This is a genomic window from Thiobacillus sp. SCN 63-57 (genome assembly GCF_001725555.1).
Taxonomy (GTDB): Bacteria; Pseudomonadota; Gammaproteobacteria; order Burkholderiales; family Thiobacillaceae; genus Thiobacillus.
Window position 1 is genome coordinate 1 of the sequence record NZ_MEGP01000014.1, and the last position, 56,335, is coordinate 56,335.

Genomic DNA, 56,335 nt, shown 5'->3' on the forward strand with positions numbered 1-56,335 from the left:
TTGAGCACGGCCCCGCCGGGATAGCCGAACACGAACTCGACCCCCTCTTCGGCCAGACAACGTACGACGATCTCGGCGCCCGTGGCTTCCATAAACTGGTAAAAAATCAATTCGTTGGTGAACCTGTGAGGGTAATCGTTTTGCCCCGTAACGGTCAAGAAATCATGCCAGAGCGATCATCCGGCAGACTTCCACGCCTTGGTTTTCACGATTTTCACGCCGGACCCGCAAACATTCCGGCACCCCATGAAAAACCCCTCCAGCACGGAGGGGCGGAGCGGCGAACCGCTCAATACAAACTTCGCCGCAGGCGTGGCCTGAGGGTATTACTCGTGTGCGGCTTCGCGCAGCGCCAGCATGACTTCGTTCAACGCACCTTCAGCATTCTCGAACAGGCAGACCATGTTGCCGACGCTGCACACTGTCGTCGCGGCCCCCTGAACGACCCAGCCTTGCGACGGGGACCAGCCGCGCATTTGCGAAAACAGGGACAGCAAATCGGTATTGCCCGACACCATGCGGCGATACCAATGGGCGAATTTCGCCAAACGCTCCATCAACTCGGGCGACAGCATGCCTTCGGCCTCCATGATCACGCCGTCGTCACGAAAACGGCACACGGCCGTCACGCCATCGAGCACCAGAATTTTTCTCAGCGACATACGCGCTCCTCAGACCTGCAGGGCATTGAACGTGGCTTCGTAGTCGGCGTCGCGATTCCTGACCACCACACCGCGGTTGCCGTTCACTACCACCGACCATTCCAGACCCACCACCGAGAAACCCTTGATCGGCTGGAATCCACTCTGACCGGTGAGCGCTTCCCAGCCGCGCGCTTCCATGCCGGCAATCGCCTGATTGGCCACGCACGAACGCGCCAGCAAATCCAGCACCTGCGGCGTCAGCTCGGTGCCTTCGCGCAACACATGCGATTGCAGATCCCCCTTGTCCGTGTAGGTAAACGCCGCGAGTGCACCCGGCAAATCCATCATTTTCTGCAGATCCATCTTGTCTCCCCCTTCAAATCGATATCAGACTTCAGTACAGCGCTTCCTTGGTATCGCCCCCCAGCCTGGCGTACAGATTGACCAGCAGGTCATCCTGCACGTCGCCGACTTTGGCGCGCATGATGGTCATGACGTCGTTGAGCAACTCGTCACGGTTTTCGATGAAGGAAAAATAGTTGCCGACCGCGCATACCGTCACCTGCGCGCCGCGCACGATCCAGCCTTGTACCGGACGGCACCCGCAACTCTCGGAGAAGGAATCGAGGATTTCGGCCTGCATGTTGACCGACAGGGTATTGGCACGGCACAGGATCGACGCCATGCGCGCGAATTCGTCGGTCAGTGCGCCTTGATAAGAGAAACGGTCGCCACGATATGCATATTCGCCGGCAGCGATGACGCCGGGGATTGCCATGAGTTGCTTTACGATGTGCATCGAGCCCCCTCCTTGGTTTTGATTTGTATGCGGCGCGCTGTGGCAAAGTGTCGCACCTAAGTCGCAATATAGAGCCTCCATGCAAGACAACGCAATAGCCCCCGTTTCTGCCACTTTTCTGGCGCGCGTCGCCGCGATGATCTACGAGCTGCTGCTGGTGACCGCAGTCCTGTTCGTCGCCTCGCTTCCCTTTCTCTATCTGGTCGGCAATGCCGAGACCGGCTGGCGGCATTATGTCTTTCAGTTGTATCTGATCGGCGTGCTGTTCGCCTACTTCAGCGCGTTCTGGATGCGCAGCGGGCAAACCCTGGCCATGAAAACCTGGCGTATCCGGCTGGTCGACCTGAACGGCGGCCGCCCCACCCTCCGGCAGTCCGCGCTGCGCTTCGTCTTTGCACTGCTCGGCCTCGCGCTGGCGGGGGCCGGTTTCTGGTGGGCCCTGTTCGATCGCGACCGTCAGTTCCTCCACGACCGCCTGGCACGCACCCGCCTGGTTCGCGTGCCGCGCAAGGCCTGAGGCGTGAACTGGCGCGACCACCTGCAGGCCCGCCTGCTGGAGATCCAGCCGGACAGTGTGTGCGCACTCGATGCCGCCGCCCATGAACTGGCCCGCGAGGTGCTGCATGACACCCCGTTGCATATCGCCGACAACAGCCCGCCCGCCCAGCCCTGCGCGCTGGCCCTGGGCGTCGACGTACTGAACGGACTGGACGCGCAGCAGGCCCGGCACCTGATCAGCCGGGTGCGCCTCTACGTCGCGCCGCGCCTCCTGCTTGCCGCGCTGCCCGGCTGCGCACTGGACGATGCGGCCTTCCGCGCCCTCGGCTTTACGCTGTCGACTACGGGACCGGCGGAAGGTCCGCGCATCTACCACTACGACATAGAGACCTACAAGACGGTGCCGGACTGGCTCAATTCCCGCTTCTGGGCACATCCCGAGCGCTGGGAGCCCTGAAAAGAACGCCGGCCCCCTCCGCAGCCGCGCGCTTCGCAGCCCTGCATACGTTACACTGGCCTCTGCCTCGCTCCGCCCTGTCCGACTGCCATGAACTTTACCCCCCACAACACACTTGAAGAACAGCTTGCCGCCGTCCATGCCGGCACGCTCGATCCCGAAACCTTCGTGCTGCACCTGCTCGACCAGCAGCTGTTCATGCCGGTGCGCGACGAAAAAGACGCCATTCAGGGTTTCCAGCGCTCGACCCAGGCCGAGCCGCTGATCATCGAAGACGAGGACGGCGAGCGCGTACTGGTAATGTTCACCAGTCCCGAACGCGCCAAGCCGTTTGTCGAACATTTCCCCGACTTTTCGGGCGGCCTGCTGACCGAGTTTTCCTGGCTGCTGCGCCGCATCGGCGGCGGCATACCGATTGCGTTGAATCCGGGCTGGGACATCGGCATGGATTTCGATGCCGACATGATTGCGCAACTGGTGGCGCAACTCCCGCCCGAACAGCCGGTCTGACGCACGCCCCCTGCCTCAACGCTTCGCCATGTTGTCCGACCGCGCGCTTGCCGATTTCCATTCCGCCCTCGGCGCCGACCGCGTCTTCGACGATGCCGCCACCCGCGCGCTCTATGCCTGCGATGAAACGCCGCGCCGGGTCGAACCCGACGCCGTGCTGTTCCCGTCTTCACACGACGAGGTGCTTGCGCTCGCGCACGTCGCTTCCGAGCACCGGATTGCGCTGACCCCGCGCGGCGCCGGTTCCGGCAATGTCGGCGGCGCGCTGCCCTCGCCCGGCAGCGTCGTCGTCAGCTTCGAATGCATGCGCCGCGTGCTCGAGTTCGATCCCGCCAACCGGCTCATCGTCGTCGAGCCCGGCGTAGTCACCGAGGAAATCGACCGCATCGCCCGCGGCGCCGGCCTGTTCTACCCGCCCGATCCCGGCAGCAGCACCTATTGCCGAATCGGCGGCAACCTCGCGATGAACGCCGCCGGTCCGCGTGCCGTGAAATACGGTGTCACCCGCGACTACGTGCTGGGACTGCGCGCCATCACCGGCGATGGCCGCGAAATCCGTACCGGATGCCGCACCACCAAGGGCGTCACCGGCTACGATCTCACCCGTCTGCTGGTCGGTTCCGGCGGCACCCTCGCCCTCATCACCGAGGCCACCCTGAAACTGCTGCCCGCGCCGGAAGCAGTCGCCACGTTGCGCCTGTGTTTTGCCAGCAACCGGGCCGCGCTCGATGCGGTCGGCCGCGTCATGCGCCAGGCCGTGGTGCCCAGTGCGCTCGAGTTCATGGACCGGCACGCCATCGACGCCATCCGCCCGACCGGCGCGGCGGACGATCTGCCGCCTGGCACGCAGGCCCTGCTGATGGTCGAGGCGGACGGTGCCGCGCAGGACCTTCCGCGCCAGATTGCCGCACTGGAACAGGCACTCGCCGGCAACGGTCTGCTCGAAATGAAGAGCGGATTCGCGCGCGCCGACATCGCCCGGCTATGGACGGCACGCAAGTCGCTGTCGCACGCAGTCAAGCAGATCGCACCGCTCAAGATCAACGAGGACGTCGTAGTGCCCGTGTCGAAGCTCGCCGACCTCGTCGACTTCCTCGACCACACCGCGCAGACCCAACAACTACCGATCGTCTCGTTCGGCCATGCCGGCAACGGCAACCTGCACGTCAACCTGATGGTGCACCCCGACGATATCGACGAAATGGCGCGCGCGCGCCTGGCGCTCGATGCCATCATGCTGCGCGTACTGGCACTGGGCGGCACGCTTTCGGGCGAGCACGGCATCGGCACTGAAAAACGCCGCTTCGTGCCTCAGGAAATCGATCCCACCACGCTCGAGCTGATGCGCGCGATCAAACGGCAATTCGATCCGCACGGTCTGCTCAATCCCGGCAAACTTTTTCCTGACTGAGATCGCCGCGAAGGCTTTACAAGCACGAAATGCATCTATAGAATGCGCGGCTTCGTTGGGGGTATAGCTCAGCTGGGAGAGCGCTTGCATGGCATGCAAGAGGTCAGCGGTTCGATCCCGCTTACCTCCACCAACTCATCACCACGCTGCTGGGGTTGATCCTGAGTGTAGCGGGCTTGGCTGTCGGGTTTTGGGAAATGCTCCATGGCAACGGGAATGCACAGTTCTGGCTCTCGCTGATACCATTGGGCTTCGTCGGATTGTTTGTCGGCGTCACCTTGACCCAGCTGTACAACAAGCAGGAAAGGCGCAAGCCTGAGTAGTAAAAGTTGGCGGTTCACACCGTCGTCCGGGTCCCCATCGTCTAGAGGCCTAGGACATCGCCCTTTCACGGCGGTAACCGGGGTTCGAATCCCCGTGGGGACGCCACCTTACATCCGTAAGGTGATCAAAATCCAGCCCTTCCCGGGTTGGCAAAAATCAAACTGAACTGAATACAGCCTAGGAAATGACGGCTGGCTTTTCTGTGTGCAATACACATCGGGCGAACCCAACGTGGCGCCCCGAAGACGAATCGAACGTCCGACCTACCCCTTAGGAGGGGGTTGCTCTATCCACTGAGCTACCGGGGCGTGGCGCGCATTCTACCGAATACCGTGTGGATACACGAACTGTCGCGTATACACTCCCTGTTGTCACTGGCAGTCTATGATGCATTTCAGGAGAACCTATGTTCAAAATGATAATGGGCGGACTGGCGGTGCTGCTGCTGGCTGCGAGCGTGGCGTTCTGGATGCTGAGACCCGGTACGCAACGGACGGAAGGCAGTGCCGCGCCGGACTTCGCCCTGCAGGACCAGAACGGACAGACACATCGTCTGAGCGACTACGCTGGACGCTGGCTGGTCCTGTATTTCTATCCGCGCGACGACACGCCGGTCTGCACCCGCGAAGCCTGCCGTTTCCGCGACGACATCGGCACCCTGGGAAAGCTCGATGCGTCCGTAGTCGGCATCAGCGTCGACAGCACGCGTTCGCATGCCGACTTTTCCCGCAAATACGGCCTGCCGTTTCCGTTGCTGTCCGACCCTGACGGGCGTACCGCACGCGCCTATGACAGCCTGCTCAATCTCGGAATCATCCGGTTCGCCCGCCGCCACACGTTCATCATTGCCCCGGATGGACGCATCGCTGCCCGGTTCGATCACGTAGACCCCGCGCGACATGCCGAAGAAGTCAGGGATGCCCTGCGAAGTTTGCAGGGTTCCGGCGCGCCCCACATTTTCGCAGCGGCGGGCCGTGGCTAACCCTTCTCCGCCCACGAAGCCCAGCCCTATACAGAGAGGGTTTTCCCCTCTTATCGGAACCGCCTTTATCGCCCCGATCGCGTTGATCTGCGGTCTTTTGTTCAACGGTCTGTTCCAGCTCAAGGCGCTGGGCAGGCAATTGAACATCGTGGTCGAGCTTCACAATCGCAAGATCGACCTCATCACGCAAACCCAGGTGGCGGCGCACATCCGCACTGACAGCCTGTTCCGCATGGTGCTGGCCGACGACCCATTCGAACGCGACGCCCACTTCCTGCGATTCAACCATGCAGGCTTTCTTGTCATGCAAGGGCGAAACTCGCTGCGTGAGCTGGGGCTCACCCCCACCGAGCAGCGCAACTTCGATGCCCAGACGCAGCTGATCATGCGGATCCGGACAGTACAGGAACACCTGATCGACCTGCTTCATGCCAATCAGTATCTTATGGCACGCCAGGTGTTGGTACACGAAGCCATTCCCCTTCAGGAACAGTTCAACCAGCAACTGGCCACGATGCGCACGGCCTACCAGAGGGCCAACCTGGCTGCCCAGAAGCAGGCGCAGCAGACCTACCGACATGCGCTATATCTCACGCTGGCCTTCGGTCTCGCGGCCATCACGCTGGCGCTGCTGATCGCGTGGCAGACGACACGCAAGATCAAACTGAAGTCGCAACGAATACACGACCAGATGGAAGAACTGGAACAGTCACGTGCTGCGCTGCGCGAAGAGGCCACCCACGATCCCCTGACCGGCCTGGCCAACAGGCGTCTGTTCTATGACCGGCTGCAGCAGGCGATCCGCCATGCCCTGCGCTATGGCGGCAAGGTCGGGATCCTGTACCTGGACATGGACCGCTTCAAGGACATCAACGACCGGCACGGCCATCACGTCGGCGATGCCGTGCTGGTGGCAGTGGCGCAAAGATTGAAGGATTGCGTACGCGAATCCGATTCGGTCGCGCGCCTGGGTGGAGACGAGTTCGTGGTGTTGCTGGAAGGTGTCCAGGGACGCCAGGACTGCATTGCCGCCGCCCTCAAGATCGAACAGAGTCTGGCGCATACCACCCGCTTCGACGATCTGCACCTGGAGATCGACGCCAGCATCGGCCAGGCGCTCTATCCTGACGACGGCAGCGACGAAGATGCCTTGATCCGCGCGGCCGACGCGGCCATGTACCAGGTCAAATCCGGCAGCGAATCAGAGCGTCAGAGTCGCCTGCCATTCCAGTAAAGGAATCAGCGCGGTCTCAGACGAATCGCCTCGCGTTCGCGCCGCGCCTTGGCGCCCCATATCCACACATACTGCACGCCGGAAGCCACAGCGATGATGAAGACGGCGACGAACAGAGCATGCAGCCAGTCGTCCAGCGACAGCAGCCCGGCCAGTCCGCCCAACACCAGCGACAGCAACGACAGTTCCGCAAACATGTGCGTCTTGCCGAGCCAGGTCGGGTGGATATCCAGGTGCCCCGCCAGGCCGCGATAGCTCAACGCACCCAGCACGATGATGCTGTCGCGCAACAGGATCGCCAGCGTCACCCACAGCGGGATTGCACCCGCCTGCGTCAGCATGACCAACGTCACCACGCCCAATGCCTTGTCGGCAACGGTATCGAGCGCGGCGCCGAGCTGGGTCATCTGTTTGAGCCAGCGCGCCAGCAGACCATCGATGCCGTCCGATATCGCAGCGGCGAGAAACAACCAGCACGCGGCCTCCCAACGCTGCTGCAGGATCAGCCAGCCCACGACCGGCACCGCAGCCAGGCGCAGCAGGGTGATGACGTTCGGCAGATTGAATACACGTTCGCTCATGCGGATGTCTGGTTGAGTAAGTCTGCGTCAATACAGAGGCCAAGGATTGGGCGTGTCTGGCGCGAAGGCAGCCGCAGCCATAGTCATACTATGGCGAAGATTGCCGACAAAGCCAGGCGCGGCAAAGACTGGCCGAATATAGCAAGGCTTGCTCAACCAAACACCGTAACCGTACTCAATTCAAGGGCTGTCTGGCAAGTTCGTTCCACAGTTTGTCGAGCCGCTTCGCCGATACCGGATACGGGGTTTTCAGTTCCTGGGCAAAGAGCGATATCCGCAGTTCCTCCAGCTGCCAGCGGAAATCGTCCAGCGCGGCGGATGCCGTGCCTATCATCTGGCCTCGCCGCGCCAGGTATTTGTTCTGCAGCGTCAGCACGCCAGCCATGCTGCGCGCGTCGCGCTGCTCGGCTGCAGGCAGTTTCTCCAACCGCTTGAGAATGCCGCGCAGATAACGCGGCAAGTCCTTCAAATGCGCCCACGGCGTGGCTGTGATGAAGTCCGCCGGCACCAGCGCAGCGAGATGCGCGGTTTCGTCGCGCATCACCGCGGTGAACTGCGGCTTGGCATTCAAGCGCGCCGCCACCTGTGCATGCAGGTCGAGAATTTCCGCACTGTCGCGCAGCAGCGCCTGCTTCACCACAGCGATTCTGGGCTTGGCGCGCTCCTTCTGCTTGCCAAAGGTTCTCCCGTCGCGCGGCGTGTCGTCGTCGCCCAGCAGTGCGCGGATGGCGATCGCATCGATGAGCGCGGCGCGCAACTGCTCGGGGCTGCCGAAGCTGCGGAATTTCAGCGCCAGCGCGGTTTCGCGCGCCAGGTCCTTGTCGAGCTGCTTGAACTGCGCCGCCAGCGCGATGCGCAACAGCCGCACGACACCCCGTCGCGTTTCGCTTTCGGCCACGTCTGCCGCATCGAGAAGCCGCAGGTCGACACTCTCGCCGTTGTCGACCAGCGCCGGATAGCCCATCAACTCGCGCCCGCCGCGCCTGAATTTCACCTGCGCGGGCAGGTCGCCGAAATTCCACTCGGTCAGCCCGGTGCGCTCGAATTCGCTGTTCTCGGCACCGCCGCCATAGGTGATGCGCGCCGCGCCGCCCAGCTGCTGGCGCAGCACGGCCAGATCGCGACCGCTGGCAAGTTCCTGACCGCTGTCGTCGATCACGCTCACGTTCATTTTCAGATGCGCCGGCAGTTCGCCCTTCCATTCGTCGGGATGAATGTCGGCGCCGGTCTTCTTGCGGATATAGGCTGCCAGCGCTGCCGTCAGCACCTGCTCGCCCGGCTTCGCCACCGAAAGGAAAGCCGTCACCGTGTCGGGCAGAGGGATCAGCGGGCGGCGCTTGTCCTTGGGCAGGAATTTCAGCAATGCGGTGAGTTTCTCCCGGATCAGCCCGGGCACCAGCCAGTCGATCTGCGCGGCCTCGATACGATTGAGCAGATACAGCGGCAGGCGCAGCGTCACGCCGTCGAGCGCGTGGCCGGGCTCGAAGCGGTATTTCAGCTGACACGCCACGTCATCGACTGCCATCGTTTCGGGGAACAGCGTGTGGTCGGCGCCGAGTCCCTCGCCAAGGATGTCTTCGCGCTGCAGGAACAAAATTTTAGGGTTGGCGGCTTCGGCGTCCGCACGCCAGGTCTCGAACGCCGCGCCGTTGTGGATATCCGGCGGTACGCGGGCATCGAACACGCGGAAGATGCGTTCCTCGTCGAGCCACACGCCGGACTTTCGCGCCTTGTGCTCGAGGTCCTCGATTTCCTTGATCAGTGCGCGATTGTGCACGAACCACGGCGCGCGCGTGTCATATTCGCCCGCCACCAGCGCGCCGCGGATGAACAGTTCACGTGACAGTTCGGGGTCGATGGGACCGTAGTGGATCTTGCGCCGCGCTACCAGGGTGATGCCGTACAAACTCACGCGTTCGAATGCCACCACGCGGGCGCCGTCCTTTTCCCAGTGCGGTTCGATGGTCATGCGCGTCAGCAGATGACGACCCGCGCTCTCGATCCATTCCGGGCGCACTTCGGCGACGGTGCGCGCGAGCAGGCGGCCGGTGTCGGTCAGCTCGGCGGCCATGATCCACTTTGGCCCTTTTTTTGCCAGCGCTGAGCCAGGGTGGATCGACAGTTTGATGCCGCGCGCCCCCTGGTAATTGCCCTCGCCCGGCTTGGGCCGCGCCTTGGCGTCATCCGACTTGAAGCCGATGTTGCCGAGCAGGCCGGTCAGCAGTGCCTGATGGATGGCGTCGTAGCCGGCGTCCTTGTCGTTCTCACGCAGACCCAGTTCGCTCACCTGCGCATGCAGCTGGCCATGAATGTCGCGCCATTCGCGCATCCGACGCGGCGACAGGAAATGGTCCTGCAGCAGCGTCTGCAGTTGGCGGTTGGTTTTCTTGTGCTGCACCTGCTCCTCGTACCAGCGCCACAGCTTGAGCCAGCCCATGAAGTCGGAACGCTCGTCGGCAAACAGCTTGTGCTTCTCGTCGGCGGCCTGCGCGCGCTCCATCGGGCGGTCGCGCGGATCCTGTACCGACAACGCGCTGGCGATGATCAGTACCTCACGTACACAGCGCTGCTGCTCCGCCGCCAGCAGCATGCGTGCAATACGCGGATCGAGCGGCAGCCTGGCGAGTTGGGCGCCGATCTTGGTCAATTGCCCCTGCTCGTCGAGCGCATGCAATTCGGCCAGCAACTGGTAGCCGTCGGTGACAAGTCGGGAACTCGGCGGGTCGATGAAAGGGAAGCCGACCACCTCGCCGAGGCCGAGCGACTTCATGCGCAGGATGACGCCGGCCAGCGACGAGCGCAGCAGCTCGGGGTCGGTGAATCTTGGGCGGTTGCCGAAGTCGACCTCATCGTAGAGGCGGATGCAGACGCCGTCGGCCACGCGGCCGCAGCGCCCGGCGCGCTGGTTGGCCGAGGCCTGCGACACCTTCTCGATCAGCAACTGCTCGACCTTGTTGCGCGCCGAATAGCGCTTCACCCGCGCGGTGCCGGGATCGATCACGTAGCGGATGCCGGGCACGGTGAGCGAGGTTTCCGCCACATTGGTGGCAAGCACGATACGCCGCAGCGCACTCGTGGGCTTGAAGATCGCATCCTGCTCGGCCACCGACAGACGGGAAAACAGCGGCAGGATTTCGGTGCCCGGGGGATGGTGCTTCCTGAGGGCCTCGGCAGTGTCGCGGATCTCGCGCTCGCCCGGCAGAAAGACCAGGATGTCACCAGGACCCACCCGCGCCAACTCGTCGGTGGCATCGAGGATAGCGGCGATCTGGTCGGGCGCATCCTTGTCCTTCTTCTCGCGTTCGCCCCTGGCCGGCGTCGCCGGCTCCTCGCGTTCGATCGGCCGCCAGCGGATTTCCACCGGATAGGTGCGCCCCGATACCTCGATCACCGGCGCGTCGTCGAAATGCTTCGAGAAACGCTCGGCGTCGATGGTGGCCGAGGTGATCACCACGCGCAGGTCACCGCGCTTTTCCACCAGCGTCTTCAGGTAGCCCAGCAGGAAATCGATGTTGAGGCTGCGCTCGTGCGCCTCGTCGATGATGATCGTGTCGTAGCGGCTCAAGAGCGGGTCGCCCTGGCTCTCGGCCAGCAGGATGCCGTCGGTCATCACCTTGATCGCGGTGTCGTGGCGCACGGTGTCGGTGAAGCGCACCTTGTAGCCGACCCGGCCGCCGAGTTCGCTGCCCAGTTCCTGTGCGATGCGCGCCGCCACCGAGCGCGCGGCGATGCGGCGCGGCTGGGTGCAGCCGATCAGCCTGCCTGGCCTCGCCGCCTCTAATCCAAGCCGGGCCTCCAGGCACATCTTGGGGATCTGCGTGGTCTTGCCCGAGCCGGTCTCGCCGCACAGGATCAGCACGCGGTGTTTCTGCAGCGCCGCGAGTATGTCGTCGCGGCGCTGGCTGACCGGCAGGTCGGGATAGCTGATATGCAAGGGACTACTTGTTCTGGATATATTTGGCGTCATCGAAGGTTTCCAGCCAGGCAGGGCGATAGACCGCCATCATCGTCACCGCCATGCCGGTCGAGAATGCCTCCGCCCAGCTGATCAATACCGTGGCATACGGCGTGTACTGGGCAAGCAGATAATCGAGCGGATACACCCCGGCCAGCGCCATCAGCGCCGTGGTCGTCACGCCGATCACCGCCACCGAAAGCGCGGCGCCGAAAAAACCATTGCCCAGCACGTAGATGAAAAAGTGATTCGGCAAACGGCGCTCGACAAATCGATAGACGTTCCAGCTCACGCCCGCTGGCAATGCCGCCATCAGCAGCGCATCCGCACCCAATGCCTCCCAGCTGCCATGCCCGAATGCCGCGTTCGCCAGCAGGACCAGCACACCGGAGAACGTGGCGCGCCAGAAGCCGAACATCAGCGTCAATGCCGCCAGTCCGTACAGATGGAATGCCAGCCCGGGTTTGACGCCCGTTCGGATCTGCCACAAGGCCAGCACGGCCACCGTGGCGCCGAGGAAAAGGTTCAGTCTCGACGGCTCGGCCAGCCTGCGCCAGTCGCCCGACATCAACCAGCGCCAGGCCAGAAAAGCCAAACCCAGCCAGCCGACCAGATAAAAGGATACGGGCAACAGTGATGCGGACTGGCCCAGCGCGTTAAAATTCATGGGCGGATTTTACGCGATGCGCGGATCCGAACCCTTACTTCGAGCCCAGACCATGTCCGCACCCCCATCCCCCCACACCCGGCTGAGCGACGACGAGATCGATGCCCTGGCCGATCTGGTCGATCTCATCGACGAGCGCACCGACGTCCCGGTCTCGCTCGAAGGCCTGGACGGCTTCATCACCGCGCTGGCCTGCAGCCCGCGCGCCATCCCGGCCGAAGAATACTTTCCGGTGCTGTTCGACCGCGATGACGGCCTGGACGCGATATTCGAGGACGAGGTCGACATGGTACGGTTCCTGGCGCTGTTCGATCGCCGACGCAACGAGATTGCCCGTGCGCTGACCGCCCCGATCGAAGACCTCACCGACCCCAGGGCGCTGTCCCCGCTGATCATGGACTGGGACGGGCTGCTGGCCGAGCTGCCGCCCGCCGAAGCCGGACGCTTGAGGGCGGCCGGCATCCCGCCCTATGCCCAGTTGTGGGCCGCCGGCTTTCTGCTGGTCGTGGAACACTGGGAAGACGACTGGAACTTACCCGTGGACAGCAAGGACGAAGCCTTCGTCGACGAGGTGCTCGACCCATTCTACGTGCTGGCCGCACCGCTCGACGAACTCAGCCCTGAAGAGCGAGCCATCCGCCGTGAAGACCATGTCGCCCTCGCCGTCTGGGGCGCCTACGAACTGCGCGAATTCTGGCTCGACCGCGGTCAAGCCCCGCGCGCCTGAATTCCTGTCATTTGAACCTGCTAACGTCTATCCGATGAATCTCGTCCTATTCGATCTCGACAACACCCTGCTCGCCGGCGACTCCGACTACGAATGGGGGCAGTTCCTCATCGCCAAGGGCGTGGTCGACGGCGCGCACTACGAAGCCAAGAACCGCGCCTTCTACGAAGACTACAAGGCCGGGCAGCTCGACATCTATGCCTTCCTCGCCTTCGCCCTGCGGCCGCTTGCCACCCATACGCGCGCGCAACTCGACGCCTGGCATGCCGAATACATGGAGACGCGCATCCGGCCGATGATCACCCAGGCCGCGCGCGATCTGGTGAACAAGCAACTTAACGAAGCCGACCTGGTCGCCATCATCACGGCTACCAACAGCTTCGTCACCGGGCCGATCGCGAAGGAATTCGGGATTCCGCACCTGATCGCCACCGACCCCGAGGAAATCGACGGCCGCTTCACCGGCGAAGTCGCCGGCACGCCGTGTTTCCGCGAAGGCAAGGTGGTCCGTCTCGAACAGTTTCTTGAAGCCCACGGCACGCGGCTGGATTGCCTCAGCACCAGCTGGTTCTACAGTGACTCGCTCAACGACCTGCCGCTGCTGGAGAAAGTCCGGCATCCCGTTGCCGTCGACCCCGATGCCACGCTGCGCGCGCACGCCGAAGCCAGGAACTGGCCGGTGATCTCGCTACGCCCTCCGTCCCTGCAAGGACACATGCACCCATAGGCTACACACGCATGCACATCATCATCCCGGACCGATCGCCCCTGTCCACGCCGTCCACGCTGGCCGAAAGTGTCGCCCAGCAACGCAACGCCCTCGCCAACATGTTGCGCGAACCGCTGGCGCTGGCGGCGCAAGCGTGCAGCCGGGTCTGGCCCAGCCGGGCCGGCCTCAACGCCGCGCTGACGCACGCACTGAACGGACTGCCCGCCTGCAAGTACATGTACGCGCTGGACACCCGCGCCCTCCAGCTCAGCGACAACATCAGTCATGCCGGCCCGATCGAGACGGACTACGGACGCGACCGCTCCGATCGCCCCTACATGAACGAAGCGGTACCGAACCAGGGTTTCCTCCTGTCGCAGGCCTACATCAGCCTGCGGGCCAGGCGGCCATCGCTGACCGCGATCCAGATCGTGCGCGACGATGACGATCAGGTGCTCGGTTTCGTCGGTGCCGATTTCGACCTGCGCGACCTGCCGATCACCGCCAAGCTCTACAACGAGCCCACCGACTGGCGGCAGATCAAGGGCGACCCGGCCATCCGCGGCGCGGTATTCCATCAGACCCGTAGCGACAGTCAGATGGATCTAAGCCTCGATACCGTGCTGGGCGTGATGGAGGAACTGATGACCGACCGCGGCGTGTTCCACGGCAAGCTGCACTTCTCCAGCAGCCGCGCCACAATCTGGCTGGTCGACGACCCTTATCGCTACCGTCTGCTGGATATCGACGCGTTGACCGACCCAGACACCTGTCTCAGTTATCCGCGCCGTCCCTACCCGGACGATGCGGTGGTGCCCAAGGACAAGATACGCCCGGTCCTGGACACCCTGCGCGCGCTGCGCTTCATGGACGAAACCTTCTACCTGCGTGCGGGTTCGCTCAACATCTTCAACGGCATGGTCGGCCTCACCTTCTCGTGCGACGGCTCGCATTACCTGCCGTGGGACGAATTCCTGAGCAAAGGCCACGATTTCTGGGTGGCGAGCAATCCGACAGGGCCGAGCTGTCCGGTCTGAGAAAACGGGCTTCCGGCTCAGCGACCGGATGGCAGCTTTTTTTCATGCCAATACGCATAGGCGACCGGAATCAGGATCAGCGACAGAAGGGCGGCCGATACCATGCCGCCGACCAGCGGAGCGGCGATGCGCTTCATCACGTCCGTCCCTGCGCCCTGGCCCAGAAGAATCGGCAGCAGACCCGCAATGATGACGGACACGGTCATGGCCTTGGGCCTGATGCGTAACAAGGCCCCTTCCACGATGGCCTGATGCAGGGACGCGCGGTCCTGCAGCGCGCCCGCGCGTTGCGACCGGTCTATCGCATTGTCGAGATACAGCAGCATGACCACGCCGAACTCGGCGGCCACGCCGGCGAGCGCGATGAACCCCACGGCCACCGCCACCGAAAACTGGTAGCCTAGGGCGTAGACGAGCCAGAAACTGCCCACCAGCGCAAGCGGCAGGCACGCCATCACCAGCACGACCTTGCCGAAATGGCGGAAATGCAGGTACAGCAACAGAAGCACCAGAATGAATGTAAGCGGCACCACCCATTGCAGCCGCTCCTTCGCATGCTGAAGATGAAGGTATTGGCCGGCCCACTGGACCGCATAGCCCGGCGGCAACGGGACGGATCGTTCCACTGCATCGCGGGCCGCCGCGACGTAACCGCCGAGGTCGCCGCTTGCGATGTCGACATAGACATAGCCGACCAGTCGCCCGTTTTCGCTCTTGATCTCGGCCGGGCCATCGGCAATGCTCAGCTTCGCAATCTCGCCCAGCGGCACCTGCATGCCGGCAGGCGTGGTGACCCGGCTTGCCGCCAGGGCGTCGAGCGAATCGCGGTAGCCGCGCGGGTAGCGCAAATTGATGGAGAAACGCTCGCGTCCGTCGACGACCGTACCGACATCCTCGCCCCCGATCGCGCCCTGAACCAGATTCTGTACGTTCGAGATGCTCACACCGTAGCGCGCGGCCTGGGCACGATCCACCTGGATGTCGATGTAGCGCCCGCGCGTCACGCGTTCGGCGAACACCGTGCGGGTACCCCGCACTTCCCGGACGACGGCTTCGATCTTCTGCGCGAGATCGACGATGCCATCAAGTTCGGGACCGGTGACCTTGACGCCGACGGCAGTGCGGATGCCGGTGGACAGCATGTCGATGCGGGTGCGGATGGGATAACCCCAGGCGTTGGTGAGACCCGGCAGGTTGACCGTCTGGTCGAGCTTGTGGATGACGTCCTCGACCGTTTCGCCGGGCGGCCACTGCTCGCGCGGCTTCAGGAGTATGGTCGTCTCCAGCATGGACAGCGGCGCCGGGTCGGTGGCGGACTCGGCGCGGCCGGCCTTGCCGAACACGCGATCGACCTCCGGCAGGGTGCGGATCAGGCGGTCCGTGATCTGCAGAACGTTGGCTGCCTCGTCGATGGACAGGCCCGGCAGGGTGGTGGGCATATACAGCAGGTCGCCTTCGTACAGCGGCGGCATGAATTCGCTGCCGGTCCTGCTCACCGGCCACGCGATGCTGGCGAGCGCCAGTGCGGAGATCAGCAGCGTGGCGATGGGTCGCCGTAGCGCGAACAGCAGGAGCGGCCGGTAAAGCCGGTGCAGGACACGGTTGACCGGATTGCCACGCTCCGGGGCGATGCGCCCGCGGATCAGATAGCCCATCAGCACCGGCATCAGGGTAACCGCCAGCGCCGCGCTGGCGGCCATGGCATAGGTCTTGGTGTAGGCAAGCGGTGCGAACAGCTTGCCTTCCTGGCCGGTGAGGGTCAGTACGGGAAGGAAGGAAACGGTGATGACCAGCAACGAGAAAAACAGCGCGGGACCGACTTCCGCGGCACTCCTGCGCACCACTTCCCAACGGTCACAAGCTTCGTCCGCATGCTCCAGGTGCTTGTGCAAGTTCTCGACCATGACGATGGCGGCGTCGACCATGGCACCGATGGCGATGGCGATGCCGCCCAGCGACATGATGTTGGCGGTGACGCCTTGCGCCTGCATGACAATGAAGGCCGTGAGGACGCCAAGCGGCAGCGTCACCACGGCCACCAGGGACGATCGAAGACGAAGCAGGAAGAGCAGGCAGACGAGGGCGACGACCAGCGACTCTTCCACCAGCTTGGTACCCAAGGTCCGGACGGCGCGCTCGATCAGCCCGGAACGGTCGTAGGTCGTGACCAGTTCCACGCCGGCGGGCAGCCCTTTCCGCAATTCCTGCAAACGCTGCTTGACGCGTTGCAGGGTGTCCAGCGCATTCTCGCCGTAGCGCATGATCACGATACCGCCGGTCACTTCGCCTTCGCCATCGAGATCCGCCACGCCGCGCCGCGCTTGCGGGCCGGTCTGGATATGCGCCACGTCGCCGAGGGTCACGGGCACACCCCGCGCATCGACGCTGAGCGGAATGGACGCGAAATCCTGCTCCGACCTCAGGTAGCCACGCATGCGCACCATGTACTCGGCATGGCCCATTTCGAGCACGGAGCCACCGGTCTCGGCGTTGTTGGCGCGCACCGCATCCCCGATTTGCTGCAGGCTCAATCCGTAGTGCGCCAGGCGGTTGGGATCGACTTCAATCTGGAACTGCCGCACCATGCCACCGACGCTCGCCACCTCGGCCACGCCCGGTACGCTCTGCAACTCGTACTTCAGGAAGAAATCCTGGACTGCGCGCAACCGATCGGGATCGTACCGGTGCCCCCGATCCACCAGCGCATATTCGAATATCCAGCCCACGCCGGACGCGTCGGGGCCCAGCGACGGCCTCACCCCGGCAGGCAGTTGCGGTTGGGCCTGCGCCAGATATTCCAGTACCCGGCTTCGCGCCCAGTAGGGATCGGTTCCTTCCTTGAAAAGGACATAGAGAAAGGATTGGCCGAACAGGGAGAAACCGCGCACGGCGGTGGATTTCGGTACTGAAAGCAAGGCGCTGGCGAGCGGATAGGTCACCTGATCTTCCACCGTCTGCGGCGACTGCCCGGCGTAAGGCGTCTGGATGATGACCTGGACGTCCGACAGGTCGGGAATGGCATCGAGCGCCATGTGGCGCGCGCTGGTTGCCCCCCAGACGGCGACCAGACACGCGGTCAGCAGCACCAGCATGCGATTGCGCAGCGACCATTCGATCAGACGGACGACCATCCCGCTTCGGCCGCTCAGTGTGCCGATGCCGCGGGAGCATGCATGCGCTGCATCGAGTCGGCGAGCGATGCGGCAGCGTCCAACAGGAACTGGCCGTTGACTGCCACCTGGTCACCGTCCGCAAGTCCGTCGCGGATGGCGATGCGGTCCGTGTCCTCGATGCCGATCATCACCCGGGTCGGCATGAAGTGTCCCCTGCCCATCGCGCGCATCACGAAATCGCCGTGCCCAGTCCGCATCACGGCAGTTTTCGGAACGGCCAGAACGTGGCGCGGCAGGGCATGGATGGTCACCTTCGCGTATTCGCCCAGATTCGGCGCGCGTTTCAGGTCTACCGGCATGCGCACCCGCAGCGTACGCGTGGCGTCGTCCACCAGCGGATTGAGCCCGCTCAATCGCGCCGTGACCGTGTCGCCGTCGTCGAATACCATGCTCACGCCGTCACCCGTCTTCACCCACGAAAGCTGGTCGGGATAGAGCACGATCTCGATCTGGGCGTGCGATGCGTCGACGCAATCCAGAATTTCGGTCATGGGTGCCACCGTCATGCCCGGCCGTCCCAGTATGTTCTGCACCACGCAGGCGCGCGGCGCACGCACCGGCACGGCAAGAAAGGCTTTCTCCGTACGCGTGAGCTGCGCCAGCATCCCGTCGGTCAGGCCGATCTGCTGCAGGCGCAGCTTCAGACGTTCGCGATCGCGCTCCCAGGGCTGCAGGAGCGACCAGAGCTGTTCCTCGCTCTGACTGACTTCGCGTTCGACCCGCTCGCGAGCGGATGGCTCGAGTGCATGCGCCTGCTCCAACTTGAGCCGGTTCTGCGCGCGACGTTCCCTCGCCATTTTGAGCGTGGGCTCGCCACGGCGCAGGATGTCGACATATTCGTACTGCAGATTGAGGGCATCCGGCGAACTGACCTCGTACAGGATCTCGCCACGGGCGATGCGCTGCCCGATGCGGCTCACGTTCAGCCTAGTCAACAACCCGCCCACATTGGGTGTAATGCGCAAGACCGCGTCTTCGTCGGGAACCAGGGTTCCATAGGTGGAGATATCGTGCGCGAGGACTGCCGGTGCGGCGGCGGCGAGTTGCACACCGAGTTTCTGCTGCATGGCCGTATCGACGTGAATCTGGCTCGCGCTGCTGCCGTCCGCGTTTTTCACCGCAACCAGATCCATGCCGCAGATCGGACAGGTGCCGGGGTGGTCCTGGACGATATGCGAATGCATCGGGCAGACGTAGACGGGTTGCGCGGCAGCCGCCCGGTCTATCGGTGACGCTATTTCCTCGATAGCGGGGGAAGATGCCAGGTGTCCCCGTCCGAGCCAGAACCCTGTTCCCCCGGCCACCAGGGCGATCAGCAAGAGAAAAGCCGCCTTCTTCATGTAGGACAGGACTGTGATTACCGGCATGCCGCCTCGGGCAGCAGAAAATAAGGGGGCGCGAAGCCCCCTCGTTGCAGATCGGTCAGGCGACCGTGATACGCGTCTTCGCCGTCCCCAGCACCGCGCCGGTACGCCAGTGGAAGAACTGGACGGTCACCGTCCAGGTGCCTCGGCTGGTCGGCTTGATGATGCAGTCATAGCGCTCCGCCGAGTGCGCCTCGATGGCGCCGGTGTTCCACGCTGCGGGCAACGGGCGGCCGTCCGAAGCGACCACGCTGGCAGTCAAGCCGCCAAAGCTGATCTTCTGCGGATAGAAGCCTGCGCAGATGTAGCGCACCAGCAGGGTCTGCCCCAGGGTCATGTTCACCGCCACGGCCGGATTGGTCAGCGCCGAACTCGCACCGTCCACGCCGGTGATGATGAAATACCTCGGGTTGAGGTTGTTCAATCCGACATCGCCGCCACAGGTGCCCGCATACCAGGGCAGGGTATGCCAGTTGGGATCGATCTCGTCGCACGCCCAGATGGCCTCGACATCGTATTTGGGTCCGTTGTAAAAAGCCCGTTTGGTGCCCGCGGGGTCGCCGGGCGTCGGTTTGGGGTCGACGATCAGCGCGCCATACATGCCCATCTCCGCATGCAGGGGTGTATTCACATGGCAGTGATAAAAGTAGGTGCCTGCATGCTGCGGCCGCCATTGATAGGTATAGGTGCCGCCCGTCACGTCCCAGGACAGATGGCCTACGCCGTCGTTCTCGGTGCTGGGTTCGATGCCGTGATGATGGATGGTGTGCATCCACATCATGTTTACGGACAGCGCCGTATGCACGATCTGCCCTTCGGTGACGCGTATGGCCGGCGAAGGAAAGGAACCACCGCCCATCTGATCGCCGCCGGCGCCACCGCCACCGCCGGCGGCCAGATCGGTGAAGCCCCAGATCGTTACCGAGTTGCCGTCGTCGAAACGCATAGAACCATTCATGTAGATGCCGCGCTGGAACAGCACATCGGGTGTCACGAATCCCGGCGTCGCCGGTGCACCCGGATACACATAGCACGCGTTGCCCATTCCACCACCACCACCGCCGTTCATTCCCATGTCGATCTCCTGAGTTTTTATTTGAATACGATGTCGGTCATTGCGCCGAACAGGTACATGCCCCCGCCCGCCGTCTGCGACATCTCGTCATGCAGGTGCATGGGGAAGTGGCCGGTCGTCACGGGAGGATAGGCATCAGGCGGTGCTTCGAATGGATAGATGGCGTCGATCTTGCCGAGCTGATTGCGCAGATACAGCACGTCCTTCTTCCAGACCGAACCGCGTACCGTTCCACGGTCGGTCAGCCATTCCATATGGTTGGCATGGGTATGGACGGCGTGGGAGCACATCCCTGCATTCAACATGCGGATCAAGGTGCGATCTCCCACACTGCCGGCGAGTTGAGTCTCGGGATTGGCCATCGCATCCCGGGTTGGATCATCGAATCCGACGGCCCCGGGAGGCAGGGAAGTCTGGCCATTGATGGTGAAATAGCGCGGGGTGAAACTGGTGGGAACCGTGGTGCCGTGCTGCACCGCGCTGTTGAGGGCCGGATCGATATCGTTGAAAACCCAGAACAGCTGTTTCACGAATGTCGGACTGCCTGAATAAAGCTGGTTGCTGCTCCCTGCCGGCATGATCGCCAGTCCGCCATGAAGGCCGAGGAACACGTTGTAACTGGTCTTGTTGTCGTAGAACAGATAGGAACCCGCCTTGCCGGTCGGGATGGTGTAGGTGATGGTCTTGCTGCCGCCGCCGGCAATGTCGCCGCTGCTGACCAGAGGGGGGTCGCCCGCCTTGAGGCCGCCTATGACGAAGTTGTGCGTGACGGCGAGGCGGTTGATGATGGTGATTTCCAGCGTATCGCCTTCCTGGCAGACGATCGGCGTGGCCGGCACATTGAGATCGGCGGACGAATCGCTGAATCCCTTGATGTAGACCGAGACGCCATCCGGCATGGTATGCGTGCCGGCGGTGATATACAGCGTCTTGCTGATGGTTGCCGCCTCGGAACGTGGCGCCCACGTCAACAAACCCGCCCCCGACACCAGACTGGCAAACCCGGCCGTCCCGGCCTTCAGGAATCCTCTTCTCTCCATTTATCTCCTCCTTCGTTTTTTGGCATGACGCCGATCCAGCATTGCAAAGGCAAATCCCTGTGCCGATTGCCGGTCGTCGGCAGACACGCGGGGCAGCCCCCGATGGGGCGAGAGGGAAGAAGAAGACGTATCGAGTGCCGTGGAAATTGCAGCGTGACGCAGGCCGGTCCTCACTCCTTCTTGGCATTTTTTTTGTTTATTGTTGTTGTTATTACAATCAAGTTAATTTATTGAGCCCGGATTCTTGAATTTTTAAAACCCGATTGGCCATGGTTAATTCCAACCACCAGGGGCCGTCGTTTTAAACCGGTGGCGTGCAACACCCTGGGAACCAAGGCGATCACCCATGGCAGGCCTGGCACCTGTCCATGCCGATAGAATCCATCAAGGTGCCAATGGGAAACGCGACTCGCATTTTCGTGCAGGGACCGCACGAAAATAGCGTGCCTGTCAGTCGATCTTTTTTTCTTTTTTTATCCGCGGATACACACGTATCGTAGCCCGCGTTTTCTTATCGGCAGGCCGGCGCCTGGTCAATGTCGCCAGCGTCACCTTGTCCAGCTTGGACAGATAGGCTGCCGTCGCCGATTGCAACACGTCTTTGAGCGCGCACGCGGGTGAATACAGGCATTGGTTGCCGGATGGGTCGAAGCACTCGGCCATGTTGAAATCGGTTTCGGTATTGCGCACCACCTCCCCGATGTTGATATCGGCCGGTTCGCGATTCAAACGCAAGCCTCCATTGCGGCCGCGCACCGTCTCGACCATGCCAGTCAGTCCGAGCTGGTACACCACCTTCATCAGATGGTTTTTCGAAATCCCGTGTACGTCCGCAATCTCGGAAATCGTCACCAGCCTGTCGCGGTGACTGGCGAGATACATCAGCGTACGCAGCGCATAGTCGGTGTAGACAGTCAGTCTCATGGCAGCAGCATCCTGTAATAGGTCAACCCGCTATCGACCGGCTCATTCGCAGTAAGCACGTATGTATTACATGTGTTTACAACCTGACGGCCGGACACGCGTCCAGTGTTGCATGAATACATCATAACAAATCGATCTGAAGATATTTTTATTTGCATACTTTAATCATGTATGTAATATACATCTTAATAACCCGTTTTCTTGTAGCCCCTTCGCTCAGAAAGGAAATTCGCCATGAATGCCACACGCAAGCTCTGGACCTGGCTGGCCATCATCTGTGTCGCGTCCTTCGCCGCCCTCGGCTGGGTCGGCACGGAAATCTACCTCAAGGCCCCACCCATCCCGCAAAAGGTCGTCAGCGCCAGCGGCGACCTGATCTTCACCGACGACCAGATTCAGCAAGGCCAGCAGGCCTGGCTGTCGGCCGGAGGCCAGCAGATGGGCACCGTCTGGGGCCACGGCAGTTACCTCGCTCCGGACTGGTCGGCCGACTGGCTGCATCGCGAAGCGCTGGCGCTGCGCGAAATATGGGCGCAACGCGATTACGGGATGCCCTTCGCGCAATTGAACGTGGGTCAGCAGGGACAGGTGAACAGCCTGCTGAAAGTTGAAATGCGGCACAACGCATACAGCAGTGCCAACGCCACGCTCACGGTGTCCGACGACCGGGCTGCAGCGATACGCCAAGTGGCATCGCATTACAGCGGTCTGTTCGGCGATGAAAAAACCCTGGACACCCTGCGCAGCCAGTACGCCATGGCGACCGATTCGCTACCCGATCCAGGCGACCGGCAGGCGCTGACCGCCTTCTTTTTCTGGTCGTCCTGGGCCGCCACTACCGACCGCCCTGGCGAAACCGACCTGAGCTATACCAGCAACTGGCCGCACGAGCCGCTGGTCGGCAATACGCCCACCGCGACCATCGGCATCTGGTCGATCGCCAGCGTGATCCTCATGATTGCGGCCATCGCCGGCATGATTTTCTTCCATGGCCGCCACAAGGAAGAAGACGACCCGGTCCCGCCCAAGTCCGACCCGCTGTTCGACCTCAAGCCCACGCCCTCGATGAAAGCCACCAAGAAGTATTTCTTCGTGGTGATCGGCCTCATCCTGGCGCAGGTGGGCATGGGCATCCTGACCGCGCACTACGCGGTGGAAGGCAACAGTTTCTTCGGTATTCCGCTGGGCGAGATTCTGCCCTTCACGGTGAGCCGCACCATTCATACCCAGTTTGCGGTTCTGTGGATCGCCACCGCCTGGCTGGCAACCGGCCTGTATATCGCACCCGCCATCTCCGGGCATGAGCCCCGGTTCCAGAAACTGGGCGTGGACGTGCTCTTCTATGCCCTCCTGTTCATCGTGGTCGGCTCCACCGTCACGGGCTGGCTCGGATCGCTGCAACACCTCGGCACCAGCTTCAGCTTCTGGATCGGCAACCAGGGACTGGAATTCACCAGCATGGGCCGGGTGTGGCAGATCCTGCTGTTCATCGGCCTACTGTTCTGGGCGACCTTGCTCGGTCGCGGCCTCTGGCCCGCCCTGAGGAAACCGTCCGAAAGCCGCGGCCTGATCGCGATGGTGTTCCTGGCCGCGCTGTGCATCGGCGGCTTCTATGCCACCTCGCTGACCTGGGGCCCGCACACCCATTATTCGATGATCGAGTACTGGCGCTGGTGGCTGGTCCACCTGTGGGTCGAGGGCTTCTTCGAGGTCTTCGCCACCGCCGTCATCGCCCTGCTGTTCACGCGCCTTGGCCTGATCCGCGCCGCGACCGCCAACAGCGCGATCGTGCTGGAGACCATCGTGTTCCTGTTCGGCGGCATCCTCGGCACGCTGCACCACTTGTATTTCACCGGCACGCCGACCCACGTGATCGCCATCGGCGCCATGTTCTCGGCGCTGGAAGTGGTCCCGCTCGCCATGATCGGGACGGAGGCCTACCGCAACTACCAGCGTTCGCAATCCGCCCCCTGGGTCCAGTCATACAAATGGGCGATACTCAGCTTCATTGCGGTGGGTTTCTGGAACGTGGTCGGCGCCGGCTTGCTGGGATTTTCCATCAACACGCCCATCGCGCTGTACTACATGCAGGGCATGAACATGACGGCCGCCCACGGCCATGCCGCCCTGTTCGGCGTGTATGGCATGCTGGGGATCGGCCTGCTGCTGTTCTGCCTGCGCGGTCTGAGCGATCGCCACGCCTGGTCGGACGCCCTGCTGAAACCCATGTTCTGGTCGCTGAACATCGGTCTCGCCATGATGGTATTCATGTCGCTGGTACCGGCCGGCCTCTACCAGGCATGGGCCAGCGTCAGCCACGGCGTCTGGTTTGCTCGCTCCCCGGAAGTGGTGCATTCGACGCTGATGGAAGCTTTCGTCTGGCTGCGCGTACCGGGTGACGTCGTGTTCTCGATTGGCGTGCTCTTCCTGACCCTGTTTGCTGTACGGTTGCTGAGGGGCGGCAAACGCGTCCAGCTTGCCTCGCGTATCGCCGGCGTGGCACAGGCGTCCAAACCCTGACCCGGCCGATGCGAAAGCCTGCCAGCGGCAGGCGCGGCCCGACCCGTCCGGGGCACGAAACACCCCGACGGGTCGGGCCGCGCCGGGTGACAGCGTCGGAGCAACAGCCGACGGTTTGTATCTCCTTCTTCACAATCTGCCATCCCAGGCTTGAATCCCCCGCCATCCGCGGCGGATAATGCGGCATTGCGTCGGGCTGCCTGCTTTGGAAACCTACATCCTCATTCTCATTTCCACGGTGTTCGTGAACAACATCGTGATGGCCAAGATTCTCGGCCTGTGCCCCTTCATGGGCGTCTCGAAGAAACTGGAAACAGCGATCGGCATGGGGCTGGCGACGACCTTCGTGCTGACGCTGGCCTCCGGTGCGAGCTACCTCGTCAACCAATACCTGCTCGGCCCCGAGTTGTTCTATCTGCGCACGCTCTCGTTCATCGTGGTGATCGCCGGCATCGTGCAGTTCACCGAGATGTTCATCCACAAGAGCAGCCCGGTGCTGTACCAGGTGCTGGGCATCTACCTGCCGCTGATCACCACCAACTGCGCCGTGCTGGGCATTCCCCTGCTCAACGTGCAGGCACAGCACAATTTCGTCGAATCGCTGTTCTTCGGCGCCGGCGGCGCGATCGGCTTCACCCTGGTGCTGATCCTGTTTGCCGGCATCCGCGAGCGCCTCGAGACCTGCGACGTTCCTTCCCCGTTCAAGGGCACCAGTATCGCGATGATCACCGCGGGGCTGATGTCGCTTGCCTTCATGGGTTTCTCGGGCCTGGTCAAATAATGCTGGCCGCAATCGGGGTGATGGCCATCCTGGCCGTGGCGATCGGCCTGGTACTCGGCTGGTCGGCCATCCGCTTCAAGGTGGAAGGCAACCCGCTGGCGGAAAAGATCGACGCCATCCTGCCGCAAACGCAGTGCGGCCAGTGCGGTTTCCCTGGCTGCCGGCCCTATGCCGAGGCGATCGCCAAGGGCGAAGCCGACATCAACCAGTGCCCGCCGGGCGGCGAAGAGGGCGTCAAGAAGCTCGCCGAACTGCTGGGCGTGGAACCCAAGCCGCTCGACGAAACCCACGGCACGCCCAAGCCGAAGTCGGTCGCCTTCATCGACGAGAACACCTGTATCGGCTGCACGCTGTGCATCCAGGCCTGCCCGGTCGATGCCATTTCCGGCGCGGCCAAGCAGATGCACACCATCATCGCCGCCGAATGCACCGGCTGCGAACTGTGCCTGCCGCCCTGTCCGGTCGACTGCATCTCGATGGTGCCGATCGCCGAAGACCTGCCCCACTGGAAATGGAAGCATCCGGTGGTGATGATGAAGCAGATTGCGGAAACGGAGGACGCATGAGCCGCGAACTGTTCAGGTTCAAGGGCGGCGTGCATCCCCCCGAACACAAGGCGGAATCCACGTCGCGCCCGATTCATGCCGCACCGCTGCCCAAGAAACTGGTCATTCCCTTGCGCCAGCACATCGGCAATCCGGCCAAGCCGGTGGTCGAGGTCGGCGAGCGGGTCCTGAAGGGCCAGATGATCGCAGCCGCCGACGGCTATATCTCGACGGCCGTCCATGCTTCCAGTTCGGGCACGGTCGTGGCCATCGACCTGCAACCGGTCCCGCATATCTCCGGCCTGCCCGATCTGTGCATCACGATCGAAACCGACGGTCGCGACGAATGGGTGGCGCATGCTCCGCTCGACTACCAGGCGATGGAATCCTCCCAACTGCGCATGCAGTTGCGCGATCTGGGACTGGCCGGTCTCGGCGGCGCGGTCTTCCCCAGCGCGGTCAAGCTCGACCCCGGCGCGTCCCACGCCTGCCCGACGCTCATCATCAACGGCGGCGAATGCGAGCCGTGGATCACCTGCGACGACATGCTGATGCGCCACCACGCCGACGAGATCCTGCAGGGCGTGGCGATCATGCGCCATCTGCTGGGCAGCACCGAAATCCTCGTCGGTATCGAGGACAACAAGCCCGAGGCGCTGGATTCAATGCGCTCCGCTGCCGCGAAACTGGATTTCGCGGTGGAGGTGGTGAAGGTGCCGGCGCGCTACCCGGGCGGCGGCGCCAAGCAAATGATCGAGACACTGACCGGCAAGCAGGTCCCGTCCGGCAAACTCTCCACCGACATCGGCATCCAGGTCTTCAACGTCGGCACCAGCTATGCGCTGGCGCGTGCGATACACCATGGCGAACCGCTGATCTCGCGCCTGGTCACCGTCACCGGCCACGTGCTGCGCCCGCAGAACTTCGAGGTCCTGATCGGCACCCCGATGCACACGCTGATCACCCTGGCAGGCGACCGCGACGGCACCACCGGCGTGCTGATGGGCGGGCCGATGATGGGCGTGCCGGTACCGAACCTCGACGTGCCGGTGGTCAAGGCCACCAACTGCATCCTGGTGAAATCAAAGGAACTGTTCCCGCCCCTGCCCAAAGCCCTGCCATGCATCCGCTGCACCCGCTGCGCCGATGCCTGCCCGGCCGAGTTGCAGCCCCAGGAACTGTTCCGCTTCGCCAAGGCGGGCGACTTCGGCCGTGCGCAGGAATACCACCTGTTCGACTGCATCGAATGCGGCTGCTGCAGCTACGTCTGCCCCAGCCATATTCCGCTGGTCGATTTCTATCGTTACGCCAAGGGCGAGATCTGGGCGCGCGAGAAGGACAAGCGTGCTGCCGACCTGGCACGCGAGCGCCACGAATTCCGGCAGTTCCGGCAGGAACGGGAGAAAAAGGAAAAGGCCGAGAAACTCGCCGCCAAGGCACAGGCCAAACGCGCCGAACTCGCAGCCGCCCCTGCTGCCGAAGGCGCCGCGGTCAGCGATGCCGACGCCAAGAAAGCCTTGATCGCCGCTGCGCTGGCGCGCGCGCAGGCGAAAAAATCCGACACCGCGCCAAAAAATGTCGATCAACTGACTCCCGAGCAGCTGCATCAGATCGAGGAGATCGAGGCACGTCGGACTAAAATCCGCGAACTGGCGCGCAAGCCGCTGGAATCCGAAGAGAAGAAACCCTGATGGCCTCTCCATTCATTCTTGACCGCACCAGCGTCACCCAGGTCATGGCCTGGGTGCTGGCGGCCCTGCTGCCCGGCATCGCAACCTACGTCTGGCTGTTCGGGCCGGGCATCCTCGTCACGCTGTCGCTCGCCACCGTCACGGCGCTGGCTGCCGAAGCAGCGATGCTGAAGGCGCGCGGCTATGCAGTCAAACCCTTCCTCGCCGATTTGAGCGCCATCGTCACCGCCTGGCTGCTGGCGCTGTCGCTGCCTTCGCTGGCGCCATGGTGGCTGATCATCACCGGCACCCTGTTCGCCATCGTGGTGGCCAAGCACCTGTATGGCGGGCTGGGCCAGAACATCTTCAACCCGGCCATGGTCGGCTACGCCGTGCTGATCGTGTCCTTCCCGGTGCAGATGACGCATTGGGCCGGACCGAACGAGTTGACGTCGGTGCACCTCACGCTGGCGCAAAGCGCAACGGTCATTTTCGGCGGCGACGTACCCCGGACCACGCTGGACGCCGTCACCATGGCCACGCCGCTGGACGCGCTGCGAACCGGCCTGCTGCAGCAACTGACGGTCGACGAGGTGATGACGCATCCGATTTTCGGCCATTACGGCGGCGTCGGCTTCGAATGGCTGGCGGGAGCATTCCTGCTGGGCGGACTGCTGTTGTGGGCCCTGCGCATCATCAGCTGGCAGGTACCGCTGGCCTTCCTGGCCGGCATCTGGCTCACGGCCGGCTTCCTGAACTTCTACGACGCCGGCCGCTTCGGCCCACCCTGGTTCCACTTGTTCGCGCCGTCGGTCATGCTGGGCGCCTTCTTCATCGCCACCGACCCGGTGTCGGGCGCGACCACGCCGCGCGGCAAGCTGGTCTTCGGCCTGGGCGCCGGGTTTCTCACCATGGCCATCCGTACCTGGGGTGGTTTCCCGGACGGTGTGGCCTTCGCCATTCTGCTGATGAACCTGTGCGTGCCGCTGATCGACCAGTACACCCAACCGCGCATCTATGGCGGTGCCGACAAGGAGCCGCGCACGTGAGCATGACGGTCGCCACGCGCAATGCGTTGCGGACCGGAACGGTCCTGTTTCTGTTCGCGCTCGTCGGGACGGCCATGCTGGCATTCACCCACGACCAGACCGAACCCGTCATCACCCGCAGCCAGCAGGCGGAGAAACTCGCACTCATCAACCAGGTGCTGCCCGCTTCGACCTACGACAACGACCTGCTGGCCAGCCGCCAGGACCTGCCGCCGGACGATCTCCTGGGCACGCGCCAGCCTTCCGCCCTATGGATCGCCCGCCGCGGCAGCCAAGTCACCGCCGTGGTACTGGAAGCCATCGCGCCGGACGGCTATGCTGGCGATATCGCCCTGCTGATCGGCATCGACATCGACGGCAAGGTGACCGGCGTGCGGGTCACGGCTCACCATGAGACGCCCGGCCTCGGCGACTACATCGACCGCGCCAAAAGCGCCTGGATCGACCAGTTTTCAGGTAAGTCGCTGACCGATCCCGAGTCCAAGCGCTGGAAAGTCGCCAAGGACGGCGGCGCGTTTGATGCGCGCGCCGGCGCCACCATCACCCCGCGCGCGGTGGTCAAGGCCGTCAAGAGCGCGCTCGATTATTTTGCGCGGCACCGCGCCGCATTCGTCGCGGCGCCCCCTGCCAAGGAGAAGAAGGCATGATGACGATGAGCGAATTCCGCAGCCTGTTCCACAACGGGCTTATCAAGCAGAACACCGGGCTGGTGCAACTGCTCGGGCTGTGCCCGCTGCTGGCGATCAGCAACAACGTGGTCAATGCACTGTCGCTGGGACTGGCTACGACGATGGTGATGGCGGCATCCAGCGGCGCGGTGTCGAGCGTCCGCCATTTCGTACCGAATGAAATCCGCATCCCGGTGTTCGTCCTCATCATCGCGGCGCTGGTCACGGTGATCGACCTGGCGATGAACGCCTTCGTGCATCCGCTTTATCTGGTGCTGGGGATTTTCATTCCGCTCATCACCACCAACTGCATTGTGCTGGCACGTGCTGACGCGTTTGCCGCCAAGAATCACCCGCTGCACAGCGTGGTCGACGCCATTTCCATGGGCCTGGGCCTCACGCTGGTGCTGATCGTGCTGGGTGCGATTCGCGAGCTCGCCGGCAAGGGTACGCTGCTCTCCGGCATCGACATGGTGTTCGGTCAGGCTGCCAAGGGATGGGTGCTGCATATCCTGCCCCACTATCAGGGTTTTCTGCTGGCGATCCTGCCCCCCGGCGCCTTCATCGCGCTGGGACTGCTGATCGCGGCCAACAACTGGAACAAGGCACGTGCCGTCCAGCGCGTCCGTGCCGCCGTGCCGATGGCGGCATGAAGCCGCCGCTGAAAAGGCGTGTCCCCAAGCCGCGCAACCCGTTTGTTGCGCTGGCCATTGCCCGCAAGGCCGGCGAACATGAAAAAACGGCGCGCGCCAAACGGCAGGCCGAGAAGCGGGCGCTGAAAAAGCGCCTGGACGAACAGTGATCCCGAACCGATGAATCCAGGCAAACGCCACGAAATCTTCAGCCGCCTGCGCGCGGCCAATCCCCATCCCACCACCGAGCTCGAATACAGGACGCCGTTCGAGCTGCTGGTGGCCGTGGTGCTGTCGGCGCAGGCGACCGACAAGGGCGTGAACCTGGCGACGCGCAGGTTGTTTCCGGTGGCCAACACCCCCGAGGCGATCTATGCGCTGGGAGAAGCCGGCCTCACCGAATACATCAAGACCATCGGGCTCTACAAGAGCAAGGCCAAGCACCTCATCGCCGCCTGCCGGATGCTGGTCGAACTGCACGACAGCCAGGTGCCGGCCGAGCGTGCGGCGCTCGAGGCGCTGCCCGGGGTGGGACGCAAGACGGCGAACGTCGTCCTGAACACCGCATTCGGCCAGCCCACGATGGCGGTCGACACCCACATCTTCCGCGTCGCCAACCGCACCGGCCTGGCGCCCGGCAAGACGGTGCTGGAAGTGGAAAAGAAGCTGCTCAAGACGATTCCCGCGGAATTCCGCATCGACGCCCACCACTGGCTGATCCTGCACGGGCGCTATGTCTGCCAGGCCCGCAAGCCGAAATGCGGCGAGTGCATCATCGCGGACCTGTGCGAATTCAAGGGCAAACTGCTCGCCACGGCAGGGTAATGTTCAATCCCAGCCGCGATCAGGTCCGCCAGTTCTTCTTCGATGTATGGGCGAAGTACCGGGCCGGCCAGCCGCTGGCGGGAGCGGAGCAGCCGGCGCTCGATGTCGTGCTGGCGCATCCCGAATACCACGCCCTGCTCGACCAGCCCGATCGTTACCGGGAGCGGGACTACCTGCCGGAATCCGGCGAGATCAACCCTTTTCTACATCTGTCCATGCATCTGGCAATCGCCGAGCAGGTGTCGGTCGACCAGCCGCCCGGCATCCTCGAACGCTACCAACGTCTGCTCAAGCGCTATGGCAACCCCATGGACGCGCAGCATGACGTCATGGACTGCCTGGGGGAAATGATCTGGCAGGTGCAACGCCACCAGACGGCGTTCGATTCGGCGGCCTACCTGCACTGTCTGGATCGCAAGCTCGGCAACGTGTAGCAGGCGCCAGCCGCCGATATCAAATCCGCGAAAGCGGCCTTCATTTTGTCGAAATCCTGTCGTTATCACTGTTGACAGTCTGACACCACCGGGAAAAAGCCCACTGCTTGCACCGGTTCTGACTCGACCGTTTTGATTCGGGGCCGCCCTCCGACGGGCCGGCACTTACGTTTGCTTCGCCACTAATAAATGATGACACAGGCTGAACAACTGAAACTCAGCGGCCAGCTGCCCTCCCCTCGCGGGGTCGCGCTGGCGATACTCGAGTTATCCAGGCGCGAGAATGCGACACTGGGTGAAATTGCACGGGTCGTGCAAACCGATCCCGCCTTGTCCGGGCGCCTGATCAAACTGGCCAATACCGCTTCGCACGTCGCACGACCGGTGGTCTCGATTCAGGAAGCCGTCGTCCGCCAGGGCATGGCAACGGTGCGCCATCTGGCCTTGGGTTTTTCGCTGGTCGACCAGTACCGCGACGGCGCCTGCGAAGCATTCGACTACAAGGGATACTGGTCGCATTCCCTGCTGATGGCGCTGTGCATGCAAGCCCTCGGGACGCGAGTGCATGTGGCCGCTGCGGATGAACTGTTCGTCTGCGGCCTGCTGGCGCAGGTAGGGAAGCTGGCGCTGGCGACAGCCTATCCCGACGAATACAACGCGGTCCTGCTGGCACAGCAGGCCGACCCCGCGCAAGCGCTCATCGCCCTGGAACGGTCCCGCTTGGAAACCGACCATGTCGAAATGGGTACCGTCATGATGGCCGACTGGGGCATGCCCAGAACCTTCACCGAGCCGCTGACCCACTACGAAGAATCGGATCATCCAGGTTTTCCCCATGATTCGCGCGCCAACAGCCTGGTGCTGATGCTGCGCCTGTCCCACCAGCTGGCGGACCTTGGCCAGATCAATGCCAGCGCACGTCCCGATCTGCTGAAGGACTGGATGGCGAAGGCCGTTGCACTCGATATTTCCCCCGACACGGCCGGCAGCTTTGTCGACGAAGTCATACACCACTGGCGGGAATGGAGTGAGCTGCTGAAGATCCCGGCTGTCGCGCTGCCGTCGTTTGCCGAGATCTGCCATGGCCACCACGAAACCGAAGGCCAGGCCCATGACGACGAAACGGCGGATGCCGAAATGCCCTTGCGCATCGTGGTGGCGGACAACGATGCCACCCGCCGGCGCCAGATCATGACCTTGCTGGTCGAGAACAGCGAGCATACGGTCTACCCGGCCGAGAACGGGAACGCCGCGCTGGCCCTGGCGATGGAAGTGCTGCCCCATGTCATCATCGCGCATTACGAGCTGCCCCTGCTCGATGGCCTGGAATTGTGCCAGGCGCTGCGGGCCACCGACGAAGGCCGACGTATGCATATTCTGATGACGTCCGACGAACACGGCGAAGAACAACTGAACCGCGCCTACGAAGCCGATGCCGACGGCTATCTGCCCAGCAACCTCAGTTCCAAGGGCCTGCACACCCGCCTGCGTGCCGCACAGCGCATGATCCATCTGCAAACCGCCTGGGAAAAGGATCGTGCGCAACTGCGCCAGATCGCGGCCGAACTGGCAGTGGCCAACCGTCGGCTGGCCAACGCGGCGCTCACCGACCTGCTGACCGGGCTGCCGAACCGCCGCTCGGCCATGGACCAGCTCGAACAGGCCTGGAGTGCCGCCTCGCGCTCAGGCCAGCCGATCGCCGTGATGGTGGTCGATATCGATCATTTCAAGCATATCAACGACACCTACGGCCATGCCGCCGGGGACCGGGTGTTGCGCGAAGCTGCAGCCATCCTGCGCGCCTCGGCGCGCCGCGAGGACAGTGTCTGCCGCATCGGCGGCGAGGAATTCCTGGTCATTTGTCCCAACACCGATCTCAACGCCGCGATGCAGTCGGCCGAACGCCTGCGCGCAAATCTGAACGCCAAGCGGATCACCATCGGAAATACGGAAAAAACGCTCACCGTCAGCATCGGGGTGGCCACACGCGAATCCGTCACCGGCGACATCGACGCACTGGTCAGCATCGCCGACCAGGCGCTCTATGCCGCCAAGGAAGCGGGACGCAACAAGGTCTGCACCCGGCAGCACAGCGTATTCCATTGACCCTGCCCGTCCGCACCTATGGACAGGCATCTGCATCGAACCGGTCTGCCCGCCCTAGAGCGCGCGTGAGACCTTCCGCACCGTGTCATCCTCGGGGTGTACTTCGACTCGGAAACCCAGCGCTTCCACCAGCTTCAGCATGGGGCGGTTGGTCTTCAGCACCTCGCCTTCCATCATTTTCAGGCCCTTGCTGCGCGCCACGTCCATCAATACATCCATGAGCTTGTGGCCGATCCCCTGTTTCTGCCAGCGGTCATCGACCACCAGGGCGAATTCGCAGGATTCGGCATCCGGATTGATGGCATAGCGCGCCACGCCCAGCTCGACCTCCTTGCCATCGATCTCCGTCAACGCCAGCAGCGCCATTTCGCGCGTGTAGTCGATCTGGGTCAGACGCGCCAGCATGGTGGGGGACAGCTCGCGTACCGCATCCATGAAACGGAAATACTTGGACTCCTCGGACAGACTGCGCACGAATCCCTGGGTCAGTTCGGCATCTTCGGGACGGATCGGACGGATCAGCACGTCGTTTCCGCTGGGCAATTGCCAGCGCGTCACCAGATGTGCCGGATACGGATGGATCGCCATGTGGCCGTAGCGGTCAGCGGTCGGCACGCGCGGCGCGATGACGATGCGCGCATCCAGCGCCAGCGCACCGTGCTCGTCCACCAGCAAGGGATTGATGTCCATTTCCGCCAGCCAGGGGAGCTCACAGACCATTTCGGACAGGCGCAGCAGCACGTTCTCCAGCGTATCCATGTCGATCGGGGGACGGTTGCGGAACGGGCCCAGCAGCATCGCGACGCGGGTGCGTTGAATCAGATCGCGCGCCAGGTAGCGGTTGAGCGGTGGCAAGGTCACGGCGCGGTCCTGGAAGGCCTCGACATCGACCCCGCCGGCACCGAACACGATCACCGGACCCAGCACCGGGTCCGAGGTCATGCCCAGCAGGACTTCGCGCGCATGCGGACGGGCCACCATGGGTTCGATAACGATGCCTTCCAGCGTGGCGTCGGGCCGCAATCGCTGCACATCGGCCAGCATCTCGCCAAAGGCGGCGCGCACCGCCTGGCCGCTGGACAGGCCCAGCCGTACGCCGTTGACATCGGATTTATGGGTGATGTCTGGCGAGTTGATCTTCATCGCCACCGGAAAGCCCAGCTGTTGCGCCAGCAGCATCGCTTCCATGGGATCGCGCGCAATCAGGGTCTGCGCGATCGGGATGTGGAACGCCGACAACAACGCTTTCGATTCCACTTCGTTCAGCAGATGGCGGCCATGCGCCAGTGCGCTTTCGATGATCAGGCGCGCGCCCTCCACATCCGGCTCGGCCTGATGCGACAGCGGCCCCGGCGTCTGCATCAACAGCCGCTGGTTCTCGTAGAAAGCCGAGAGGAAGGAGAACACCTCGACCGCAGGCTCCGGCGTGGTGAAATAGGGAATCCCCGCCTGCTTGAACAGCCGCCGGCCTTCGATCACCTGCGCCTCACCCATCCAGCAGGTCAGCACCGGCTTGCTCGAGGTCTTCGCCACGTCCACCACCGCCTGGGCCGCCTCGGTCGGCCGCGTCATCGCCTGCGGCGTCAGCATCGCCAGCACGCCATCGACGTTGTCGTCGCGCAGGCAGGCGTCCACCGCGGCGCGATAGCGTGCTGCGGTGGCATCGCCGATGATGTCGAGCGGGTTGGCCTGCGACCAGTTGGACGGCAACACCGCATCGAGCGCCGTGATCGTCGCCGGCGACAGCTCGGCCATGCGCACGCCCATGTCCACCGCAAGATCGGTCGCCATGACGCCAGGCCCGCCGCCGTTGGTGACGATGGCAAGCCGGTTGCCAGTGGGCTGAATATGCGTGGACAACGCCCGCGCGGAGGCGAACAGCTGCAGGATGGTATTGACCCGCACCACGCCGGCACGCCGCACCAGGGCATCGAACACCGCGTCCGATCCCACCAAGGCGCCGGTATGCGACATCACCGCCTTGGCGCCCGTCGCATGGCGCCCCACCTTGACCATGACGATGGGCTTGAAGCGGGCGGTTGCGCGCAGCGCGCTCATGAAGCGGCGCGCATCGCGGATGCCCTCGATATATAGCAGGATGCCCTTGGTCTGCGTATCGACGGCGAGGTAGTCGAGAATCTCGCCGAAATCCAGATCGGCCGACGCGCCAGTGGAGATCACGCTGGAAAATCCGATGCCGTTGGTCTCCGCCCAGTCCAGCATGGCCGTGCACAGCGCGCCGGACTGCGACACCAGCGCAAGGTCGCCGGCCTGGGTGACGCCCTGGCTGAAGGTGGCATTCAGGCCGATGGACGGCCGCTGGATCCCCAGACAGTTGGGGCCGATAAAGCGGATACCGTATTGCCGGGCAATCGCCACCAGGGCGTCCTCCAGCGCCATCCCCTGCGCGCCCACTTCGCGGAATCCGGCGGACAGGACGATGGCATGGCGGATCCCATGCTGCCCGCAGGCCTGCATGATCGACACCACCGTCGAAGCGGGTGTGGCGATCAGGGCCAGCTCCGGCACCGCCGGCAATTCGCCGGCCGACGCGAAGCAGCGTTCGCCGAACACCGTTGCATACTTCGGGTTGACCGGATAGACCTCGCCCTTGTAGCCGGCTTGGCGCAGGTTGCGGAACAGGGTGCCGGCAACCGAATCCTCGCGTTCGCTCGCGCCAAAGACCGCGACCGAACGGGCGTTGAACAGGGGGTGCAGATAGTGTCGAGGCATGGTTGGGGCAGACTGGATTGCTGCGGCCTGTCGAGCGGATCGGGAATCAGCCTATGCTAGGCCATCCCCTGCTGCCGCGCCATCATGCCGGGCGTATAGTTGATTTATTTCTTCCCTTGCCTGCGCCATGCACACCGCCTACATCACCCATCCGTCATGCCTACAGCACAACATGGGCGACTGGCATCCGGAGAGTCCCGCACGCCTGCGCGCCATCGACGACCGGCTGCACGCCGCCCACCTGTTCGACTTCCTGGCCCATCACGAAGCCCCGTGCGTGCACCGCAGCCAGCTGCTGCGGGTGCATGACGCCACCTACCTCGATGCCGTCGAAGCCGCCGCGCCCCGCGAAGGCGTGCACATGCTCGACCCCGACACCGGCATGAACCCGCACAGCCTGGAGGCCGCGCGCCATGCGGCAGGCGGCGCCGTGATGGCAGTCGACCGGGTGATCCAGGGCGCGGAAGCCAACGCCTTCGTCGCCACCCGTCCGCCCGGCCACCACGCCACCCGCAACCAGGCCATGGGATTCTGCATCTTCAACAACGTCGCCGTGGCCGCCGCGCACGCGCTCGAACAGCACGGTCTGGAACGTGTCGCCATCGTCGATTTCGACGTCCATCACGGCAATGGCACCGAGGACATCTTCCACGACGATCCGCGCGTGATGCTCTGCTCCACCTTCCAGCATCCCTACTACCCCTTCCGCGGCGCCGATACCGTCAGCGACCACATCGTCAACGTGCCGCTGCCCGCAGGCACCACCGGAACGGCCTACCGCGAAGCCTTCACTGCCCGAATCCTGCCGCGACTGGAAGCCTTCCGCCCGCAGATGCTGTTTTGCTCCGCTGGCTTCGACGGCCATCGCGAGGACGACATGGCACAGTTCGGCCTGGTGGAAGCGGATTACGTCTGGATCACCGAGCAGGTCATGGGCGTGGCCGCGCGCCATGCCGAGCGGCGCATCGTGTCCGTGCTCGAAGGCGGCTATGACCTCAGTGCCCTGGGACGCAGCGTGGCTGCGCACATCAAGACGCTAGCAGCGTTATGAGCCGCGCTTCGCAGCTCGGGCGTATTGTGGATCAGCCAAGTCCTGGCCGTACAGTGATTCTGGAATCGTGACAGCGAAACAGCGCAGTAGCGAATCCATGGGACTGCCGTAACCGGACCTCCTCGGCCATGACTGTCGTTCAAACCATCCTGTCAGATGTCGGCCCGTACTCCAAGCGCCATCCAGCTTCCCCATGCGATCAGGGCCAGACCCGTGGCATGGCTGACCCATCGCCCCCGCGGCAGGTTTTTTTCCAGCAGCACGAAAGCGGCGAGTAGTGCGATCCACAGCAGATTCATGACCCCCACGACAAACAGGACCAGCATCAGCAGCCCGCAGCAGCCAGTGCAATAGAGGCCATGTCGCCATCCCATGACCAGAGCGCCCCCAGCGCCGTCTCGCCACTCGTTCAGAAGGTACCCGAGAGGTGAGCGGCAATGGTTGAGGCAGGCATGTTTCGCCGGCGTCCACTGGTAGATGCCGGCGGCAATCAGCACCACTCCGCCCAGCAGGGGGCTGGTACCGATCATTGCAGGCGAGATCAGCATGGCACTGTGCAATCCCCATTGAATCAGCGTGGCTGCCACGCTGAAACCCGTCCACGCGAGGAGATAGCCGAGCAGAAACAGGCCGCTTGCCACTCCTGTTGAGCCCCGGGAATGGCGTTCATGCTGGATGCGCGTAAACAACAGAAGCACCGGACTGGCAGATGGCGCCATCATGCCGATCATCATGACGACCCACATCGTGAACACCAATACGAGGTCAAGCACTCCCCATTCCCGAGCACCGGGCATTGCCATGTCCACCACGTCCATGTGGCTCATGGCCCAGGATTGATAGGCGAGATAACCCCACGCCAGCGCCGTGATCCCCACAACGCTGGCGGCTGCTACGACACTTGCGGCGCGGGCGCCGTATCGTCCATCAGGACTGGTAACTGAAGGGGGAATAAAACCCATTTTTCTTGGAAATCTCCACATCGAAGCCATGATCGTGAAAGCTCAGACGCTTCGATCGACACACCACCGTGGGGTAACCCGGCACCGGTGTAAACGGAATACGCGTGAGCGTGACATCGTCTCCGCCCTGGCCGGGTATCGTCTCGATTTCCATTTGTGCCACTTGCGGAATGGTCAGGCTGCGTTGCTTGCCTTCGAGGCGGTAATCGATAGCGGCGCTCCTGACCCCGAGGACTTCGCCGATCAACGGCGTCAGTGCTGAAAGATGGCCGCCGGCCGCTCCGGAGAATATCTTGGTGAGAGCGTCCATCTGCTGCGCATCGGCCCGTTCATCGACATACAGGGCGACCTTCCATTTGGTTTGCAGCATGTGTCCAGGCGCGTAGGCAAACAGTGCGGTATTGAGCCCGTCGAGTGTGGTGCCCGAGAACGTACCTCGATCGATGTGCCAGCCGATCAGCGCCTTGCAATCGCCATCGGTCGGCGGACTCGTGAACACGCACGGACAGGCGGCCTCACAATTGCATGCTTCAAAGTACGTGCCTGCCACTTTCCATTGTGCGTCCATGATGTCACTCCTTGGCTGTTTTCGGGTAATCCGCTTTTCGAATGATGCAACCCGTTCTTTCTACAAGGCCTGCGGAACGTGACCTGTCGTATGTTGAGAGATGAACCGCCCTGGTCGCCGGCCGTATTCAGGTAGCGACTCCACTGTTTGCACGGGTAAACGAGGTATAGCACATGGGCAGCCGCTTTTCGGGAACCCTGATTTCCCGGCGCAAGCGCCTGGTCTTTATGTATTTCATTCGAATACCAGCCGGCGGGCAGTTTCGGGCGCTCGCGAATCGGTTCGAGCCATCGACGAATTCCGGATTTCCAGTAAAAAGGGCTCTGCCAGTGGCAGAGCCCTTTTCCTTTCCGTATGGCTGGAATCAATATTTCAGGGTCAGCCCCTTCTGCTCGGAAAAGTACGTGGCCAGATCCTGCATGTCAGTGTCGGACAGGGCTTGCGCCTGACCGCCCATGATGGGGTTCTTGCGCACGCCGATCTTGTATTCGTGCAGGGCCTGGAGGAGATAATCGCGGTGCTGGCCGGCCAGCCTGGGGAAACTCGTCACGGTGCTGTTGCCGTCCGGGCCGTGGCAGGCTGCGCAGGTGGTGGATTTGGCCTTGCCGGCCTCGTAGTCACCGGCGGCATGCGCCGGGAACGAGGCGGCCAGTGCGGCCGTTGCGAGGATGAGCAGCGTTGTTTTCATGTGTCTCTCCTCAGTTGGCCGGACCGGTGTACGACGATTCGTAATAGGCCGCGAGATCTTCCATGTCCTGCTCGGACAGGCTGCTGGCGATGCTCTTCATGCCAGGATGGTTGCGTTCGCCATCCTTGTAGGCTTTGAGCGCCGCCACGATGTATTCCGCGTGCTGCCCGCCGAGCATGGGGACGCTGTATACATAAGGATAAGCAGTACGCCACCCGGGAATGCCATGACAACCGGCACACATTGAGGTCTTGAGTTGCCCGGCCTTGGGGTCGCCCGCTGCCTGAACCGGCACGGCCAACACCAGCAGCACGGACGCGAACAGCGTCTTCGTGATGAGTTTCATCTTCCTCGCTCTCTCTGGTTGAGTTGTCGTTGTGGTCCCCGTCTGACGCAGGGCTTGCGCTCGATTATAAAACCGTACAGGTGGCCTGATGACCGATTGGGTTCTAAAAAATCCTTTTATGACAAGCAGTTATAACGTTATTCTCTAATATGCTTCTAAACTGTATGTTCAATCTGGACAAAATCCACGTGGAAATTCGTCTGTAGTTTCCGCGGCAGCCGGCATGGTGCACCCCGTCTAGAAGCGGTTGGGCTCCCCTTTGGGATGCGTTCGCCGCCACTCCCACGGCGGCACAGGCGCCGCACCCTGCCAGAGTCCGCGTTGGTCCAGGCGCGCCTGGCGCTGCGCCACCGCCAGTTTCGCAGTGTGTCGGGAACGCGCGGCGGCCCAGGCGAAACCCGATTGCACCAGTTCCGTTCCGACCTCGTGTCCCGCCACCTGAATGTGAGCGATCGTGCGGCCATAGACATCGGTCGCGACCGAGGTCACCGCCACCCGCCGATTCAGCACGCGCGCCGCCAGTGCGCGCGTGGCTGCATCGCCGTAGGGTTGATCCGTTTCGGGCGCATCGATGCCGGCCAGGCGGACTTTCAGGAAGGTGCGCCCGGACGTATGGGCGTGATCGGGTTTGAACAGGACGGTATCGCCGTCGACGACCACGATGATGACACCGTGCATCGTCTCGGCTTGCGCAGATGGGGCACTCACCCAGGCCAGACACAGCAGGAACAACGCCAACCCGCGTCTCACCCGGCGAGCATCTCCGCGGCATGCTGCCGGGTGGTGGCGGTGATCTTGAGTCCGCCCAGCATGCGCGCGATCTCCTCCACCCGTGCATCCGCATCGAGGACGGCGATATTGGACGAGACAAAACGGCCGTTTGCCTGCTTGGCCACTCGCAGATGCTGCGTGCCACGCGCCGCCACCTGCGGCAAGTGGGTGATGACCAGCACCTGGCGGGTCTCGCCCAGCTTCGCCAGCCGTCGGCCCACGGCTTCGGCCACGCTGCCGCCGATGCCGACGTCGACCTCGTCGAAGATCAGCGTCGGCACGCCTGCCACGCCCGACAACGCGGTCTGGATCGCCAGACTGACGCGCGACAATTCGCCGCCCGAGGCCACCTTGCCGAGTGGCCCCGACGGCAGGCCGGGATGGCTGGCGACGAGAAAACTCACGTCCTCCAGCCCGTGTGCACGCGGTTCGCTCACAGCTTGCAGCTCGATGTCGAGATGTCCACCGGCGAGCGCGAGTTCGTGCATCGCCGCCGTGACCTGCTTGGACAATGCAGTGGCCGCCTTGCGGCGCTGCGCACCGAGGCGTTTCGCTTCGCTTTCATAATGCGCCCGGACGGCATTCTCGGCGGCCTGCAACGCATCGAGGTCGTCGCTGGCAGCCAGTTCGTCCAGTCGGGCCTGAAACCGATCGAGCAGACCAGCCAGTGCCTCCGGCTGCACGCGATGCTTGCGCGCCAGGCGATGCATGTCGCCGAGCACACGATCGAGTTCGGCGAGCCGATCGGGATCGAGATTCAGGTGATCGGCATAGCGGCGCAGCGCATGCACGGCCTCGGCCAGGTTGGCGCTGGCCGAATTCAGCAGCGTGGCGACCTCGCCCAGACTGCCGTCCACCGCCTGCATCGCTTCGAGCTGCGCGCACATCTCACCGAGACGGCTCGACAGCGCCGCGTCGCCCTCGTCGAGTCCCTGGATCAGCGCATGGCCGCCTTCGATCAGCGTGGTGACGTGGGCAAGCCGCGCATGCTCGGCCTGGATCTCGTCCCAACGCGCCAGATCGTCGCCCAGCGCACGCAGTTCCTCTACTGCCAGCGTCAGGCCTTCGCGCTCGATCTGCCGCGCCTGGCTGTGGGTTTCGGCATCCTGGCGCCGCTGGCGTGCGGCCTGCCAGGCGTGCCAGGCCGCGTTCACCGCGGCTGCCAGCAACTGCGCACCGGCATAGGCGTCGAGCACCTCGCGCTGGGCCTGTGGGCGCAGCAGGGCATGGTGTGCATGCTGACCGTGGATGTCGAGTAAATATTCGGCCGCGTCCTTCAACTGCGACAGCGGCGCCGCGCTGCCGTTGATGAACGCGCGCGAACGCCCGCCGGCCTCGATGACGCGGCGCAGGATCAGCGTGCCATCATCCGATGTGAAGCCGGCTTCGTCGAGCCAGGCTGCCAGTGCGGGCAGGCCGTCAATCGCGAATTCGGCGGAAATTTCGGCACGCGGCGCACCGCTGCGCACCACACCGCCTTCGGCGCGGTCGCCCAGCGCCAGCGCCAGCGCGTCGACGAGGATGGACTTGCCGGCGCCGGTCTCGCCGGTGAGCACGGTCAGCCCCGGCGCGAAGTCGAGCTCGACCGATTCGACCAGCAGGTAATTGCGGATGGACAGATGCGACAGCATAGAAATGTGCGGTCAGGACTTGTGAAGAAACCGTCGCGAGCGCAGCCAGGTCGGGGGCGGCCGGCGCACAGCAACCGGAATGTACTCAAAGTACATGAGGATTGCGAGCACCGCCCAACCCCGAGATGGCAAGCGCAGTAGGTTTATTCACAAGTCTAGAGTTTCTTGCCCCAGTGCAGCTTCTGCCGCAGGGTGTCGTAGTAGCTGTAGGAATGCGGATGCAGCAGGGTGACCGGGCGGCTGGCGCGGGTGATCCACACATGATCGCCGCTTCTGAGGTCGAAATGATGCTGGCCGTCGAAGTGGACGCGCGCGTCGTCGGCATAGGTGAGCGTCAGTTCGATGCGCGAATGGCTGCTGACCACGATCGGACGCGCCGACAGGGTATGCGGGCAGATCGGTACCAACGCCACGGCTTCGAGCGTCGGATGCACAATGGGACCGCCGGCCGATGGTGCCGGTCGGGCTGGTGACCACCAGGCCGTCGGCCCGCTGGCTGTAGACGAACTCGCTGTTGATGGCGATTTCCAGATCGATCAGGCGACCCGAGCCGCCTTTGCCCACCACGACGTCGTTGAACGCCGTGGCCTCGAACACAAGTTCACCTCCCCGGCGAACCTGCCCGTTGAGCAGGATGCGTTCTTCCGCCACGTACTGGCCGCTGAGAATCTCGGCGATGGCATCGAACATGTGGTCGACCGTGATGTCGGTGAGAAAGCCCAGCCGCCCCTGGTTGACGCCGATCAGCGGCGCGCCGTTCGGCGCCAGTTCGCGCGCAATCGACAGCATGGTGCCGTCGCCGCCCAGCACCACCACGACGTCGCTTTCGGTCGCCAGGTCGTGCAGATTGCGCGTGGGGAAATCCGCGATCCCGAAATGTTCGGCCGTCTGGCAGGCCAGCAGGGCCTTGTGCCCACGCGCCTGAAGGAATTCCGCCAGCGCTCGAACCGAGGCCTCCATGCCCTGATTGTCGTATTTGCCGACCAGGCCGACAGTGTGGAAAGGGATTTGCATGAGGGGCGATTATATAGGGGGATGGTGAGCGGCAAGCAGTAAGCCGTGAGCGGAGGATCAAAAGCGCCCCTCCCCGCGCCACTCACCACTCACCCCTATATAATCAACCCATGCTCAACGACCGCGCCCGCATCCTGCTGAAAACCCTGGTGGAACGCTATATCAGCGAAGGGGAACCCGTCGGCTCGCGCACCCTGTCGAAACATGCCGGGCTGGACCTGTCGCCCGCCAGCATCCGCAACATCATGGCCGACCTCGAAGAGATGGGCTTCGTCACCAGCCCGCACACCTCGGCCGGACGCATCCCGACGCCGCGCGGCTACCGCTTCTTCGTCGACACCCTGCTGACCGTGCGCCCCCTGGCGCAAGTCGAGGTCAACCAGCTCGAGCACAGCCTGACGGCGTCCGACCCGCAGCGGCTGATGACCGCGGCATCTACCCTGCTGTCCGATCTCAGCCGGTTTGCCGGGCTGGTGATGACGCCGCGCCGCAGCCCGGCCTTCCGTCAGATCGAATTTCTCAGCCTGTCGGACAAGCGCATCCTGCTCATCATCGTCACCATGGAAGGCGAGGTCGAAAACCGCGTCATCGTCACCGAGCAACCCTATAGCGCCGCCGCGCTGACCGAGGCGGCCAACTACTTCAACCAGAATTTCGCCGGCCACAGCTTCGAACAAGTGCGCAATAAGCTGCGCGACGAGCTCGGCCGCATGCGCGACGACATCACCCGCCTGATGGCGGCGGCCGTGGATGCCGGCAGCCAGGCACTCGACGCCAGCCAGGACAACGTGGTGGTGTCCGGCAGCCGCAAGCTGCTCGACGTGCAGGATCTTTCCAGCAACATGGGGAGCCTGCGCCGCCTGTTCGACGCCTTCGAGAAGAAAACCGGCTTGCTGCAACTGCTCGACCAGTCGCGCACCGCCGCCGGCGTGCAGATTTTCATCGGCGGCGAATCCGAGATGCTGCCGCTCGACGAATGCAGCCTGGTCACGGCGCCCTATTCGGTCGACGGCCAGGTGGTCGGCACGCTCGGCGTCGTCGGCCCCACCCGCATGGCCTACGAGCGCGTGGTGCCGATCGTCGACGTCACTGCCAAACTCCTGTCCAGCGCGCTGTCGCATCATTGATGAATTACCTGAAAGAGCCTGAGCACACCCACGGCCAGCAAACCCGCACCGGCATCCTACTGGTCAACCTCGGCACCCCCGGGGCGCCGACGCCCCAGGCGCTGCGCCCCTACCTCAAGGAATTCCTGTCCGATCCGCGCGTGGTGGAAATCCCGCGCGCCGTGTGGTGGCTGATCCTCAACGGCATCATCCTCAACACCCGGCCGAAAAAATCGGCCGCGAAATACGCCGCGATCTGGACCCCCGACGGCTCGCCGCTGAAGGTCCACACCGAGAAGCAGGCCAAGCTGCTGAAAGGCTGGCTGGGCGAGCGCATCGCCACCCCCTTCACGGTCGACTACGCGATGCGCTACGGCAATCCGTCAATTCCCGACACCCTGGCGAAGATGAAGGCCGCCGGCTGCGACCGCATCCTGATCCTGCCGGCCTATCCGCAATACGCCGCCTCCAGCACCGCCACCGCCTTCGACGCCGCGTTCGCCTGGCTGCAGAAGACGCGTACCCAGCCGGCCCTGCGCACGCTCAAGCACTATCACGACCACCCCGGCTACATCCACGCCCTTGCGACCAACATCCGCGACTACTGGCAGATGCATGGCCGTCCCGACCTGCTGCTGATGAGCTTCCACGGCGTGCCGCGCTACACCCTGGACAAGGGCGATCCCTACCACTGCGAATGCCAGAAGACCGGCCGCCTGCTGGCCGAAGCGCTCGGGCTCGAACCGAAGCAATATCGCCTCACCTTCCAGTCGCGCTTCGGCCGCGCCGAATGGATCCAGCCCTACACCGACAGGACGCTGGACGAGCTCGGCCGCGCCGGCACCGGCCGCGTCGACGTGGTCGCACCGGGCTTCACCGCCGACTGCCTGGAAACGCTGGAAGAACTGGCAATGGAAGGCCGCGCCACCTTCCTCGCGGCCGGTGGCAAGGAATTCCACTACATCCCCGCGCTCAACGAGCACCCGCAATGGATCGATGCGCTCGGGCGCATCGCGCTGGAAAACCTTGGGGGCTGGGTCGGCGACGGCTTCGACCGCGATACCGACGAGCAAGCCCGCCTCACCAGCAAGAACCGCGCACTGGCCATGGGCGCACGCACTTGAAGTCCTGTCCTGCCGCATAACGGGAAACGGAGCCGAGGCTCCGTTTTTCATTTCGGCCCGCCCACCTGCTTTTCCCTGCCCACGTTGCCCTAAATCCAGTGACTCAGGTTGTCGCCGGGCGATTTGATGACTACGTTTAGATCATCGAGACAGATACTTCTAATGCAGGAGAATGGGCATGACTGAAACCCCCAAAATGAATCATCTGATCCAGCAGCATATCCTCGAACACGAAATGCGCCTGAAACATGTGGATACCTTGCTCGAACGTGCCCAAAGCGGCATTGCCAAATCAGGCAGCAGCGATGCCGCGGAACAACTGGCAAGCGCAAAGGCGGAACGCGACAAACTGGCAGGGCGCATCGATGAATACAAGGTGAAGCCCCCCGATCAATGGTCGGAGGCCGAATTCGAAAAGACCGGCCCAATGGTGGTATGGGACACGATCGCACAGCAACTCGAAAGGCTGGTCGAGCGCATGGAGCGCTAGATCACGACGCATGCCGGACCGGATTGCAGGCATGCTGGATGAAATGTCGGCGCACGTGGAAGGCCAGGAAAAACGGGGCCGTGGCCCCGTTCAATCGTAGATGCCGGACGGAATCCGGTGTCCTACACCTTCTTCACGAATTCCGACTTCAAGCCCATCTGGCCGATGCCATCGATCCTGCAGTCGATGTCGTGATCGCCCTCGACCAGGCGGATGTTCTTCACCTTGGTCCCCACCTTGACGACCAGCGACGAGCCCTTGACCTTCAGGTCCTTGATCACCGTCACCGTGTCGCCATCCGCCAGCACATTGCCGTTGGAATCGCGGATGACGCGCACCTCATCCGTGGCAGCAGCTGCATCCTTCGACCATTCGTGCGCGCATTCCGGACAGACGTACATCGCACCATCTTCATAGGTGAATTCGGAACCACACTGGGGACACTTGGGCAAACCGCTCATGCCATGCCTCGCTGCGCGGTTGCGTTGCTATTTTTTACATCCATTCTGTTTTCCTTTAACAACTCAAAATCAAACCCGAACAACCCGGTTTCAACCGGTTTTATCCGCATCCAGTGCATCATTCCAGATGTCGTACGGACCTTTGGGCCGGGGAACCAGCGTCAGCAGCAGGGACAGGTCGGAATAAACGTCCGCCGGAAACCCCTGGCGGCTGCCCCGGCTGTCCACCAGCAAGGCTTGCAGCTGATCGAAACAGGTGGGCGATCCCCAGAACGCCACAATCTCGTGGACCAGGCGCGGAAAGTGTTCTTCGAGCGGGCTCAGATCGGACATGCTTTTTCTCCCTTTCCGTTGACGCAAACAATCATCGGGTGAGGCTGGGCGATGGCAGTCAGGAAAGCACGCCGCTTCCGCTCAGCCCCGCTCGTACACCACGAAATCAAATCGCAGGGCGTCGCCCTTCTCAGCTGTGTGCGACTCGCGCGCGACTTCCCTGAACGCGCTGCGGTCGTAGTCGGGGAACCACGCGTCGCCCTCGGCCTCGATGTCCACTTCGGTCAGATACAGCCGGTCGGCCAGCGGGATGGCCTGGGCATAGAGCTCGGCACCGCCAATGAAGAAGATCTCGTCGACACCCTTGCAAAGAGCAATGGCTGCGGGAATGGAATCGGCAACGAGGCAGCCATCCTTGCGATAGTCGGGATTGCGGGTGATGACGATGTTGGTCCGCCCGGGCAGCGGACGGCCGAGCGACTCGAAGGTCTTGCGCCCCATCAGGATGGGGTGGTCGAGGGTCAGCGCCTTGAAGTGGGCGAGGTCTTCCGGCAGCCGCCAGGGCAGGCGGTTCTCGATGCCGATGACGCGGTTGCGGGCGAGCGCGGCGATGACGCTGATGCGGGGTTCGTGTTGATTCATGTTTTCTCGATATTCATGCGGAGCGCTTTGCCCAGACAAGCCCGCCTGATCAAAAGGACTGCGCCAAGCAGCCCTTCGACAGGCTCAGGGCGAACGGTGGTAAAGATTGTGCCAATTCTCCCACCGGCGGCTCCCTCACGCCTCACCGCTTCACACCGCCACCGGCGCCTTGATCGCCGGATGCGGGTCGTAACCGCTGAGGGTGAAGTCCTCGAAGCGGAACGCGAAAATGTCCTTCACCTCCGGATTCAGCGTCATCGTCGGCAGCGGGCGCGGATCGCGGGAGAGCTGCTCGCGCGCCTGGTCGAGGTGATTGAGATAGAGGTGCGCGTCGCCGAGCGTGTGGACGAAGTCGCCGGGTTTCAGTCCCGTCACCTGCGCCATCATCAGGGTCAGCAGCGCATAGCTGGCGATGTTGAACGGCACGCCGAGGAAGATGTCGGCGCTGCGCTGATACAGCTGGCACGAGAGCTTGCCGTCGGCGACGTAGAACTGGAAGAAGGCGTGGCACGGCGCCAGCGCCATCCTGTCGAGGTCGGCGACGTTCCAGGCCGAGACGATGATGCGGCGCGAATCGGGGTTGCTCTTGAGCGTCTTCACCACTTCGCTGATCTGATCGATCGTGCCGCCGTCCGGCTTCGGCCACGAACGCCACTGATGGCCGTAGACCGGACCGAGGTTGCCGTGTTCGTCGGCCCATTCGTCCCAGATCGAGACGCCGTTTTCCTTGAGGTACTTGATGTTGGTGTCGCCCTGCAGGAACCACAGCAATTCGTGGATGATGGAACGCAGGTGACACTTCTTGGTGGTGACGAGCGGGAAGCCTGCGGCGAGGTCGTAGCGCATCTGCCAGCCGAACACCGAGAGGGTGCCGGTGCCGGTGCGGTCGTCTTTTTTCGTGCCGTGCTCGAGCACGTGGCGCATCAGGTCGAGATAGGGTTTCATCGTGAAGTGAATTTAAGGTTGTGCGGGTGCGGCCTGGATTTGCCCATTATCGTTGAATACGGTGTTGCCCTGAACGCCATCGTAAAAGCCGGTCAGCCGGGTGGCGGGCGACTGGCCATAGATGTCCCAGAAGGCGATCTCGAAATCGGTATTGGCCTGTACCGCAAGGGCCAGCTGGCGAAAACGCGTCTCGTCCTGCACCTTCAGCCAGCCGACCAACAGCATGGACTCGCGATAGAACTCGAAAATATTGAGGCCGAACGCGCCTGCCCGATGGCGCAGGTCGGGGGTATCGCGCGCGATAAGATCGACCCGTCGGCCGGCGCGGATCGCGGCGTACGCCTGTGCGTCGGTGGCATATTCGGCGCCGCCGCCATCCGCCGTCAGCGAAGCCCAACCCTCGTGGAACCACACCGGCAGGGTACTGTTGTAGTGGCCGATGCGCTGGCCCAGGTGAAGGTGTGCCAGTTCGTGCGTCAGCAGCCCGGGCAGGCGGGCGCTTTCGCGGCCATTCAAATTCGGCGACAGGATCAGGCGGTTGTCCGGGATGACCGCGGCGGACAGCCGCGGGGTATACACATAGCGGTTGAAGCAATCCTCGCTGCCGCAGACATACACGCGCGGCGGATGGAGAAACGGCAGGTAATGCGCCGCTTCGACTTTGGCAATGGCGGCCGGCAGCGCCGCCGACACGCGTTCGCCGTAGGCCTCGTAGCCCGGCTCGACCCAGACGCGAGCATCGTCCGCCAACGGGTAGAAGCCGTCGATCGACTGCAGGGCGCGTGGATTGCTCGCGGTGAGCGCACAGCCCTGCATGGTCGCCAGCAGCATGGCGACCAGGAGCCATTTCATGCGTCGAGAACCTGCCAACGGCCGTCGATCAACCCCTCCAGCGGCGGGTACTGTTTCTTGTAGGCCATCTTGCGGCTCTGGTCGATCCAGTAGCCCAGATAGAGGTAAGGCAGTTCCAGTCGTTTGGCCAGTTCGATCTGCCACAGCACGCCGTAGACGCCGAGGCTTTGCTGCTCGCGCGCGGGATCGAAGAAAGTGTAGACGGCGGAAATGCCATCGTCGATCTGGTCGATCACCGAGATCATCACCAGTTCATCGCCGTCGCGGAATTCGACCATCACGGTATCGACATTGGATGACAGCAGGAACTGCGTGTACTGGTCGGGGCCGTCGCGATCCATGCCGCCACCGGCATGGCGGCTGCCGAGATAGGTGCGATAGAGCGCGTAGTGTTCTTCCTTGAAGTCGAGCGGCAGGAAACGCGCGGCCAGGTGCCGGTTGCGCTTGAGGCAGCGGCGCTGGGTGCGGTTGGGCACGAAGCCGGCCACGTCGACGCGCACCGGCACGCAAGCATGGCACTGCTCGCAGTGCGGACGGTAGGTGAACTGGCCGCTACGACGAAAGCCGGCGCGGATCAAGGCACTGTAGGCCTGGTGATCGATCAGGTGGGTGGGCGTAGCCACCTGCGAACGCGCACGCCGATCCGGCAGGTAGCTGCAGTCGTATTGCGCGGTCAGGTAAAACTGGATGCGCTGGAAAGGCGGTTCAGTCGGGTGCATCTAACCTAGATACCATGGTTGGGCGCACCCGATGGTGTGTCTGGGCGGGTGACTGCCACGAAGCAAGGAGGCGGCAGGCCAGTGCCTGCAACGACGCGCGACAAAGGCAGGCGCTCGGCCAGGCGTGCCAGCGGGTGCGCAACGGTCTGAGCCAAACGGCAAATCCGATCGCCGGCAATAAGACCAATATTCATGCAAGGCTTCAATTAAGGCAATGAGTGGTCAACCGTGGTTTCTAGGTTAAACGTCCAGGGGCCAGGCTGATGTGGCAAGTTTACCAATTCCGCCAGCCTTGCCGTGAACGCCGTTCGCGGCACCGTGCGCGCACCGAGGCTGGCGAGATGCGCGGTTTCCATCTGGCAGTCGATCAGACCGAAATCCCATTGCTGCAACTGACGCGCAAGACGGACCAGCGCGATCTTGGAGGCATCGGGTTCGCGGCTGAACATCGATTCGCCGTAGAACATCCGGCCGATCGCCACACCGTAGAGGCCGCCGACCAGACGGCCGTCACGCCAGGTTTCCACCGCATGCGCATAGCCGGCATCGAACAGGCGGGTATAGGCCGCGATCATCGCCGGCGAGATCCAGGTGCCACCGGCCCCTTCGCGGGGTTCGGCGCACGCCCGCATCACTTCCGCAAACGCGGTGTCGACGCGCACCTCGAAGCCGCCATTTCGGATGCGTTTGGCGAGGGAGCGGGTCACGCGAATCTCCGATGGCACGAGCACCATGCGCGGATCGGGACTCCACCACAGGATCGGCTCACCGGGGTTGAACCAGGGGAAGATGCCGTGGCAGTAGGCATCCAGCAAGCGTTCTATCGATAGATCACCACCCATCGCCAGCAGGCCATTGGGCTCCCGCAGCGCGGTCTCGACCGGCGGGAAATTTGTGGCATTTTGGAGACGTTCGCTCATGGCGCCATGGTAACGGATTCATTTTTGGCTTGCGTCCGCATTTTTTCTTAATTACGATATGTATGTCTTATTTATATCTTTGTCTTTTTAAGAGGAGTCGCGAACATGAAAAAATCCCTGCTTGTCCTGGCCCTGGTCGCCGCCCTGCCCACCTCCGCCCTGGCTGAAAACTGGATGATGCGCGTTCGCGCGATCGACATCGTCCCGGACGTCAAATCCTCCGGTCTGGCCGGACTCGACGTGTCCGACGAAGTGGTGCCGGAAGTCGACTTCACTTATTTCGTGACGCCCAACATCGGCATGGAACTCATTCTCGGCACAGCACGCCACGAAGTGACGTTGAACGGCGCCAGCCTCGGAAAACTGAATCACCTGCCGCCCACGCTGACGGTGCAGTACCACTTCAACCCCACCCCGACGATCAAGCCCTACGTCGGTGCCGGCGTGAACTACACCCGCTTCTATAATGTCGATCTTGCCCCCGGCCTGAGTGTCGGGAAGAACAGCTTCGGCGGCGCTCTGCAGGCGGGCGTGGACATCGCGGTAACCAAGAATGGCTATATCAACCTCGACGTTAAGAAAATCTGGATCGACACCGACGTCAAATCAGGTGGCGTCAAGCTCACCAACCTGGAAATCAATCCGGTGGTGTGGGGTATCGGCTACGGGTTCCGTTTCTGACAAGAAGTACCCTCTGACGCCTGCCGGCCCGGCCTCTCTCCCGGGCTTGCCCCCGGGCGTTCTCCTGTGGGGCGGTTCATGAGCGATTCTCCTGCGCTCACGGACGCCCCGTCTTTTTCGGGTTGCTTTCACTGCGGCCTGCCGGTGCCGGACGGCGCCCACTATCCCATCCAGTTCGAAGGCGATACCCGCCAGGCCTGCTGCCGCGGCTGCCAGGCCGTGGCACAGACCATCATCGACAGCGGCCAGGGCGCCTACTACACCCACCGCACCGTGCTGCCCGCCACGCCCCAGCAGGCGGAGGCCGAGCTCGCCCAACTGGGCCTGTATGATCTGCCGGAGATCCAGGAAAGCTTCGTGCGGACTGAAACGGAGAACATCCGCGAAGCTGCGCTGATCCTGGAAAACATCGTCTGCGCCGCATGCATCTGGCTGAACGAACGCCACATCGCGGGGCTGCCGGGCGTGCTGTCGGTCGAGATCAACTACGCCACCCGCCGCGCGCGGGTGCGCTGGGATAACACCCGCATCCAACTGTCGGCGATCCTCAAGGCGGTCTCCGACATCGGCTACATTGCCCACCCTTTCGATCCCGGGCGCTCTGACGACATCTACAAGCGCGAACGCAACACTGCGATCAAGCGGCTCGCCATCGCCGGCCTCGGCATGATGCAGGTCATGATGTACGCACTGCCGTCGTACACCGCCACCGACATGAGCGCCGATATACGGCTGCTGATGAGTTGGGCAAGCCTGATCCTGACCATACCGGTGGTGGTGTACTCGGCGTGGCCCTTCTTCATCGGCGCCTGGCGCGATCTCAAGCGCCGCACGCTGGGTATGGACGTGCCGGTAGCGCTGGGCGTGGGCACGGCCTTCATCGCCAGCGTCTACAGCACCTTCAGCGGCCACGGCGAGGTGTATTACGACTCGGTCACCATGTTCATCTTCCTGCTGCTGACCGGGCGTTTCCTCGAGATGAACGCGCGCCGCCGCGCCGGTGCCGCAGTGGAGGAACTGGTCAAGCTCATTCCAGCCGCCACCACACGTCTGCCGAACTGGCCGGCGCGCGACGAGGAGCAGGTACCGGTGGCGCGGCTGGCGGTAGGCGACCATGTGCTGGTACGCCCCGGCGAAACCCTGCCCGCCGACGGTGTGGTGGTCGAGGGCGACAGCGCGGTCAGCGAAGCCCTGCTCACCGGCGAATCGCTGCCGGTATCGAAAGGCGTGCGCGCCCATGTCGTCGGCGGCAGCCTCAACCAGGCAAGCCCGCTGGTCGTGCGCGTCGACAGGCTCGGCGCCGATACGCGGCTGGCGTCGATCGTGCGTCTGCTCGACCGCGCGCAGAGCGAAAAGCCGCGCATCGGCCAGCTGGCCGACCGCGCCGCCGCCTGGTTCGTCGGCCTGCTGCTGCTGATCACCCTTGCGGTCGGCCTCGCCTGGTATGTGATCGACCCGTCGAAAGCCCTGTGGATCGTGGTATCGGTCCTGGTCGTCACCTGCCCCTGCGCGCTCGGCCTCGCCACCCCTGCCGCCCTCACCACCGCCACCGGCCGGCTCACGCGCCTGGGCCTCCTGACCACGCGCGGCCACGCCCTGGAAACGCTGGCGCGTGCCACCGACCTGGTGTTCGACAAGACCGGCACGCTCACCCACGGCCGCCTCTCCGTATGCCGGGTGATCCCGCTGGGCGGCCGCAGCGAGGCCGAAGTCGGGGCCATCGCCGCGGCACTCGAAGCCGGCTCGGAACATCCCATCGCCAAAGCGCTACGCGAGTCGGCCGTATCCATCGCGACCGCCAGTCGGGTTCGCAACACGCCCGGGCGCGGCGTCGAAGGCCATATCGATGGCCACATCTATCGACTGGGCTCGCCGCGTTTCGCTGCCGCCAGCGAAACACCACCCACCCCGCCGGAATCGGGCGGTGGCGCCTACCCGGGTGGGCACGAGCACCCTGAAGGGCATGAAAGCTGGGTGGCGCTGGCCGGCGAATCCGGGCTGATCGCCTGGTTTGCGCTGGCTGATACGCCGCGGACGGACGCGCCGGACGCCCTCGCCGCCCTGCAAAAACAAGGGCTGCGTCTGCACCTGCTGTCCGGCGATGCCGAAACGGCGGTCAGGCGCACGGCGCAGCAGCTCGGCATCGCCGACTGGCATGCCGGTGCGCTGCCGGAAGACAAGCTCGCCTATGTCAAGACGCTGCAGAACGAAGGCCGCATCGTCGCCATGGTGGGCGACGGCATCAACGATGCGCCGGTGCTCGCCGGCGCGCAGGTGTCCATCGCCATGGGCGAAGGCGCCGACGTGGCGCAGGCGGCCGCCGACATGGTCATGCTCGGCAGCCGCCTCGGCACCCTGGCCGACGGCGTCGCACTCGCCCGCAAGACACAGCACATCATCCGCGAGAACCTGGGCTGGGCGTTGGCCTACAATCTCGTCGCCATCCCCGCTGCCGCGCTGGGCCACGTCACGCCCTGGATCGCCGGCATCGGCATGTCGGCCAGTTCGCTGTTGGTCGTGTTGAACGCGCTGCGGCTCACCGACTTCAAGTCCAGAACCGCGCCTGCTGTGGCAGCCCCCCCCCTGCCCAGACCCGTCACCTGACCGACCCTGCACATGGACATCCTCCTCCTGCTCATTCCGCTCAGCCTCGTGCTCGTCGGTGCAATTGCCTGGTTCATGCTGTGGGCGGCCAAAAGTGGACAGTTCGACGATCTCGAAGGCCCGGCGCACAGCGTGATCATGGACGACGACACGCCGCCCAAGCCCGACGACACGCCGAAGCAGACCTAGTTCAGGAATCGCCTATGCTGTGAGCTGTCCTGTTTCAACGGCCACTGCACATGAACCCGCCCATCCTCTGGTATTTCGCCGATCCGATGTGCTCCTGGTGCTGGGGATTTTCCCCGGTAATCGAGACTTTGCGCGACGAATACCGCGAGCGCATGAAAATCGCACTGGTAGTGGGCGGCCTGCGGCCGGGCGAAACCGTGCCGATGACCGCAACGGGACGCGAGGACATCCTGCATCACTGGCATGCGGTGCAGGCCCGTACCGGCCAGCCCTTCCGCTTCGACGACGCACTGCCGGAAGGCTTCGTGTACGACACCGAACCCGCCTGCCGGGCGGTGGTGACGGTCGGCGGAATCGACTCCACGCAGATATTCGCGATGTTCAAGGCAATCCAGTCGGCGTTTTATGCCAAGGGACGCGACGTGACCCAAGCCGGCGTGCTGGCCGATCTGGCGGCAGGCCTTGGCGTGGATGGCAGAACCTTCCTGCGCGACTTCGACAGCGACGTCGCACATGCTCGCACCCAGGCGCATTTCAGGCAGGCGCGGCAGGCAGGCGTGCGCGGCTTTCCCACCCTCATCGTGCAGCGGGATACGCAGCTGCACCCGGTCTGCAGCGGGTGCCTGCCGCTGGACACCGTGCGCACGGAAATCGACCGTTGCCTGCAATCGGATGCGTAACGCCCCCGCCCGCCGCTAGAATCTCTCTTTCTCTTTCTGGAGCGCGTTCCGATGGCCCGTTTTCCCCTGTTGTCCACCACGCTGTTTCTCGGCGCGATCCTGCTCGGCATGTCGGGCTGCGGCGCCAGCGAGCCCGGCAAGCAGACCGTCTCCACCGCCTCGGCAGATGGCCAGCCGCCCAATCCGCGCGTACTGATCGAAACTAGCAAGGGCAACATCACGGTCGAGCTTTTCACCCGGAACGCACCGCAGTCGGTGGGAAATTTCATCAACTACGTGAAGACCGGCTTTTATGACGGCCTGATCTTCCACCGCGTGATTCCCGGTTTCATGATCCAGGGCGGCGGCATGACGCCGGACATGGCGGAAAAACCCAAGAACGCGCCGATCAAGAACGAGGCCGACAACGGCCTCAAGAACCTGCGCGGCACGCTGGCGATGGCGCGCATGGCCGACCCCGATTCGGCCTCGTCGCAGTTCTTCATCAACGTGGCGGACAACGCCTTCCTCGATCACCGCGGCACCAGCTACGACACCTGGGGCTATGCCGTGTTCGGCCAGGTAGTCGACGGCATGAAGGTGGTCGACGCCATCGTCGCGATGCCACGTGGCGACCGCGGCCCCTACCAGGATGTTCCCATCGAGCCGGTCGTGATGAAGCGCGTCACCCTGCTGCCGGAAGCAGCCGCGGCCGTCCCGCCCGGCGCCGACAACAAGCCGAAGCAATAGGCCTGTTCTGTCTTCCGCCGCCAAACTGCTGCTGCTTGGGCTGACCGCCCTGCTGGCGCTGGCGCTGGGCCTGATGGCCGGCGCCCTGCCCGCCGACCATGAACTCGCCATGCAGATCCTCACCGAATTGCGCGGCCCGCGCGTGGCCGCGGCGTTCGCCTGCGGCGGCCTGCTGGCGCTGGCTGGCGCGCTGATGCAGACGCTGTTCCGCAATCCCCTGGCCGAACCCTATCTGCTCGGCGTGTCCGGCGGCGCCGGCCTGCTGGCGCTATTGGGCATGGCCGCCGGCCTGGCGTGGCCGTGGGTGTCGGTGCTGGCCTTCGTCGGCAGTCTGCTGGCGCTGGCGCTGGCCGCCGCGCTCGGCGGCCGTCTGCTGGCGCGCGACCATACGCCGCTGCTGCTTGCCGGGGTGATGCTGGCGGCCGGCTTCGGTGCCTTGATCGCGCTGGTGTTGAGCGTGGCACCGATCGAGCGCCTGCCCGGCATGCTGTTCTTCCTGATGGGCGACCTCGCATGGACCAGCAACCCATTCATGCTGTGGGCAGCGCTGCTGCTGGCTACAGGAACCGCGCTGGGCCTGTCGAGGCGGCTCGACGTACTGCAATTGTCACCGCTGAAAGCCGCCTCGCTCGGCGTGGCGGTCGCGCCCACGCGCTGGATGCTGTTTACGCTCGCCGGTGCCTGCACCGCCCTGGTGGTGGCGCAGGCCGGCAGCATCGGTTTCGTCGGCCTGATGGTGCCGCATGCGTTGCGGAAAACGGGCTTTTCCGGCCACCGTGTCCTGCTGCCGGCCTGCGCCCTGGCAGGCGGCAGCC

55 protein-coding genes, 3 tRNA genes and 1 pseudogene (1 of these 59 cut by a window edge) are annotated in these 56,335 nt (G+C 63.6%); 32 read left to right on the forward strand and 27 right to left on the reverse strand.

The window, feature by feature from the left end; translation table 11 throughout:
* Positions 1-326: 326 nt before the first annotated feature.
* From ABT23_RS06400 to ABT23_RS06410, 3 genes are read right to left on the reverse strand one after another with little or no spacing between them, the layout of a single operon-like run.
* Entirely contained in the window at positions 327-662 is a 336-nt protein-coding gene (locus ABT23_RS06400) for a DUF2173 family protein (RefSeq protein WP_296632801.1), read from the reverse strand.
* Between the two features lie 9 nt (positions 663-671).
* Positions 672-1,007 (reverse strand): DUF2173 family protein, encoded by a 336-nt coding sequence (locus ABT23_RS06405; RefSeq protein ID WP_296632804.1) that lies wholly within the window; start codon positions 1,005-1,007, stop codon positions 672-674.
* Between the two features lie 31 nt (positions 1,008-1,038).
* Positions 1,039-1,443: a DUF2173 family protein gene (locus ABT23_RS06410; protein WP_296632812.1), complete on the reverse strand. Its 405-nt coding sequence runs from the start codon at positions 1,441-1,443 to the stop codon at positions 1,039-1,041.
* A gap of 79 nt (positions 1,444-1,522) precedes the next feature.
* Between ABT23_RS06410 and ABT23_RS06415 the strand changes: the two genes are divergently transcribed.
* The 6 genes from ABT23_RS06415 to ABT23_RS06440 all read left to right on the forward strand — a co-directional run bounded on the left by ABT23_RS06415 (position 1,523) and on the right by ABT23_RS06440 (position 4,748).
* Positions 1,523-1,960 (forward strand): RDD family protein, encoded by a 438-nt coding sequence (locus ABT23_RS06415; protein WP_296632814.1) that lies wholly within the window; start codon positions 1,523-1,525, stop codon positions 1,958-1,960.
* Between the two features lie 3 nt (positions 1,961-1,963).
* On the forward strand, positions 1,964-2,398 hold the full coding sequence (locus ABT23_RS06420) for a DUF6231 family protein (protein ID WP_296632817.1): 435 nt from the start codon (positions 1,964-1,966) through the stop codon (positions 2,396-2,398).
* 90 nt (positions 2,399-2,488) lie between these two features.
* Complete coding sequence (locus ABT23_RS06425; protein ID WP_296632820.1) at positions 2,489-2,908, forward strand: SseB family protein; 420 nt, start codon at positions 2,489-2,491, stop codon at positions 2,906-2,908.
* Positions 2,909-2,936: 28 nt separating this feature from the next.
* Positions 2,937-4,319: an FAD-linked oxidase C-terminal domain-containing protein gene (locus ABT23_RS06430; RefSeq protein WP_296632823.1), complete on the forward strand. Its 1,383-nt coding sequence runs from the start codon at positions 2,937-2,939 to the stop codon at positions 4,317-4,319.
* A gap of 57 nt (positions 4,320-4,376) precedes the next feature.
* Positions 4,377-4,452: transfer RNA gene (locus tag ABT23_RS06435), tRNA-Ala, on the forward strand.
* A gap of 220 nt (positions 4,453-4,672) precedes the next feature.
* Positions 4,673-4,748, forward strand: a tRNA-Glu gene (locus tag ABT23_RS06440).
* A gap of 127 nt (positions 4,749-4,875) precedes the next feature.
* On the opposite strand, the gene ABT23_RS06445 is transcribed toward ABT23_RS06440, so the two are convergent.
* Positions 4,876-4,951: transfer RNA gene (locus tag ABT23_RS06445), tRNA-Arg, on the reverse strand.
* 98 nt (positions 4,952-5,049) lie between these two features.
* Between ABT23_RS06445 and ABT23_RS06450 the strand changes: the two genes are divergently transcribed.
* Together ABT23_RS06450 and ABT23_RS06455 are read left to right on the forward strand one after the other, a co-directional pair.
* Positions 5,050-5,625 (forward strand): peroxiredoxin, encoded by a 576-nt coding sequence (locus tag ABT23_RS06450; RefSeq protein ID WP_296632827.1) that lies wholly within the window; start codon positions 5,050-5,052, stop codon positions 5,623-5,625.
* On the forward strand, positions 5,618-6,859 hold the full coding sequence (locus ABT23_RS06455) for a diguanylate cyclase (RefSeq protein WP_296632829.1): 1,242 nt from the start codon (positions 5,618-5,620) through the stop codon (positions 6,857-6,859). Before ABT23_RS06450 ends, ABT23_RS06455 begins: the two co-directional genes overlap by 8 nt.
* Positions 6,860-6,864: 5 nt before the next feature.
* Here ABT23_RS06455 and ABT23_RS06460 read toward each other — a convergent pair whose 3' ends face one another.
* The 3 genes from ABT23_RS06460 to ABT23_RS06470 all read right to left on the reverse strand — a co-directional run bounded on the left by ABT23_RS06460 (position 6,865) and on the right by ABT23_RS06470 (position 12,062).
* Positions 6,865-7,440, reverse strand: a complete 576-nt coding sequence (locus tag ABT23_RS06460) for a CDP-alcohol phosphatidyltransferase family protein (protein WP_296632832.1) — start codon at positions 7,438-7,440, stop codon at positions 6,865-6,867.
* 175 nt (positions 7,441-7,615) lie between these two features.
* Positions 7,616-11,374, reverse strand: coding sequence for an ATP-dependent RNA helicase HrpA (gene hrpA, locus ABT23_RS06465; protein WP_296632835.1), 3,759 nt, complete (start codon positions 11,372-11,374; stop codon positions 7,616-7,618).
* A gap of 4 nt (positions 11,375-11,378) precedes the next feature.
* Entirely contained in the window at positions 11,379-12,062 is a 684-nt protein-coding gene (locus ABT23_RS06470) for an energy-coupling factor ABC transporter permease (RefSeq protein WP_296632837.1), read from the reverse strand.
* Positions 12,063-12,114: 52 nt separating this feature from the next.
* Between ABT23_RS06470 and ABT23_RS06475 the strand changes: the two genes are divergently transcribed.
* The 3 genes from ABT23_RS06475 to ABT23_RS06485 are packed head-to-tail and all read left to right on the forward strand — an operon-like array spanning position 12,115 to position 14,535.
* Complete coding sequence (locus ABT23_RS06475; RefSeq protein WP_296632840.1) at positions 12,115-12,789, forward strand: YecA family protein; 675 nt, start codon at positions 12,115-12,117, stop codon at positions 12,787-12,789.
* Positions 12,790-12,823: 34 nt separating this feature from the next.
* Positions 12,824-13,516 (forward strand): HAD family hydrolase, encoded by a 693-nt coding sequence (locus ABT23_RS06480; RefSeq protein ID WP_296632844.1) that lies wholly within the window; start codon positions 12,824-12,826, stop codon positions 13,514-13,516.
* An 11-nt stretch (positions 13,517-13,527) separates the two neighbouring features.
* Entirely contained in the window at positions 13,528-14,535 is a 1,008-nt protein-coding gene (locus ABT23_RS06485) for a PDC sensor domain-containing protein (protein ID WP_296632847.1), read from the forward strand.
* Between the two features lie 17 nt (positions 14,536-14,552).
* Here the strand turns inward: ABT23_RS06485 and ABT23_RS06490 are convergent, their stop codons facing one another.
* The 5 genes from ABT23_RS06490 to ABT23_RS06510 all read right to left on the reverse strand — a co-directional run bounded on the left by ABT23_RS06490 (position 14,553) and on the right by ABT23_RS06510 (position 22,111).
* Entirely contained in the window at positions 14,553-17,666 is a 3,114-nt protein-coding gene (locus tag ABT23_RS06490; RefSeq protein WP_296632850.1) for a CusA/CzcA family heavy metal efflux RND transporter, read from the reverse strand.
* A gap of 14 nt (positions 17,667-17,680) precedes the next feature.
* Positions 17,681-19,075, reverse strand: coding sequence for an efflux RND transporter periplasmic adaptor subunit (locus ABT23_RS06495; protein WP_296632854.1), 1,395 nt, complete (start codon positions 19,073-19,075; stop codon positions 17,681-17,683).
* A gap of 55 nt (positions 19,076-19,130) precedes the next feature.
* A complete protein-coding gene (locus tag ABT23_RS06500; protein ID WP_296632856.1) occupies positions 19,131-20,147 on the reverse strand; it encodes a multicopper oxidase domain-containing protein in 1,017 nt (338 codons plus the stop codon).
* Positions 20,148-20,164: 17 nt separating this feature from the next.
* Positions 20,165-21,187, reverse strand: coding sequence for a multicopper oxidase domain-containing protein (locus tag ABT23_RS06505; RefSeq protein WP_296632859.1), 1,023 nt, complete (start codon positions 21,185-21,187; stop codon positions 20,165-20,167).
* Positions 21,188-21,637: 450 nt separating this feature from the next.
* Positions 21,638-22,111 carry an Rrf2 family transcriptional regulator gene (locus tag ABT23_RS06510; protein WP_296632861.1) on the reverse strand — a complete coding sequence of 158 codons (474 nt, stop codon included), beginning with the start codon at positions 22,109-22,111 and terminating at the stop codon, positions 21,638-21,640.
* 234 nt (positions 22,112-22,345) lie between these two features.
* Between ABT23_RS06510 and ABT23_RS06515 the strand changes: the two genes are divergently transcribed.
* The 11 genes from ABT23_RS06515 to ABT23_RS06565 all read left to right on the forward strand — a co-directional run bounded on the left by ABT23_RS06515 (position 22,346) and on the right by ABT23_RS06565 (position 33,341).
* Positions 22,346-24,631: a nitric-oxide reductase large subunit gene (locus tag ABT23_RS06515; RefSeq protein WP_296632863.1), complete on the forward strand. Its 2,286-nt coding sequence runs from the start codon at positions 22,346-22,348 to the stop codon at positions 24,629-24,631.
* Positions 24,632-24,836: 205 nt separating this feature from the next.
* A complete protein-coding gene (gene rsxA / locus ABT23_RS06520) occupies positions 24,837-25,412 on the forward strand; it encodes an electron transport complex subunit RsxA (protein ID WP_296632865.1) in 576 nt (191 codons plus the stop codon).
* On the forward strand, positions 25,412-25,978 hold the full coding sequence (gene rsxB / locus ABT23_RS06525; protein ID WP_296632867.1) for an electron transport complex subunit RsxB: 567 nt from the start codon (positions 25,412-25,414) through the stop codon (positions 25,976-25,978). The genes rsxA and rsxB overlap by 1 nt, the downstream gene beginning before the upstream one ends.
* Positions 25,975-27,648, forward strand: coding sequence for an electron transport complex subunit RsxC (gene rsxC, locus ABT23_RS06530; RefSeq protein WP_296632870.1), 1,674 nt, complete (start codon positions 25,975-25,977; stop codon positions 27,646-27,648). Before rsxB ends, rsxC begins: the two co-directional genes overlap by 4 nt.
* Entirely contained in the window at positions 27,648-28,676 is a 1,029-nt protein-coding gene (locus ABT23_RS06535) for an RnfABCDGE type electron transport complex subunit D (protein WP_296632873.1), read from the forward strand. The genes rsxC and ABT23_RS06535 overlap by 1 nt, the downstream gene beginning before the upstream one ends.
* A gap of 2 nt (positions 28,677-28,678) precedes the next feature.
* A complete protein-coding gene (rsxG, locus tag ABT23_RS06540) occupies positions 28,679-29,323 on the forward strand; it encodes an electron transport complex subunit RsxG (RefSeq protein WP_366366301.1) in 645 nt (214 codons plus the stop codon).
* Positions 29,320-29,997, forward strand: coding sequence for an electron transport complex subunit E (locus ABT23_RS06545; protein ID WP_296632880.1), 678 nt, complete (start codon positions 29,320-29,322; stop codon positions 29,995-29,997). The genes rsxG and ABT23_RS06545 overlap by 4 nt, the downstream gene beginning before the upstream one ends.
* Positions 29,994-30,146, forward strand: a complete 153-nt coding sequence (locus tag ABT23_RS06550; RefSeq protein WP_296632882.1) for a hypothetical protein — start codon at positions 29,994-29,996, stop codon at positions 30,144-30,146. The genes ABT23_RS06545 and ABT23_RS06550 overlap by 4 nt, the downstream gene beginning before the upstream one ends.
* A 10-nt stretch (positions 30,147-30,156) precedes the next feature.
* Entirely contained in the window at positions 30,157-30,801 is a 645-nt protein-coding gene (gene nth / locus ABT23_RS06555; protein ID WP_296632885.1) for an endonuclease III, read from the forward strand.
* Positions 30,801-31,235: a DUF1841 family protein gene (locus tag ABT23_RS06560; protein ID WP_296632887.1), complete on the forward strand. Its 435-nt coding sequence runs from the start codon at positions 30,801-30,803 to the stop codon at positions 31,233-31,235. Before nth ends, ABT23_RS06560 begins: the two co-directional genes overlap by 1 nt.
* A gap of 189 nt (positions 31,236-31,424) precedes the next feature.
* Entirely contained in the window at positions 31,425-33,341 is a 1,917-nt protein-coding gene (locus tag ABT23_RS06565; protein WP_296632891.1) for a diguanylate cyclase, read from the forward strand.
* Between the two features lie 54 nt (positions 33,342-33,395).
* Here the strand turns inward: ABT23_RS06565 and ABT23_RS06570 are convergent, their stop codons facing one another.
* Positions 33,396-36,074 (reverse strand): bifunctional acetate--CoA ligase family protein/GNAT family N-acetyltransferase, encoded by a 2,679-nt coding sequence (locus tag ABT23_RS06570; RefSeq protein ID WP_296632893.1) that lies wholly within the window; start codon positions 36,072-36,074, stop codon positions 33,396-33,398.
* 127 nt (positions 36,075-36,201) lie between these two features.
* On the opposite strand from ABT23_RS06570, the gene ABT23_RS06575 reads away from it, so the two are divergent.
* Positions 36,202-37,125 carry a histone deacetylase family protein gene (locus tag ABT23_RS06575; protein WP_296632896.1) on the forward strand — a complete coding sequence of 308 codons (924 nt, stop codon included), beginning with the start codon at positions 36,202-36,204 and terminating at the stop codon, positions 37,123-37,125.
* Positions 37,126-37,277: 152 nt separating this feature from the next.
* On the opposite strand, the gene ABT23_RS06580 is transcribed toward ABT23_RS06575, so the two are convergent.
* The 7 genes and pseudogenes from ABT23_RS06580 to ABT23_RS06610 form a co-directional block, all read right to left on the reverse strand.
* Positions 37,278-38,117, reverse strand: coding sequence for a DUF2182 domain-containing protein (locus ABT23_RS06580; protein ID WP_296632899.1), 840 nt, complete (start codon positions 38,115-38,117; stop codon positions 37,278-37,280).
* Complete coding sequence (locus ABT23_RS06585; protein WP_296632901.1) at positions 38,053-38,655, reverse strand: DUF1326 domain-containing protein; 603 nt, start codon at positions 38,653-38,655, stop codon at positions 38,053-38,055. Before ABT23_RS06585 ends, ABT23_RS06580 begins: the two co-directional genes overlap by 65 nt.
* A gap of 364 nt (positions 38,656-39,019) precedes the next feature.
* On the reverse strand, positions 39,020-39,343 hold the full coding sequence (locus ABT23_RS06590) for a cytochrome c (protein WP_296632903.1): 324 nt from the start codon (positions 39,341-39,343) through the stop codon (positions 39,020-39,022).
* A gap of 10 nt (positions 39,344-39,353) precedes the next feature.
* Positions 39,354-39,689, reverse strand: coding sequence for a cytochrome c (locus tag ABT23_RS06595; RefSeq protein ID WP_296632905.1), 336 nt, complete (start codon positions 39,687-39,689; stop codon positions 39,354-39,356).
* 237 nt (positions 39,690-39,926) lie between these two features.
* Positions 39,927-40,439, reverse strand: coding sequence for a thermonuclease family protein (locus ABT23_RS06600; protein ID WP_296632906.1), 513 nt, complete (start codon positions 40,437-40,439; stop codon positions 39,927-39,929).
* Entirely contained in the window at positions 40,436-42,091 is a 1,656-nt protein-coding gene (gene recN / locus ABT23_RS06605; RefSeq protein ID WP_296632907.1) for a DNA repair protein RecN, read from the reverse strand. Before recN ends, ABT23_RS06600 begins: the two co-directional genes overlap by 4 nt.
* Positions 42,092-42,246: 155 nt before the next feature.
* A pseudogene (locus tag ABT23_RS06610) lies at positions 42,247-43,105 on the reverse strand (NAD(+) kinase).
* A 110-nt stretch (positions 43,106-43,215) separates the two neighbouring features.
* On the opposite strand from ABT23_RS06610, the gene hrcA reads away from it, so the two are divergent.
* From hrcA to ABT23_RS06625, 3 genes are all read left to right on the forward strand, one after another.
* A complete protein-coding gene (gene hrcA / locus ABT23_RS06615) occupies positions 43,216-44,232 on the forward strand; it encodes a heat-inducible transcriptional repressor HrcA (protein ID WP_296632909.1) in 1,017 nt (338 codons plus the stop codon).
* A complete protein-coding gene (hemH, locus tag ABT23_RS06620; protein ID WP_296632913.1) occupies positions 44,232-45,335 on the forward strand; it encodes a ferrochelatase in 1,104 nt (367 codons plus the stop codon). Before hrcA ends, hemH begins: the two co-directional genes overlap by 1 nt.
* 178 nt (positions 45,336-45,513) lie before the next feature.
* Positions 45,514-45,825 carry a hypothetical protein gene (locus ABT23_RS06625; protein WP_296632917.1) on the forward strand — a complete coding sequence of 104 codons (312 nt, stop codon included), beginning with the start codon at positions 45,514-45,516 and terminating at the stop codon, positions 45,823-45,825.
* Positions 45,826-45,947: 122 nt separating this feature from the next.
* Here the strand turns inward: ABT23_RS06625 and ABT23_RS06630 are convergent, their stop codons facing one another.
* From ABT23_RS06630 to aat, 7 genes are all read right to left on the reverse strand, one after another.
* Positions 45,948-46,286: a zinc ribbon domain-containing protein YjdM gene (locus ABT23_RS06630; RefSeq protein ID WP_296632920.1), complete on the reverse strand. Its 339-nt coding sequence runs from the start codon at positions 46,284-46,286 to the stop codon at positions 45,948-45,950.
* A 90-nt stretch (positions 46,287-46,376) separates the two neighbouring features.
* Complete coding sequence (locus ABT23_RS06635; protein WP_296632922.1) at positions 46,377-46,619, reverse strand: hypothetical protein; 243 nt, start codon at positions 46,617-46,619, stop codon at positions 46,377-46,379.
* Between the two features lie 81 nt (positions 46,620-46,700).
* Positions 46,701-47,201: a type 3 dihydrofolate reductase gene (gene folA / locus ABT23_RS06640; RefSeq protein WP_296632924.1), complete on the reverse strand. Its 501-nt coding sequence runs from the start codon at positions 47,199-47,201 to the stop codon at positions 46,701-46,703.
* A 150-nt stretch (positions 47,202-47,351) separates the two neighbouring features.
* Entirely contained in the window at positions 47,352-48,146 is a 795-nt protein-coding gene (locus ABT23_RS06645) for a thymidylate synthase (protein WP_296632926.1), read from the reverse strand.
* A 12-nt stretch (positions 48,147-48,158) separates the two neighbouring features.
* Complete coding sequence (locus ABT23_RS06650) at positions 48,159-48,998, reverse strand: hypothetical protein (protein ID WP_296632929.1); 840 nt, start codon at positions 48,996-48,998, stop codon at positions 48,159-48,161.
* The gene (locus ABT23_RS06655) at positions 48,995-49,717 is read right to left on the reverse strand and encodes an arginyltransferase (protein WP_296632930.1); all 723 of its coding nucleotides are present in this window, start codon (positions 49,715-49,717) and stop codon (positions 48,995-48,997) included. Before ABT23_RS06655 ends, ABT23_RS06650 begins: the two co-directional genes overlap by 4 nt.
* 206 nt (positions 49,718-49,923) lie before the next feature.
* A complete protein-coding gene (gene aat, locus ABT23_RS06660; RefSeq protein WP_296632932.1) occupies positions 49,924-50,637 on the reverse strand; it encodes a leucyl/phenylalanyl-tRNA--protein transferase in 714 nt (237 codons plus the stop codon).
* Between the two features lie 105 nt (positions 50,638-50,742).
* Here aat and ABT23_RS06665 point away from each other — a divergent pair, with 105 nt between their 5' ends.
* From ABT23_RS06665 to ABT23_RS06690, 6 genes are all read left to right on the forward strand, one after another.
* Entirely contained in the window at positions 50,743-51,318 is a 576-nt protein-coding gene (locus tag ABT23_RS06665) for an OmpW family outer membrane protein (RefSeq protein ID WP_296632936.1), read from the forward strand.
* A gap of 78 nt (positions 51,319-51,396) precedes the next feature.
* Entirely contained in the window at positions 51,397-53,922 is a 2,526-nt protein-coding gene (locus ABT23_RS06670) for a heavy metal translocating P-type ATPase (RefSeq protein ID WP_296632940.1), read from the forward strand.
* 12 nt (positions 53,923-53,934) lie between these two features.
* Complete coding sequence (gene ccoS / locus ABT23_RS06675) at positions 53,935-54,111, forward strand: cbb3-type cytochrome oxidase assembly protein CcoS (RefSeq protein ID WP_296632943.1); 177 nt, start codon at positions 53,935-53,937, stop codon at positions 54,109-54,111.
* A gap of 50 nt (positions 54,112-54,161) precedes the next feature.
* Positions 54,162-54,791, forward strand: a complete 630-nt coding sequence (locus tag ABT23_RS06680; RefSeq protein WP_296632946.1) for a DsbA family protein — start codon at positions 54,162-54,164, stop codon at positions 54,789-54,791.
* Between the two features lie 192 nt (positions 54,792-54,983).
* Positions 54,984-55,520: a peptidylprolyl isomerase gene (locus ABT23_RS06685; protein WP_366366304.1), complete on the forward strand. Its 537-nt coding sequence runs from the start codon at positions 54,984-54,986 to the stop codon at positions 55,518-55,520.
* A gap of 73 nt (positions 55,521-55,593) precedes the next feature.
* Positions 55,594-56,335: the 5' portion of an iron ABC transporter permease gene (locus ABT23_RS06690; RefSeq protein WP_296632952.1), read on the forward strand. The gene runs 119 nt beyond the window's last position; the window shows 742 of its 861 coding nt (coding positions 1-742); the start codon lies at positions 55,594-55,596; the stop codon falls past the right edge of the window.

Bases quoted from the DNA above. Each gene is read 5' to 3' on its own strand.
- ABT23_RS06400 (WP_296632801.1), bottom strand. From the start codon at position 662: ATGTCGCTGAGAAAAATTCTGGTGCTCGATGGCGTGACGGCCGTGTGC.
- ABT23_RS06405 (WP_296632804.1), bottom strand. From the start codon at position 1,007: ATGGATCTGCAGAAAATGATGGATTTGCCGGGTGCACTCGCGGCGTTT.
- ABT23_RS06410 (WP_296632812.1), bottom strand. From the start codon at position 1,443: ATGCACATCGTAAAGCAACTCATGGCAATCCCCGGCGTCATCGCTGCC.
- ABT23_RS06415 (WP_296632814.1), top strand. From the start codon at position 1,523: ATGCAAGACAACGCAATAGCCCCCGTTTCTGCCACTTTTCTGGCGCGC.
- ABT23_RS06425 (WP_296632820.1), top strand. From the start codon at position 2,489: ATGAACTTTACCCCCCACAACACACTTGAAGAACAGCTTGCCGCCGTC.
- ABT23_RS06430 (WP_296632823.1), top strand. From the start codon at position 2,937: ATGTTGTCCGACCGCGCGCTTGCCGATTTCCATTCCGCCCTCGGCGCC.
- ABT23_RS06450 (WP_296632827.1), top strand. From the start codon at position 5,050: ATGTTCAAAATGATAATGGGCGGACTGGCGGTGCTGCTGCTGGCTGCG.
- ABT23_RS06460 (WP_296632832.1), bottom strand. From the start codon at position 7,440: ATGAGCGAACGTGTATTCAATCTGCCGAACGTCATCACCCTGCTGCGC.
- ABT23_RS06470 (WP_296632837.1), bottom strand. From the start codon at position 12,062: ATGAATTTTAACGCGCTGGGCCAGTCCGCATCACTGTTGCCCGTATCC.
- ABT23_RS06475 (WP_296632840.1), top strand. From the start codon at position 12,115: ATGTCCGCACCCCCATCCCCCCACACCCGGCTGAGCGACGACGAGATC.
- ABT23_RS06480 (WP_296632844.1), top strand. From the start codon at position 12,824: ATGAATCTCGTCCTATTCGATCTCGACAACACCCTGCTCGCCGGCGAC.
- ABT23_RS06485 (WP_296632847.1), top strand. From the start codon at position 13,528: ATGCACATCATCATCCCGGACCGATCGCCCCTGTCCACGCCGTCCACG.
- ABT23_RS06490 (WP_296632850.1), bottom strand. From the start codon at position 17,666: ATGGTCGTCCGTCTGATCGAATGGTCGCTGCGCAATCGCATGCTGGTG.
- ABT23_RS06495 (WP_296632854.1), bottom strand. From the start codon at position 19,075: ATGCCGGTAATCACAGTCCTGTCCTACATGAAGAAGGCGGCTTTTCTC.
- ABT23_RS06500 (WP_296632856.1), bottom strand. From the start codon at position 20,147: ATGGGAATGAACGGCGGTGGTGGTGGTGGAATGGGCAACGCGTGCTAT.
- ABT23_RS06505 (WP_296632859.1), bottom strand. From the start codon at position 21,187: ATGGAGAGAAGAGGATTCCTGAAGGCCGGGACGGCCGGGTTTGCCAGT.
- ABT23_RS06510 (WP_296632861.1), bottom strand. From the start codon at position 22,111: ATGAGACTGACTGTCTACACCGACTATGCGCTGCGTACGCTGATGTAT.
- ABT23_RS06515 (WP_296632863.1), top strand. From the start codon at position 22,346: ATGAATGCCACACGCAAGCTCTGGACCTGGCTGGCCATCATCTGTGTC.
- rsxB (WP_296632867.1), top strand. From the start codon at position 25,412: ATGCTGGCCGCAATCGGGGTGATGGCCATCCTGGCCGTGGCGATCGGC.
- rsxC (WP_296632870.1), top strand. From the start codon at position 25,975: ATGAGCCGCGAACTGTTCAGGTTCAAGGGCGGCGTGCATCCCCCCGAA.
- ABT23_RS06535 (WP_296632873.1), top strand. From the start codon at position 27,648: ATGGCCTCTCCATTCATTCTTGACCGCACCAGCGTCACCCAGGTCATG.
- rsxG (WP_366366301.1), top strand. From the start codon at position 28,679: ATGACGGTCGCCACGCGCAATGCGTTGCGGACCGGAACGGTCCTGTTT.
- ABT23_RS06545 (WP_296632880.1), top strand. From the start codon at position 29,320: ATGATGACGATGAGCGAATTCCGCAGCCTGTTCCACAACGGGCTTATC.
- ABT23_RS06550 (WP_296632882.1), top strand. From the start codon at position 29,994: ATGAAGCCGCCGCTGAAAAGGCGTGTCCCCAAGCCGCGCAACCCGTTT.
- nth (WP_296632885.1), top strand. From the start codon at position 30,157: ATGAATCCAGGCAAACGCCACGAAATCTTCAGCCGCCTGCGCGCGGCC.
- ABT23_RS06560 (WP_296632887.1), top strand. From the start codon at position 30,801: ATGTTCAATCCCAGCCGCGATCAGGTCCGCCAGTTCTTCTTCGATGTA.
- ABT23_RS06565 (WP_296632891.1), top strand. From the start codon at position 31,425: ATGATGACACAGGCTGAACAACTGAAACTCAGCGGCCAGCTGCCCTCC.
- ABT23_RS06570 (WP_296632893.1), bottom strand. From the start codon at position 36,074: ATGCCTCGACACTATCTGCACCCCCTGTTCAACGCCCGTTCGGTCGCG.
- ABT23_RS06575 (WP_296632896.1), top strand. From the start codon at position 36,202: ATGCACACCGCCTACATCACCCATCCGTCATGCCTACAGCACAACATG.
- ABT23_RS06580 (WP_296632899.1), bottom strand. From the start codon at position 38,117: ATGGCTTCGATGTGGAGATTTCCAAGAAAAATGGGTTTTATTCCCCCT.
- ABT23_RS06585 (WP_296632901.1), bottom strand. From the start codon at position 38,655: ATGGACGCACAATGGAAAGTGGCAGGCACGTACTTTGAAGCATGCAAT.
- ABT23_RS06590 (WP_296632903.1), bottom strand. From the start codon at position 39,343: ATGAAAACAACGCTGCTCATCCTCGCAACGGCCGCACTGGCCGCCTCG.
- ABT23_RS06595 (WP_296632905.1), bottom strand. From the start codon at position 39,689: ATGAAACTCATCACGAAGACGCTGTTCGCGTCCGTGCTGCTGGTGTTG.
- recN (WP_296632907.1), bottom strand. From the start codon at position 42,091: ATGCTGTCGCATCTGTCCATCCGCAATTACCTGCTGGTCGAATCGGTC.
- hrcA (WP_296632909.1), top strand. From the start codon at position 43,216: ATGCTCAACGACCGCGCCCGCATCCTGCTGAAAACCCTGGTGGAACGC.
- hemH (WP_296632913.1), top strand. From the start codon at position 44,232: ATGAATTACCTGAAAGAGCCTGAGCACACCCACGGCCAGCAAACCCGC.
- ABT23_RS06625 (WP_296632917.1), top strand. From the start codon at position 45,514: ATGACTGAAACCCCCAAAATGAATCATCTGATCCAGCAGCATATCCTC.
- ABT23_RS06630 (WP_296632920.1), bottom strand. From the start codon at position 46,286: ATGAGCGGTTTGCCCAAGTGTCCCCAGTGTGGTTCCGAATTCACCTAT.
- ABT23_RS06635 (WP_296632922.1), bottom strand. From the start codon at position 46,619: ATGTCCGATCTGAGCCCGCTCGAAGAACACTTTCCGCGCCTGGTCCAC.
- folA (WP_296632924.1), bottom strand. From the start codon at position 47,201: ATGAATCAACACGAACCCCGCATCAGCGTCATCGCCGCGCTCGCCCGC.
- ABT23_RS06645 (WP_296632926.1), bottom strand. From the start codon at position 48,146: ATGAAACCCTATCTCGACCTGATGCGCCACGTGCTCGAGCACGGCACG.
- ABT23_RS06650 (WP_296632929.1), bottom strand. From the start codon at position 48,998: ATGAAATGGCTCCTGGTCGCCATGCTGCTGGCGACCATGCAGGGCTGT.
- ABT23_RS06655 (WP_296632930.1), bottom strand. From the start codon at position 49,717: ATGCACCCGACTGAACCGCCTTTCCAGCGCATCCAGTTTTACCTGACC.
- aat (WP_296632932.1), bottom strand. From the start codon at position 50,637: ATGAGCGAACGTCTCCAAAATGCCACAAATTTCCCGCCGGTCGAGACC.
- ABT23_RS06665 (WP_296632936.1), top strand. From the start codon at position 50,743: ATGAAAAAATCCCTGCTTGTCCTGGCCCTGGTCGCCGCCCTGCCCACC.
- ABT23_RS06670 (WP_296632940.1), top strand. From the start codon at position 51,397: ATGAGCGATTCTCCTGCGCTCACGGACGCCCCGTCTTTTTCGGGTTGC.
- ccoS (WP_296632943.1), top strand. From the start codon at position 53,935: ATGGACATCCTCCTCCTGCTCATTCCGCTCAGCCTCGTGCTCGTCGGT.
- ABT23_RS06680 (WP_296632946.1), top strand. From the start codon at position 54,162: ATGAACCCGCCCATCCTCTGGTATTTCGCCGATCCGATGTGCTCCTGG.